Raw genomic sequence first — 57,671 nt, forward strand, 5'->3', positions numbered from 1 at the left:
TGCGTGTGCTCCACCAGCTTCGGGGCGCTGGTGGTGCCGGAGGTGAAGTACAGCAGCAGCGTGTCGTCGGCGTGCGTGGTGTGGCTGGGCGTGAAGTGATCCGAGGCCGTGTACGCGGCGGCGAAGGTCTCCCAACCCTGCACCGGGGAGCCGATGGCGATGCGCGTGACCTGCGCATCCGCGGGCACGCGGTCGGCCAGTTCACTGCGCACGATCACGTGCTTGGCGCCGCCGCGGGAGATGCGGTCGGCCACATCCGCCTCGGCGAGCAGGGTGGTGGCGGGGATGACCACGGCGCCCAACTTGATGGCGGCCAGCATCACGTCCCACAGCTCCACCTGATTGCTGAGCATCAGCAGGATCCGGTCGCCCGGGTTCACACCGCGCTCGCGCAGCCAGTTGGCCACGCGGTTGCTGCGGGCGCTCATCTGCGCGTAGCTGAACTTCGACTCCGAACCGTCCTCCTCGACGATCCACAGCGCGGGGGCGTCGTTGGTCTCGGCCACCCGGTCGAACCAGTCCAGCGCGAAATTCCACTCGTCCAGCTGCGGCCAGGCGAACCGCTCACGCGCCGCGTCGTAGTCCTCCGCGAGCTCCACGAGCAGGTCGCGGGCGGCCAGGAAGTCCCGATATCCCTGTGCACTGGTCACTTTCACGCCTTCCGGTTGATTACTTGGATATCCAAGTATATAGTGATCGGCAACACATCGCGCAAGGTTCACGATGACTTCCCAGAACTCGAGAGAAGGACAGACCATGGCTACACGGGCGATCCCGCACTTCATCGACGGACGCCGGGTGGAGGGGACGGGCCGCACCGCGGACGTCTTCGATCCCAGCACGGGTGAGGTCCAGGCCACGGTGCCGCTGGCCACCACCGCCGAGGTGAACGACGTGGTCGCCCGCGCCAAGGAGGCGCAGAAGGTGTGGGCCGCGTTCAACCCGCAGCGCCGCGCCCGCGTCTTCATGAAGTTCATCGAGCTGGTGCACCAGAACATGGACGAGCTGGCCTCGCTGCTCTCCAGTGAGCACGGCAAGACCCTGGCCGACGCCGCGGGCGACATCCAGCGCGGCATCGAGGTGATCGAGTTCTCGATCGGCATCCCGCACCTGCTCAAGGGCGAGTACACCGAGGGTGCGGGCACCGGGATCGACGTCTACTCGATGCGCCAGCCCCTCGGCGTGGTCGCCGGCATCACGCCCTTCAACTTCCCCGCCATGATCCCGCTGTGGAAGGCTGGCCCGGCCCTGGCCTGCGGCAACGCCTTCGTGCTCAAGCCCTCCGAGCGCGACCCCTCCGTCCCCGTCCGCCTCGCCGAGCTGTTCATCGAGGCCGGTCTGCCCGAGGGCGTCTTCCAGGTCGTCCACGGCGATAAGGAGTCGGTGGACGCACTGCTGAACAACCCCGACATCAAGGCCGTCGGCTTCGTCGGCAGCTCCGATATCGCGCAGTACATCTACGAGACCGCCGCCAAGAACGGCAAGCGCAGCCAGGCCTTCGGCGGCGCCAAGAACCACATGGTGATCCTGCCGGACGCCGACCTGGACCAGGCGGTGGACGCCCTCATCGGCGCCGGCTACGGCTCCGCCGGCGAGCGCTGCATGGCGATCTCGGTGGCCGTGCCCGTGGGCGAGGAGACCGCCAACCGCCTCCGTGAGCGTCTCGTCGAGCGCGTACAGCAGCTGCGGGTGGGCCACAGCCACGACCCGAAGGCCGACTACGGCCCGCTCATCACCCCGGCCGCCGTGGAGCGCACCAAGAGCTACATCCAGCAGGGTGTGGACGCCGGCGCCGACCTCGTGGTGGACGGCCGCGAGCGGACCAGCGACGAGCTGACCTTCGGCGACGCCGACCTGTCCGGCGGCAACTACCTCGGCCCCACCCTGTTCGACCACGTCACCAAGGACATGTCGATCTACACCGACGAGATCTTCGGGCCGGTCCTGTGCATCGTGCGCGCCAAGGACTACGAGGAGGCGATCGCCCTGCCCACCGAGCACGAGTACGGCAACGGCGTGGCCATCTTCACCCGCGACGGCGATGCCGCCCGCGACTTCGTGGCCCGCGTCGAGGTGGGCATGGTGGGCGTCAACGTGCCGATCCCGGTTCCCGTGGCGTACCACACCTTCGGCGGCTGGAAGCGCTCCGGCTTCGGCGATCTGAACCAGCACGGCCCGCACTCGATCCTCTTCTACACCAAGACGAAGACGGTCACCTCGCGCTGGCCGTCCGGCATCAAGGACGGGGCCGAGTTCTCCATCCCGACGATGCGCTGACGGAGGATCACGGACACATGCCTTACCCCGTACTCACCGGCGAGGACCGCGCCGTCGTCGACATGGCACGCGATTTCGCGCGCAAACGGCTCGCGCCGTACGCCCTGCAGTGGGACGCCGAGAAGCACTTCCCCATCGCGGAGATGAAGGAGGCGGGCAGCCTCGGCATGGCCGCCATCTACACCCGCGAGGACGTGGGCGGCTCCGGGCTGCGCCGGCTCGACGGTGTGCGCATCTTCGAGGAGCTCGCCAAGGGCGACCCCGTGACCGCCGCCTTCCTCTCGATCCACAACATGTGCACCTGGATGGTGGACACCTACGGATCGCAGGAGCAACGCGAGGAGTGGATCCCCAAGCTGGCGCCGATGGACATCATGGCCAGCTACTGCCTCACCGAGCCGGGCGCCGGCTCGGACGCGGCCTCGCTCACCACCAAGGCCGAGCGCGACGGCGACGATTTCGTGCTCAACGGCACCAAGCAGTTCATCTCCGGCGGCGGCGCCTCCGACCTGTACGTGGTCATGGCCCGCAGCGAGGGCGAGGGCGCCCGCGGCATCTCGACCTTCCTGGTGGACAAGGGCACGCCCGGTCTCTCGTTCGGGCCGGCCGAGGTGAAGATGGGCTGGCACAGCCAACCCACCACGCAGGTGATCTTCGAGAACGTCCGCATCCCGGCGTCGCGCATGCTCGGCGGCGCCGAGGGTGCGGGCAAGGGCTTCGGCATCGCCATGAACGGCCTCAACGGCGGACGGCTGAACATCGCCGCCTGCTCGATGGGCGGTGCGCAGGCCGCGTACGACCTGGCACTGCAGTACATGACGGAGCGGGAGACCTTCGGCCGCAAACTGATCGACGAGCCCACCATCCGGTTCACGCTCGCCGATATGGCCACCTCGCTGGAGGCCTCGCGGCTGATCTTGTGGCGTGCCGCCACCGCCCTCGACGACAACGATCCCGACAAGGTCGAGTTGTGCGCCATGGCCAAGAAGTTCGTCACCGAGACCTGCTTCCAGGTGGCCGATCAGGCGCTGCAGCTGCACGGCGGCTACGGCTACCTGCACGAGACCGGCGTCGAGAAGATCGTCCGAGACCTGCGGGTGAACCGGATCCTCGAGGGCACCAACGAGATCATGCGGATGGTGATCGGCCGCGCCGAGGCCGCCCGCATCCAGGGCAAGTAGGAGAGGCGTTTTCATGAGCACCATCGCATTCCTCGGACTCGGCCACATGGGCGGACCGATGGCCAAGAACCTGGTGGCCGCCGGGCACACCGTGCGCGGCTTCGACCTGGTGCCCGCTGCGCAGGACGCGGCTCGGGCCGCCGGCGTCACCGTGATCGATACCGCGGAGGAGGCCGTGACCGGCGCCGACGCGGTGGTCACCATGCTACCCAACGGGGCGATCGTGACGTCGGTGTACGAGGCAGTGCTGCCCCATGCGGCGAAGGGCACGTTGTTCATCGACAGCTCCACGATCTCGGTCGACGATGCCCGCGCGGTGCACGCACTGGCCGAGGCCGCGGGAATGCTCCAGGTGGACGCCCCCGTGTCCGGCGGCGTGAAGGGCGCCGATGCGGGAACGCTCGCCTTCATGGTGGGCGGCGACGACGCGGCCTTCGCGGCGGCGCAGCCGGTGCTCGATCCCATGGCGGGCAAGGTGATCCACTGCGGCGGCTCCGGCAACGGGCAGGCCGCCAAGGTGTGCAACAACATGATCCTTGCGGTGCAGCAGATCGTGGTGGGCGAGGCCTTCGTCCTGGCCGAGAAGCTGGGACTGGCGGATCAGGCGCTCTACGACGTGGTCACCGGCGCCACCGGCAACTGTTGGTCGCTGCACACCAACTGCCCCGTGCCGGGGCCGGTGCCGGGCGCACCGTCGGGCAACGAGTTCAAGCCCGGTTTCGCGACCGCCCTGATGAACAAGGATCTGGGCCTGGCGATGGACGCCGTGGCGTCCACCGGATCGTCCGCCCCGCTGGGCACCCACGCCGCACAGCTGTACTCGGCGTTCGCCGAGGACAACGGGGGCCTAGACTTCAGCGCGATCATTCACACGCTGAGGTAGGAATCTGGTGGAGACGTCCGACGACCGGGACCCGATCGCGCTCGCCCGGCGCAACTGGGAGGACGCGGGCTGGGGCGGCGCCACCGCTGTCGGCATGGAGGCGGTGACCTCCGTGATGCGCGCGCACCAGATCCTGCTCGCGCGGATCGAGGCCGCGCTCAAACCCTTCCAGCTCTCCTTCTCCCGGTTCGAGCTGCTGCGCCTACTGGCCTTCACCCGCCAGGGCGAGCTGCCCATCTCCAAGGCCAGCACACGGCTCCAGGTGCACGTCTCCTCCGTGACGCACGCGATCGACCGGCTCGGCGAGGCGGGGCTGGTCGAGCGCCGCCCGCACCCCACCGACGGCCGGACCACCCTGGTGGCCATCACCGAGGAGGGGCGCGAGCTGGTGGAGGAGGCCACGCTCGTGCTCAACGACGTCTTCGCCGATCTCGGCATGCCCGACGACGAATCGGCGGACCTGGTCGGCGCCATCCGCAGTCTGCGGCGATTCCACGGCGACTTCTGATTCACTCGCGCGCCGGCACGAGTTCGCCGGTCATCGCCGGACGGTCGCGGTGCAGGCTGCGCGCACACAGCGCGAAGGCGGCCGCGAGTGCCGCGTGCACGAGCAGGATCACGGCGAAGGCGTGCTGCGCAGGCATCCCGGTCGCGAGCGCGGTGTAGCCGGTGCCCAGGGTCGCCACGCCGAGGGCGAGCGCCGCTTGCTGCGCCGTGTTCACCAGCCCGCCGGTGAGGCCCGCGATCCGATCGGGCACCGCACCCATGATCGTGGAGACGAGGGGACCGAACTGCATCGCCTGCGCGGCGCCCACCACGACCAACGCGGGCTGCACCGCCCACGCCCACCCGTGCGGCGCGAACCCACTGGCCGCGAGCGCGAGCAGCCCCGCGGCGTTCACGGCGGCACCGACCGGCATGGTGCGGGCACCCAGGCGACGGTGGATCGCGGGCTGCCGCAACGAGACCGCCACGAAGGCCACGCCGTAGGGCAGCAACGTGAGGCCCGATAGGGCGGGGCTCATCCCGAGTGCGTGCTCGGTCACCAGGGCGTACTCGTAGACCAGGGCGCCGTAACCGGAGAAGAACAGCAGCGCCATGAGCAGGCCCACGCGGATCGGGCGGTGCGCGAACACCGACGGCGGGACGAGCGGGGCCCCGCCCGCGGCCTCCACCCGGCGCTGCGCGGTCCAGAAGGCCCCGCCGGACAGCACGGCCAGGCCCAGGAGCGCCCACGACACCGCGGGCCAGCCGAGCGTGCCGCCGATCGCGAGGCCGACCAGGAGGGCGAGCAGGGCCACCGTGAGCAGCGCCGCACCGCGGTAGTCCAGCGGCAGCCGCCGATCGGCCCGGGTGTCGGGCACCGCGCGCCCGGCCAGCGCGGCGGCGACGGCGATCACGGCGGCGCACCACCACACCGAGCGCCAGCCGAACCCGCCCGGGTCCCAGGCCAGCAGCGCGCCACCGAGCACCTGTCCGCCGCAGAATCCCACCCCGGCGGTGGCCGCGATCACCGCGACGGCGCGGCGGCGATCGTCGCCGGTGGTCGTCGCCTGGATGGTCGAGAGCACCTGCGGGGTGAACGCTGCGGCGGCGATGCCCTGCGCGCCGCGCAGCACGATCAACGAGCTGATATCCGGCGCGAACCCCGCTGCCACCGAGGTGATCCCGACCGCGCCGAGGCCGATCACCAACACCCGGCGTCGCCCACGGTTATCGCCGAGCCGCCCGAACAGGATCAGCGCGGTCGCGAACATGGCCGAGAACGCGGCCAAGACGAGCGACTGCTGGGCCGGCGACGCGGACAGGTGTTCCGCGATGCTCGGCACCGCGACATTGGCCGAGGCGAACAGGAACGTGGTGAGGAAGTACGCCAGGCCCAGAACGGCCAGGCCGGCGCCCGTCAGGCGCGCAGTGGGGGAATCGGTCATGACGCCGACCCTGCTCCTGCGGTATCCGGGTATCCAGACCGCACGGATCCTAGTAGTGAGACCACCGGGCTGGCGGCCCCTTCCGGGGCGGCAGCGGGGGATACTCGGTGCATGGCCACCCGCAACAACGCCGAACTGGCGCGCTTCCTGCGCACCCGTCGGGAGCAGGTGACGCCGCAGCAGGTGGGGCTGCCGGTGGGTGGGCGACGCCGGACCCCCGGGCTCCGCCGCGAGGAGGTCGCGGCGCGGGCCAATGTGGGAACCACCTGGTACACGTGGGTCGAGCAGGGCCGGGATGTGAACCCGAGCCCGGAGGTCTTGTGCGCCGTGGCAGACGCCCTGCTCCTGGATGCGGGGGAGCGAGATCACGTACTGCGGTTGGCCGGGCACCAGCCCGGTCCGCCGGTCGACACCGGCGCGGCCTCCACGGTGCAGCCGGTGCTCGATGCGCTGCTGCCGAACCCCGCCGTGGTGCTCAACGCTCGCGGCGACATGGTCCGGTACAACCGCGCCTTCCGGTTCCTCATCACCGATGTCGAGGAGTTCGCGCCGGAGGACCGCAACTGCCTGTGGCTCGACTTCACCGACGAACTGTGGCTGGGCGCCTACGCCGCGGACCGCCAGGAGTTGGAGGCCGTGGTGGCCCGCACGCGTGCGATCTACGCCGACAGTCACGCCGATCCCGCGTGGGATCCCCTGCTGGCCCGGTTGCAGGCGGCGTCACCACTGTTCGCCCAGCTGTGGCACGCGGGCCTCGTGCTCGACGCCGCCGATTGGGAGAAGACGATCCGCAATCCGCGGGTGGGGGAGCTGCACCTGCAGGTGAGCACCTTCAACCTGCGCGACCGGCCCTCGTTGCGGATGTTGACCTACCTGCCGCGCGATGACCGCACCCGCGAGCGGCTCACGCGCCTGGTACCGGCGGAGCACCGACCCGGCTGAGCAGGCCGGCGAGGTGCGAGCGGCTCAGCCCGGCGGCGGCCTCGGCGTCGCGCCGTTCGACCGCCGCGAGCAGGTCCGCGTGCGACTCCTGGTCGGCGTCGTCGCCGAATCCGCCGGCGCGGGTGCGCAGCATGTCGATCATCGCGCGGCGCAGGTGCGCGGCGATCCCGTCGAACATCTCCAACAGCACGGGACTGTGCGCCGCCGCGATCACCGTCCGATGGAAGGCGGTGTCGGTCTCCACGTGCCGCGCCAGATCCCCCCGGTGCGCCGCGCGGACGGCCAGAGCGGCGCGGATGGCGTCGAGATCGGCCTCCGTGCGTCGCCGTGCCGCGAGCGCGGCGCCCTCGGCCTCGATCGCGATCCGGGCCTCGATCACGGCCTCGATATCGGCGCGGTCGAGTATCGAGTCCATCCCGGAGGGTGCATCCAACCTGGTCACGAACACTCCCGAGCCCTGCCGGGTGGTGAGGACACCGATCCCGGCGAGGCGCCGGATGGCCTCGCGCACCGTCGACCTGCCCACGCCGAGCTGGGGAGCGAGTGTGGTCTCCCCGGGGAGTTTCGCGCCCAGCTCCCACTCGCCCGCGCGGATGCGTTCCAGCAGCCGCTCGGCGGCCTGGTCGGCGAGGGATTCGCGGCGCAGGGGAGGCATGGGAACAGGATACTTGTCAGCTTGTCTGAGAAGTTGTGTTAGGGTCATCGGCATGACACAGCGGAGCCTGAATCTCCTTCCGCGCCACGGCGGGGCCTGATCCGGATCGACCGGCCGCCCGCCGTGGGGGAGCGTCGCGCCGGTCGAGAACCATCCGAGAAGGAAGAACCCATGGCTTTCCCCAGTGTCTCCACCCCCGCCGGCCCCGTCCCCGCCTCCGCGCCCGCCTGGAACCGTCAGCGTGGATCGCAGATGCCCGCCCATCGGTACCGCGACGTATACTCCCGTGTCGAGGTTCCGCTCACCGACCGGGAGTGGCCCACCCGGCGCCTCACCGAGGCCCCGCTGTGGGTGCCCGTCGACCTGCGGGACGGGAACCAGGCGCTGCCCGAGCCCATGAATCCTGCGCGCAAGCGCCGCTTCTTCGAACTCATGGTGGCCATGGGCTACAAGGAGATCGAGGTCGGCTACCCCTCCGCCTCGCAGACCGACTACGACTTCGTGCGGCAGATCGCCGAGACCGGCATCGCGCCCGACGATGTGACGATCGTCGTCTTCACCCCTGCCCGCACCGACCTCATCGAGCGGACCGTGGAGTCCATCCGCGGCATCCCGAACGACGTGGTCATCCACATGTACACCGCTACCGCACCCACCTGGCGCGATGTAGTGCTAGGGCGGGACCGGGAGGAGCTGCGGTCACTGATCCTGGACGGTGGACGCGACCTGCTGGCCGCCGCGGGAGATCAGGCGGGCGTGCGGTTCGAGTTCTCACCCGAGGTCTTCAACCTCACCGAACCCGACTACGTGCTGGACCTCTGCGATGCGATGACCAGCCTGTGGGACGCCACCGCCGACCGCCCGGTGATCCTTAACCTGCCCGCCACCGTCGAGATCGCCACCCCCAACGTGTACGCGGATCAGATCGAGTACATGCACCGGAACCTGGCCCGGCGGGACGCGGTGATCCTCTCGGTGCACCCGCACAACGATCGCGGCACCGGCATCGCGTGCGCCGAACTCGCCGTCCTGGCCGGGGCGCAGCGGGTGGAGGGCTGCATCTTCGGCAACGGCGAGCGCACCGGCAACGTCGACCTCGCCACCCTGGCGCTGAACCTGTTCGCGCAGGGCATCGACCCGATGGTGGACTTCTCCGACATCGACGAGGTGCGGCGCACCGTGGAGGCCTGCAACGGCATCGCGATCCCGGAGCGGCACCCGTACGTGGGCGATCTGGTGCACACCGCCTTCAGTGGTACCCATCAGGACGCGATCAAGAAGGGCTTCGCCGAACACCGGGAGCGGGCCGCCGCCGAGGAACGGCCCGAGCGTGAGATCGATTGGCGGGTGCCCTATCTGCCGGTGGACCCCGCCGATATCGGCCGTACCTACGACGCCGTGATCCGGGTGAACTCCCAGTCCGGGAAAGGCGGCATCGCCTACCTGCTGGAGCGCGATCTGGGGGTCGAACTGCCGCGCCGCCTGCAGATCGACTTCGCCCGGCACGTGCAGGCGCACACCGATGAGCACGGAGCGGAGGTGGACGCCGCCACGCTGTGGGCCGTCTTCGAGTCCGCATTCGGAGCCCCCGCCGAGCGCAGGTTCCAGCTCGTCGAGTGCACCGCGACCGAGACCGGCGCGGGCAGCCGCGTCACCGTCGACCTCCGGGTGGACGGTGTCTCGCACCGGTCCATCGCCGACGGTGCCGGTCCGGTCGAGGCGCTGGCCGCCGCACTTGCGGAACACGATGTGAAACTCGATGTCCTGTCCCTGCATCAGAGCGCGGTGGGGCGGGGCAACGACGCCGATGCGCTGACCCTGCTGGAGTACCGGCGCGACGGTGAAGTGCGCTGGAGCATGGGACGACACCGGTCGGTGCTGGCCGCCACCGCGGCAGCGGTGCTGCACGCCGCCGACCGGGACAAGTGACCCGCCGGTAACGTCGCAGCGGCCTCGGGCAGGCAATAGGCTTGGCGTCCGTGCACGCCACCGGAACCTTCACCGTCGAGCCCACCTATCCCGAGACGCTCGCGCCGCTCGCCGAACTCGCGCTCAACCTGCGCTGGGTGTGGCACGGACCCACCCAGGACCTGTTCGCCGCACTCGCGCCCGAAGCCTGGGCCGCCACCCACGACCCGCTGGCCGCGCTGCACGGGGCCGATCAGGCTCGGGTCGCGCAGCTCGGCGACGACCCCGAGTACGTGGCCCGGGTCCGGGCGGTCGAGGCGGATCTGCACGACTACCTCGACCGCCCGGCCTGGGCCGACGGTCTCAAGGACGGTGCCCGCGCCATCGCCTACTTCTCCATGGAGTTCGGCATCAGCCAGACCCTGCCCAACTACTCCGGCGGGCTGGGCGTGCTGGCCGGCGATCATCTCAAGGCCGCGTCCGATCTCGGCCTGCCACTGGTGGCGCTGGGCCTGCTGTACCGGCACGGCTACTTCCAGCAGTCGCTCTCGGCCGACGGATGGCAGCTCGAACGGTACCCCGCGCTGGATCCGAAGCGATTGCCGCTGAGCCCCGTTCAGCTCTCCGATGGGCAGCAGCTCAGGGTCTCGGTGACGCTCGCCGAGGGCCGGGTCCTGCACGCCGCGGTGTGGCGGGCCTTCGTCGGCAGGATCCCACTCCTGCTGCTGGACACCGATATCGACGCCAACGACGCCGATCTGCGGACGGTGACCGACCGGCTCTACGGTGGCGATGCGGAACACCGGCTGCGCCAGGAGATCCTGCTCGGCATCGGCGGCGTCCGCGCCGCCCGCGCGTTCTGCGACCTCACCGGACACCCCGGCATCGAGGTCTTCCACGCCAACGAAGGGCACGCCGGTTTCCTCGGGCTGGAGCGCATCCGCGAGCTCATGGCCACCGAGGAGCTCGGCTACGAGGCCGCCAAGGCGGTGGCCCGCACCGCCACTGTGTTCACCACCCACACTCCCGTCCCGGCCGGCATCGACCGTTTCCCGGTGGATCTGGTGCGCCGCTACTTCGGCGACGGTGGGCCGATGTGCTCGCTGCTGCCCACCGTGCCGCTCGACGACGTGATCGCACTGGGCGCCGAGGCCGACCCCAACGTCTTCAACATGGCCCACATGGGATTCCGGCTGGCCCAGCGCGCCAACGGTGTCTCGAAGCTGCACGGCGTGGTGAGCCGGCAGATGTTCGCCGGGCTGTGGCCCGGCTTCGAGCCCGCCGAGGTGCCCATCGGCTCCGTCACCAACGGCGTGCACCGCGGAACCTGGGCGGACCGCGCGGTCCAGGAGCGTGCCTCCGATCCGCTCGCCCTCCCCGACGATGCGCTGTGGCGCATCCGCAACGGCCTGCGTGCCCGCCTCGTCGACGAGGTCCGCGGGCGCACCCGCGCCGCCTGGCGCGAGCGGGGAGCCGTCGACGCCGAACTCGGCTGGACGGAGCGGATGTTCGATCCCACGGCCCTCACCATCGGCTTCGCGCGCCGGGTCTCCACCTACAAGCGGCTCACGCTGATGCTGCGTGATCCGGACCGCCTGCGCGCCCTGCTCCTCGACGACGAGCGGCCGGTCCAGGTGGTGATCGCCGGCAAGAGTCACCCCGCCGACGATGAGGGCAAACGGCTGCTGCAGCAGTTCCTGGCGTTCACCGACGACCGGGCCATCCGGCACCGGATCGCCTTCCTGCCCGACTACTCCATCGGTATGGCCGGCTACCTGTACCACGGATGCGATGTGTGGCTGAACAATCCGCTGCGCCCGCTCGAGGCGTGCGGTACCTCGGGGATGAAGAGCGCGCTCAACGGCGGCCTCAACCTCTCCGTCCTCGACGGCTGGTGGGACGAGCTGTACGACGGTCAGAACGGGTGGGCCATCCCCTCCGCGGTGGGCATCGATCCGGAGCGGCGCGACGACATCGAGGCGGACGCCCTCTACGACCTGATCGAGCACGAGGTGGTGCCCACCTTCTACGAGCGCCGCGAACCCGCGGAGGCCCCACCCCGGTGGATGGCCAAGGTCCGGCACACGCTGGCCGTCACCGGCCCCGAGGTCTCGGCGGACCGCATGGTGCGTGAATACGCCACCGACTACTACCGGCCGGCAGCCCGCTCCGCGCGGGCCGTGCGGCCCCTGGTGGACGAGCTGGTCGAATACACCGGCCGCGTCCGCGCCGGATGGGACGCCGTGCGCGTGGGGAACTCGCAGGCTCAGGTCGTGCCCGACGGGGTGGACCTCACCGCCGAGATCGACCTGGGCGACCTCGAGGACGGCGACGTGCGCGTGGAAGCGGTGATCGGCGGGGTCGACGGCGCGGGCGAACTGGTGAACGGCACGCCCGTGCGCCTGCACTTCGACGGCAGCCGGTACCGGGCCGTGCTGCCCGCCCACGTGGGCCGCTTCGGCTACGCGGTGCGGGTGCTGCCGCAGCACCGGCTGCTCGCGGGTCCGGCGGAACTCGGCCTCGTGCGGTACGCGCGATGACGGTGCTCGCCGTCGATCTCGGCGGAACCAAAGTGGCTGCGGCACTCGTCACACCCGACGGCACGGTGATCGAGGAGACGCGGCGCCGCGCACCGACGGGACAGCAGGCCTCCGCCGACGAACTGGCGCAGCGGATCACCGGTGTGGTTCGCGACGCCCTCGCCGCGGCGCCGGACGTCGAAGTGAGCGCCGTGGGGCTCGCCTCCGCCGGTCCGGTCGACGAGGCCGCGGGAACCACCGCGCCGATCAACATCGAGGCGCTCCACGGCTTCCCGCTGCGCGACACCGTCGCGGAGGCGGCCGGTGGGCTCCCCGTCGAGTTCCGCCGCGACGGCGTGGCCATCGTGCTCGCCGAGCACTGGCTCGGCGCCGGCCGCGGCCACGACGACGTGCTCGGCATGGTGGTCTCCACCGGCATCGGCGGCGGCCTCGTGGTGAACGGACGCGTGCTCGGCGGCAACGCCGGGCACATCGGGCAGGTCGAACTGTCCGGCTTCACCGGATCGGAGAGCCTGGGACGCACCACCATGCTCGAATCCGTGGCCTCAGGACCGCACACCGTGGACTGGGCCCGCACCCAGGGCTTCACCGGCACCACGGGCGAGGAACTGGGCGCCGCATACCGAGCGGGCGACCCGGTGGCGATCGCCGCGGTCCGGCGGTGCGCCGCCGCCCTCGGGCAGGGGATCGGCAGCGCCGTCGCCCTGGTCCCGGTCAGCGTGGTGGCGCTGGGCGGCGGATTCTGCAACGTGGCCGACGATTTCGTCGACCAGGTGCAGACGGAACTGGCCCGGCACCCGCTGCCCTACGTGGCCGCGGCCCGCGTGGTCCCGGCAGGCCTCGGTAAGGACGCGCCGCTGGTCGGCGCCGCCGGCCTGGTGTACCGACGCGATCTGCTGCCGTGAGCCCGCTGCTGGCCCCGCGCGATGCCCGCACCTTCTGGGCGTCGCAGGTGATCCCCAGCGACCAGTTCCTGCTGTACTGCTTCGACCACGGCGACGGCCCGTCGCCGAGCGCCGCGGATGTGGCCGACCTCGTCGTCGGCCGCGCACCGTCGATCCCGGACCTGCGGATCCGGGTGGCGCCCGCGCCCTTCGACCTGGAGCGCCCCTCGTGGGCGCCGTGCTCCGTGATCGACGTGCGGGAGGGCGTCGCGCGGTCGTGGGACCGGATCCCCGATGCCGTGGCGCGGCTGTTCGCCCGCCAGGTCGACGCCACCGTCGCGCCCTGGCGGCTGCACGTCTTCCCGCGCGTGAGCGGTGCACCGCGGTGCACCGGCGATGCCACGGTGGTGGTGCTCCAGGTGGCGCACTGCCTCGCCGACGGGCGGCGCACCGCCGAGATCGCCCGCGAGCTGTTCGGCGCGGGCGGGCGCGAGGGCGGGGCCCCACCCGTGCGGCCGGTGCCGGACCCGGTGCGCGCGGCGCGCGGACTGGCCGCGCTGCCACTGGACCTGGCACGCACGGTGATCCGCGGCACCCGGGTGGCGCCCGCCCGCGCCCGAATCGCCGAGCGCACCGCCGCCGGCGCGCTGCCGCCCCCGGTTCCGGGCTGCCCGATCACGCCGCTCAACGCGTGCCCCGACGACAGCCGGGATGTCCGGATGCTGGTGCGGGAACGCGCCGATCTCGACCGTGCCGGTACCGTCACGATCGGGGCGCTCACCGCCGTCTCGCTCGCCGTGGAGCGGTACCTGCGGCTGCGCGAGCACAGGGTTCCGGATGCGCTGTGCGCCGAGGTGATGGTGGCGCGGGAGCGGAAGCCGGAGGAGCGCAACTCCTTCGGCAACGTCTCGGTGCCGCTGTTCCCCGGCCTCCCCGCCGGGGAGCGTGCCACGCGGATCGCCACCGCCCTCGACGATGCGCGCACCCGCGCCGCGGACCCGCTGTGGCGCACCGTCTCCGCGCCCGACGAGACCACACCCGCCCCGCTCGACCGCATCGGTGTGCTCGCCTTCGATCCGGCCCTGCGACCGGCCACGATGGCCGGGGCCACCGTGGTCTCCAGTGTGTACCGCGGACCGTCCGACCTCGAACTACTCGGCGGGCGTTCGGTGTTCACCGCCGGATTCCCCGCGCTGTCGCCCGCGATGGGTCTCACGCACGGCGTGCACGGTCTCGGCGATGCGGTGACGCTGTCGGTCACCAGTAGTCGCACGGCCGTGCCCGATCCGGACGTCTATGCGGCGCTGCTCGACGAGGCCCTGCGCGCGGTGGCTCAGGCCCGCTGAGACGCAGGACCGGTGGTATCGCCCACCACGAGATCGACGGGCATCGCGAGGGTGGGCAGCGGCGCCCCGTCCTGGGCGGCCAGCACGGCCTGGGCGGCCAGCCGTCCCATTTCGACGATCGGTTGCCGGATGGTGGTGAGGTCGCGGGCGAAGCCGTCCACGCGGATGCCGTCGAATCCCACGATCGACAGGTCCTCCGGGACGCGCAGGCCGCGGGCTTCGGCGGCACGCACCGCGCCCACCGCGAGGAGATCGGATTGGGCGACGATCGCCGTCGGTGCGCCCCGGCGGAGGAGGGCGTCGGCGGCGCGGAACCCCTCGTCGATCGTGCTGTCCGCACTCGCGGCCACCTCGGCACCGGGGAAGGCCGCGAGTGCGGCCTCGGTGCGGGCCCGCTCGACATCGCCGTGCCGCAGCCGGATCACGCCGACGGTGCGGTGACCGAGGCCTTGCAGGTGGTCGGTGAGCAGGCGGGTCGCGGCGCGGTTCTCGACGCCGACGCTGCCGATGTCGTCGACCTGGTTCCCCGCGGTGACCACGGGGATCGAGCGCTTGGCCATGGCGGCGCGGAGCTGAGTCAACGTGGGGGAGCAGCCGGCGGCCACGATGCCGTCGACCGGGAGCGTGCGCAGTCGTTCCTCGGGCACCGAATCGGGCACGAGGAGAACCGACGTGGGGCTCGCCGCCAGGGCTGCGGAGACGCCGTCGAGGATCCCGATGATCACCGGATCGCGGAAGGCCCGTCCGGCCTCGTCGTCGACCTGAACGCCGATGATGTCGGTGCGCCCGCTGCGCAGCGACCGGGCGCGGGGATCGGGCCCCTCGTACCCGAGCTCGGCGGCCGCGGCCAGCACCCGGGCGCGGGTGGCCTCGCTGATCGGCTTGTCCACACCGAAGGCGTGCGAGGCGGTCGACAGCGAGACGCCGGCCGCCTCCGCGACGTGCACCAGCGTTATTCGGTTTGACCCGCGTGCCATGGGGACTTAGCCTAGCAGTGTCGATCGAAACGTTTCGAAAGGTTGATCGTGAGCGTGGACCTCCAGGACCAGAAGGCGGACGCGACACCGGGCTCGGTGCTCGCGTGGCGCAACGCCGTCTTCGTGATCTTCGCGCTCAGCGGGCTCACCTTCGCCAGCTACCTCGGGCGGCTGCCCCAGGTCCGTGACGACCTGGGCGCGTCCACGCTGCAGGTGAGCCTCCTGACCTTCGGCCTCGCGGTCGGCTCCGTGGTCGGGCTGCTCGGCTCCGGGGCGCTCGCCGCCCGGTTCGGCGCCCGCCGGGTGATGGCCGTGACGCTGCCCGCTCTCGGCGTCACGATGATCGCCGCCGCCGCGGGCGCGCAGTCCGGCGTGTACGCGCTGACCCTGCTGCCGCTGATACTGGTGGGGCTCTCGCACGGCGTGACCGACGTCTGCATGAACCTGTCCGGGGCCGAGAACGAGCGGGCGCTGGGGCGCACCGTGATGCCCGCCTTCCACGCGGCCTTCTCGCTCGGCACCGTGGCCGGCGCCCTCACCGCGGCCGCCGCGCAGGCGGCGCACGTCCCGCTACTGCCGCACCTCGCCGTGGTGAACATCGTGCTGCTGATCGCCGGATGGTTCGCGCTGCGGCACGTGCCCTTCGAGGCGCACGACGCCGACGATCACGCCCCCGTCACCCGGCGCGAGCGGCTCGCGGTGTGGCGCGAGCCCCGCATCCTGCTGATCGGCCTCATGGTGCTCGGCATGGCGCTCACCGAGGGCAGCGCGAACGATTGGCTCGCCCTGGCCATGGTCGACGACCACGGCACCTCGAAGACCGTGGGCACGCTGACCTTCGCCGTCTTCGTCACCTTCATGACCATCGGCCGGCTCGCCGGGACCAAGGTGCTCGACCGGTTCGGCCGCGTTCCCACGCTGCGCGCCTGCGGCGGCCTGGCCTTCGTGGGCCTGTCGCTGGTGATCTTCGGACCCACCTGGGCCGCCTACATCGGCGTCGCGCTGTGGGGTCTGGGCGCCTCGCTCGGCTTCCCGGTGGGCATGTCGGCCGCCGCCGACGATCCGCGGATGGCGGCCGCACGGGTGTCCGTGGTCTCGACCGTCGGCTACCTGTCGTTCCTCGCCGGACCGCCCATCATCGGCTTCCTCGGTGCCCACGTGACGCTGCTCTACGCGCTCATCGTGGTGCTGGTGGCCGTCGCTGTGGCCGTCCTCGTCGCCCCCGCCGCCCGCGAGCCGTCACGGAGCCTGCCCTAGTCATGGATGCATTCCCCAGCGCCATGGACAGAGGGACTGGACCTGGCGCTAGGGATGTGACGTCCCTAGAGGGAGGCGACGGGGCCGGGAACGGTCAGCGGAGGAGCTGCCAGGCGAAAGCGGCGGCCAGGGCGCCGGCGCCGTTGAGGCACCAGTGCAGCGCGATGGGCGCGATCAGGGAGCCGCTGCGGGTACGCAGCCAGGTGAACACCCAGCCCGCGAAGGCGGTCGCCAGCACCGCGCCCGCGATCCCCGCGATCTGCGCGAGCGGCCCGCTGCCGAGGATCTTGGTCAGGCCGGCATTGCCCGCCGTCAGCCCGAGCGACGAGGCGATGTGCCAGAAGCCGAAGAGCAGCGACCCCGTCACCACCACCCAGCGGAACTTCATGGCCCGCGACAGGGTGCCGTGCAGCGCGCCGCGGAAGGCGATCTCCTCGGGGATCACCGTCTGCAGCGGGATGATCACCATCGACGCGATGATCGCTGTCGAGAAGGTGGCGTAGCGGTCGTTGAGGAACAGGCCCCGGGTGACGGGCAGCAGCGCGCCCACCACGATCACGGTGGCCACGATGAACACGGCCGCCGCGGCGTACTTCGCGCCGGAACGCCAGTGCTCGCGGCCCAAGCCCAGCTCGTGCCAATCCAGCCCGCGGTACCGGGCGATGCCCAGCAGGACCGCGGCGGAGATCGGCACGGCCAGCAGCGCCGCCCAGCTGCCGGTGAAGTGCGCCACCAGGTTGGTGGCCACCAGCACACCCACGACGACGGCGATGTCGACATAGGCGCGCACGCCCGAGACCGCCGAACGCAGGGCGGACTGTTCGGGGATGGCGGGCTGGGTTGCTGAGGTCACCCGCTCCATGGTCCAGACGGTCCGCGGTCCGCGCAATGCTCTGTGACCGGGAAGGGTGTTCGCCGAGCGTGAACGCCGCCCCGTCTTCGCGAATGGGGTGACGGTGGCCGCGCAGGTAGTCTGGTGCCCCGTGACGACGTCCGACCGCTCCGGGCCGACGTCCCGCGGCAACCTGCGCCGTGTGGCGCTCGCCGTGTTCGTGCTCTCGGTGGCCGCCCGCCTCGTGTGGATCGCGGCCGGCGAGCACAATTTCAACTTCGTCGACCTGCGGGTCTACTACGAGGCGGCGCAGCGCGTCTCCGACGGCACGCTCTACGACTTCGCGCTCACCGACTACACACCGCGTCAGCCGCTGCCCTTCACCTACCCGCCGTTCGCGGCCCTGTGCTTCTACCCGCTGAAGTTCCTGCCCTTCTCCGTGGTCGCGGTCGGCTGGGTGTTCCTCACCGCGGGACTGCTCTTCCTCGTGGTCCGCATGAGCCTGGCCATCCTGGCGGCGGGCCGCGGCGCACCGTCGCGCCTGGGCGACGTGCCGGTCGAGCACGCCCTGTTCTGGACCGCCGGTGCGCTGTGGATCGATCCGGTGCGCACCAACCTCGACTACGGCCAGATCAACGTGGTCCTCATGTCGCTCGGCGTGTGGGCGGCCTACCTCGTGGCTCGGGCGGAGTCCGGGCGGCCGCGTCTGGTGGTGCGCCCCGAGAAGGTGGACGGTGCCTCCGGCGCGCTCATCGGCATCGCCGCGGGCATCAAGCTCACGCCCGCGGTGGGCGGCCTGTTCCTACTCGCCCGCGGCCGACCGTGGGCCGCCGTCTTCTCCGCGCTCACCTTCGGCGCCACCGTGGCCATCAGCTACCTGCTGCTGCCGTCCGAGACCCGCCGCTACTTCACCGTCCTGCTCGGTGACACCGGCCCCATCGGCGATCCGGCGAAACCGGACAACCAGTCGCTGCGCGGCGCCGTCTCCCGCTTCGTGGGGCACGACGTGGGAGACGGGACCGTGTGGATGGTCTCGCTCGCCGTGGCCGCGCTCCTGCTGTTCGCCGCCTGGTGGGTGGTGCGCCGCGGGGACGCCCTCATCGCGCTGGTGCTGGTGCAGTTGCTGGGACTGCTCGGCTCGCCGATCTCCTGGATCCACCACTGGGTGTGGATCGTGCCGCTGCTGATCTGGGTGGTGCACGGTCCGCTCGGGCGGCTCGGGGACGACCGGTTCAGCGGCCCGGGGAAGGGCTACACCCCGTGGTCGACGGTGGTCGCCGCAACGCTGATCGTCGTGGGACTGGTGGGCGTGCACTACACCGACGACGTGCTGGCGTCGCTGGGTCTCGGCGACGGACCGATCTGGGCGCTGCTGATGGCGCAGGGGGTGGCCGCCGCGGCCGCTCTGGTCGCGCTGATCCTCGCGCAGCGGCGCAGGCTGCAGGCCGTAGTCTGAGCCGATGAACAACCTCGCGCGGATCGGCCTCGTCCTCACGGCGGCGACCCTGGCGCTGAGCGCCTGTGCGACGGACACGGCGCCGTCGTCGCCGAGCGGCGCACCGTCGGCCACCGGGACCGTCACCCTGGTCACCCACGACAGCTTCCAACTGCCCGACGAGGTGACCGCCGAGTTCACCCGGCAGACCGGGCTCGCCGTGAAGACCGTCGCCCTCGGCGACGGCGGCGAGCTCGCCACCAAACTCGCACTCACCCCGGGGAATCCGCCCGGGGATGTGGCCTTCGGGGTGGACAACACCTACGCCGCGCGACCGGTGCGCGCGGGCGTCTTCGACGACTACACCTCGCCCGCCGCCGCGAACGGCGCCGCCGACTACGCGATCCCCGGCGTCGGACAGCTCACCGCCATCGACTTCGGTGATGTCTGCATCAACATCGACACCCGCTACTTCCGCGACAAGGGTCTCCCCGAGCCGGTCACCTACCAGGACCTCGCCGACCCGAAGTACCGCGGCCTCACCGTGGTCGAGCATCCCGAGACCGCCTCGCCCGGTATGGCCTTCCTCGCCGGCACCGTGGCCACGCTCGGCGCCGGGTGGAAGGACTACTGGACCTCGCTGCGCGCCAACGACGTCTCCGTGACCACGAACTGGAGCACCGCCTACTCCACCGACTTCTCCGGATCGTCGGGCAAGGGTCCGAGGCCGATCGTGGTCTCGTACGCCAGCTCGCCCGCCGCCGAGGTGGGCAAGGACGGTTCCGCGCCGCCCACGAAGGCGTTGCCGGACACCTGCTTCCGGCAGGTCGAGTACGCCGGGGTGCTGCGCGGTACCAAGAATCCCGACGGTGCCCGCAAGCTGATCGACTTCCTGCTCTCGCCCCGGGCCCAGGGCGCGATCCCCGATGCGATGTACGTCTACCCGGTGACCCGCGATGTGCCGCTGCCCGCGACCTGGCAGCAGTACGCGCCCGTGCCGCCGCGGCCCGCGACCCTTCCCGCCGACCGGATCGCCGACGAGCGCGACGGCTGGGTGCGGGAGTGGCGCCAGATCATGGGCCGGTGAACCGGCGGGTCGGGACAGGCCGGTGAACCGGGCCCGCTACGCCCTGATCGCGGCGCCGCTGCTGTTCATCGGCGTCTTCTTCCTGTGGCCGGTGGGCGCCATCGTCGCCCGCGGTCTCACCTCCGACGGCCCGTCGCCCTGGGCCGGATTCACCGGCGCCGGCGGTCTCGGGCTGGTGTGGTTCACCGTGTGGCAGGCGGCCGCGTCCACGCTGCTCACCGTGGCCCTGGGGCTTCCGCTGGCCTGGCTCACCGCGCGGGCGCGCTTCCGCGGGCAGTGGATCGTCCGGGTGTTGGCGACGGTGCCCTTCGTCCTGCCCACCGTGGTGGTGGGCGTGGCCTTCCGCACGCTCTTCGCCGACGAGGGTGCGCTGGGTTTCCTCGGGCTCTCGGAAACCGTGTGGGCGGTGCTGATCGCGCACGCGTACTTCAACGTCTCGGTGGTCGCCCGGATCGTCGGCGGCGTGTGGGCGGGACTCGACCCCCGCACCGCGCAGGCGGCCCGCACCCTGGGCGCCACCCCCGTGCGCGCCTTCCTCACCGCCACCGTCCCCGCCCTCGTCCCGGCGATCGCCTCGGCTGCCTCGGTGGTCTTCCTGTTCTGCGCCACCAGCTTCGGCATCGTGCTCGTGGTGGGTGGCAGTGGCTTGCGCACCCTGGAGACTGCGGTCTATCAGGAGGTGGTGGGAGCCTTCGACCTCCGCACCGCCGCCCTGCTCGCGCTGGTGCAGATCGTGATCGTGGTGATCGCCGTCCTGGTGAGTGCCGCCCTGCGCCACAAGGGGAGCCGCCCCGCGTCGGGGTCGACCGCACCGCGCCCCGCCGGCGGCCGCGGCACCCGCATCGGAGTCCTGCTCGGCGTGCCGATCGCGGCCCTGCTCCTGGCCTACCCGATGCTCGCCCTGGTACTGCGGTCACTGCGGCCCGACGCCGCGGGCGGAATGAGCCTCGACGCGTACCGGCGCCTGAGCGAGAACGTGGGCGGTGTGGTGCCGCTCAAGGCGCTGCAGATGTCACTGCTCACCGCCGTCCAGGCCGGCGCGATCGCGCTCCTGGTCGGCGGGCTCGCCGCGATCGCCATCTCCCGGTCGACCGGACTGCTCAGCCGGTTCGCCGATGCGGTGGTGATGCTGCCGCTCGGCGTGAGCGCAGTGACCCTGGGGTTCGGTTACCTGCTGGCCCTGCAATCGCTGCCCACCGTGCGGGAATCGCCCGCGGTGCTGCCCTTCGTGCAGGCGCTCGTGGCGGTGCCGCTCGTGGTGCGCGTGCTGGTGCCCGCGCTCGGCGCCGTGGATCTGCGGCAGCGCCAGGCCGCCGCCGTACTCGGAGCCTCACCGGTGCGCGTGTTCACCACCGTGGACCTGCCGGTGATCAGCCGCTCGGTGGCGGTGGCCGCCGGATTCGCCTACGTCGTCACGCTGGGGGAGTTCGGCGCCGCCAGCTTCCTGGTGCAGCCCGGTCAGATGACGCTCCCCGTGCTGATCGGACGGATCATGGGGCGCCCGGGATTCGAGAGCGCGGCGCTCGCCGCAGCGTGTTCGGTACTGCTCATCGCCGCCACCGTCGTGGTGATCGCCGCCGTCGAGGCGCTGCGCCGCGACGACGCGGGCCAGGCGGAGTTCTGAGGGAGGACGCCCATGCTCACCATCGACGACGCCACCGTCCGCTACGGGGCGCAGACCGCGGTCGACGGCGTCACGCTCGCCGTCGGGGTGCCCGGCGCCCCGGTCACCGCGCTGCTCGGCCCCTCGGGCTGCGGCAAGTCCACGCTGCTGCGCGCCGTCGCCGGACTCGAACCGCTGGCCGGCGGCCGCATCACCTGGGACGGCGCGGACCTCGCCCGGACCCCCACGCATCGTCGGGGCTTCGGCGTGGTCTTCCAGGACGGTCAGCTGTTCGGGCACCGCGATGTGGCGGGCAACATCCGCTACGGGCTGCAGCGCCACCATTGGAGCCGCGCCGACGCCGATGCCCGGGTGGAGGAGCTCCTCGACCTGGTCGGGCTGCCGGGCCTGGGATCGCGCCCCGTCGGCGCACTGTCCGGCGGGCAGCAGCAGCGCGTGGCCCTGGCCCGTGCCCTGGCGCCGCGCCCGCGGCTGCTGCTGCTCGACGAGCCGCTCTCGGCCCTGGACCGGCAGCTCCGCGACCGCCTGGCGGGCGACCTGCGCCGCATCCTCCGCGAGACCGGCACCCCGGCGCTGATCGTGACGCACGACCACCACGAGGCGGTCGAGCTCGCCGACACCGTCGCCGTGATGACCGCCGGACGGATCGTGCAGTCCGACGCACCCGCCCGGCTCTGGCGACGCCCGCGGACCCCCGACGTGGCCCGGTTCCTCGGGTACACCACGCTCGTCGAGGCCCGCGTCGACGGCGGGCAGGCCCGAACGGTGCTGGGCCCGGTGATCGTGGACTGCCCCGACGGCCGCTTCCAGCTCGGGCTGCGGCCGGGCTCCGTGGTGATCCAGGCGCACGGGGTTCCCGCGCTGGTCGTGGGCTCGGTACCCACCGCCGACGGGGTGCGCATCACGGTGTCCGTCGACACCCCCGACGGTGAGCTCAGGGTGGATGCGCACGGTGACTCCGCACCGCCCGATGGCGACACGGTGCATGTCGCGTTGAACCCGAGGCGGGTGGCTGTGATCGGATAAGGGTGTGACCTCAGCCACGTTCACGCCCCGCCAGGCCGAAACACTGCTCGCGATCGCCGAGACGCTGATCCCCGGAGGGGACGGCCTGCCCGGCCCGCGCGACCTCGACTTCATCACGACGGTCGCGCGCACCGCCGGGCACAAGCTGCTCCCGCGCGAGCAGCGCGAGATGAAGATCTTCCTCGATCTCTGGGACACCCGGGGCATGGGACCGGCGCACGGCATCGGACTGCGCCGGTTCTCATCCCTGACCCCCGCCGAACGCGAGCAGGTCCTGCTGCGCTGGGGCGGGTCGTCGATCGGCGCCAAGCGGTCGATCTTCCAGGGCCTGCGGTCCCTGCTGATCGGCGCCTACTACATCGCGCCGGACGCCACCGCGGTGCGCGCCGACATCGGCTATCCGGAGGCCTTCGGTCCGGTGCCCGACGCCCCGGCGCGGCCGATCACGCCGTTCGTCGTCCCGCCCGGTGGCGCCACCCTCACGGCCGATGTGGTGATCGTGGGCTCCGGCGCGGGCGGCGGCACCGCTGCGGCCGTGCTGACCGCGGCCGGTCTCGACGTGGTAGTGCTCGAGAAGGGCGGGTATCACGACGACCGGGACTTCGGCGCCGGTGAACTGGACTCGCTGACCTCGCTCTACGCCGGACCGCCCGCCGCGACCGCGGAGGGGCAGCTCTCGCTGATGGCGGGCGGAACCCTGGGCGGCGGCACGGTGGTCAACTGGACCACCTCGTTCCCGACGCCCGATCATGTGCGGGCCGAGTGGGCGGGCCACGGCGCCACACAGTTCGCGGGGGAGGAGTTCGATCGGGCGCTGGCCGCGGTGCAGCGCAGGCTGTCGGTGAACACCGACCACGACCGCATCGCCCACCGGGACGAGGTGATGGAGCGCGGTCTCCGGTCGCTGGGCTGGCACTGCGATGCCATGCCGCGCAACGTGCTCGGCTGCGACCAGGGGGTCGAGTGCGGGCGCTGCGGCTACGGCTGCCGGATCGGTGCGAAGCAGTCGGTCGCGAAGACCTGGCTGCAGGACGCCGCCAACGGCGGTGCGCGCATCGTGGTGGGCGCCGATGTGCGCAAGGTCCGGGTCGAGCGCGGTCGCGCGACCGGGGTCGAGGCCGTGATGTCCGACGGTGCGCCGTTGACCGTGTCGGCCCGCGCCGTGGTGGTCTCGGCGGGCACCCTGCAGACACCCGCCCTGCTGCGCCGATCGGGACTGCGGAACAAGCAGATCGGCGAGAACCTCCGGCTGCATCCGGCGACGGCGGTGTCCGGGCGCTTCGACGAGGACGTCCTGCCGTGGGAGGGCGGGCTGCAGACCCGGTACTCGACCGAACACGCCGACCTCGACGGCCGCGGGTACGGCGTGATCTACGAGACCGGGCCGCTGCACCCCGGTGCCGCGGCGATCTTCCAGCCCTGGCATTCGGCCGCCCACCTCGCCGACGAGATGCGCTCGTTGCGCAACACCGCCGCGGTGGGAGTGATCCTGCGCGACACCGGGAGTGGACGCGTCGCCGTGGGACGCGACGGTGAGCCCGTGCCCCACTACCGGCTCAACGATCACGATGCCGCGCACCTGCATCGCGGGGTGGTGGGCGCCGCCCAGATCATCGCCGCCGCCGGCGCGACATCGGTTCGGTCCGCACATCAGGTCCGCGTCGCCGCCACGCTGCCCGGGCCGTTGGACGACTTCGCCATCGCCGCACAGGAACAGGGCTACGCACCGGCCCGCTGCATGATGGCGGCGCTGCACCTGATGGGTACCGCCGCCATGGGTGGCAGCCCGAAGACCTCCGCCACCGATCCCGACGGCGCCACTTGGGAGGTGCCGAACCTGGTGGTGGCCGATGCCTCCTGCTTCCCCACGCCCAGCGGTGTGAATCCGATGATCTCCATCGAGGCCATCGCCTACATGAACGCCTGTCGGTTGGCGGCGCGCCTGACGTAGGTCACGCGGCCTGGGGCGGTGCGGTGGATCGGTGCACATGGCCGGTGGGCGTGCGGGTTTCGACGGTGTGCCTTCCCGACGGGTCGGTGACGGTGCGGCTGGTCCAGCCGGTGGCTTCTTTGGCGTAGTTGCACGCCGCGCACAGTCCCTGCCCGTTGGCCAGGCTCGTGGGGCCACCTTTTGTGTGCGCGACGATGTGGTCGGTGTGGGCGATCGGTGCATCGCAGTACGGGGTGCGGCAGTACCGGTCGCGGGCGGCGATCACCTCCGCCAACCCCGCCGGGAACAACCTCGCCCGGGAATCCATTGCGACGACCGCTCCGGATTCCGGTTGCACGTACAGCCGTTTGACCCAGGCGACGGCGTTCGCGGTAGCTGTCCCGATCAGGTGGCGGGCGATCTCCGCCGGGAGTGTGCCGCCGCCCGCGAGATGCGCGGTGCCCGGCTGGTCACCGAGCAGCACCGCCGCCGGGATGGTGAGATTCACTGTGACCGGTTGGCCGGCTGCGGCGTCACGGCCGGTGAGACGCGCGAATGCGGTATCGGCCATGATTTGCGCCCGGCTCCGCACTTCCCCCGGAGCACCGAACACCCCGTCGGCTGCAGTTTTCAACGCCGCATACACCCCGACGGCCTGCGCGACCGGCAGCAGGATCGACACCCGCGCCATGCAATCCGGCGCCGGACGAATGGTGACTCGCCGGTCTTTCGCCGCCTGCCCGATCCGATCCACCGTGGCCCGCGCATCCAACCGGTACGCGGTCTCCCGCACTCGATCCTGCAGTCGCCGTAGCCCCAGCCCGGCAGCAGCGAAGGTCTCACCACACAGGGCGGAATCGGCCTCGGCTCGCAGTCGCGGTTCCAGATGCGAGAGACCGGAGATGATCACCTCCACCGCCTCCGGCGAGACATCCCCGTCGCGTAACCGTGCCGATGTGGCGGGCAGATCCGCCGCCAATACCCGAGCGCGGTTGAGCATGGAAGCGGCTCGATGCGGGGAGACCCGCAGCGCCAACCCGATCTCTGCCGCGACACCGGCCTCCCACCGATCCTGCGCGACACCGGCAGCGATCCGCTCACACACCCGCACCCGCAACAACTCCGCGATCAACCGATACTGATCGAAGACCACCCGCGCACGAGCCCGCTCCAACCCGGCAAGACCCGCAACCACACCACCGCCGACATCACCGCCATCCCCTGCGGCGGAACCGGATTCGTCTTCCTCATCCATACCCGAACACTACGACCACCCACTGACAAGTTTGTGCGGGAGCGGTACTCGTCGAGCGTGAGGTCTACGAATGGGAGATTCATGGTTTCGGTTGAGAGACAGATGGACCGGCGCCATCATGACTCATGGTGTTTGATTTCGTTGGTCCTCCGGGAGGTACCAGTCGGGGAGGGCCTCGGGCTGCAGGGCGGTGGTATCGCCCGGCCGGCTGAGGGTGATCACCGCCCGCTGAATCCACGGGAAGCCGTTGAGCTGGTCGGCGATCGAGGCCAGCCGTGCCGCCACATCGCTCTCGGGGAGCTCGCCCTCGACATCGACGGAGGCCACCAGGAAGAGCTTGTCGGCACCCACCCACTCCATGTACAAGAAGCTGACCCGGGACACGTCGGGGTGGGCCAGCAGCGCCGTCAGCGCGCGATTCCGCGCGAGGGGAGTGGCCACCTGCCCGGTGAGGAAGTCCATGTTGCGGCGGATCAGGAAGAGCGCGACGAACCCCAGCAGCAGGCCCACCAGGATCGACCCGATCGCATCCCACACCGGATTGCCAGTGATCTGGTGCAGCGCCATCGCCGACGCCGCGATCACGATGCCGATCAGCGCACTGAGATCCTCCGCGAACACCGAGCGCAGCACGGGATTCGAGGTGATCCGCACGTACCGCAGCGGATGCAGGAAGCGCTCCTGCGCACCCGCTTTCGTCTGCCGCACCGCCTGCACGAAGGAGATGCTCTCCAAGACGAAGGAGATCGCCAGCACCGCGTAGCCCCAGGTGTAATCCGCCGCCACCTCGGGCGCATTGAGCGAGGTGATGCCGTGCCATACCGACACCGCGGCGCCCACACTGAACAGGCCGAAGGCCGCGAACATCGACCACACGTAGCCGCTGCGACCGTAACCGAGCACGTGCGTGGCGTCGGCGGGCTTCTCGGCCCGCCGGGCGCCGATCAGTAGGAAGACCTCGTTGCCGGCGTCGGCCCACGAGTGCGCCGCCTCCGCCACCATCGCGGCGGAGCCCGTGATCCCCGCGGCCACCGATTTCGCGACCGCGATGAGCACGTTCGCGGCGAGGGCAACGAGCACCGTCACCAAGCTCTCCGAGGGCGCGTCGCCGTCCGCGGCTTCGCCGGGGGAGTCGTAGATCGATCGTCCGGAATCCGCGGTCATGGTCGAATGCTACGTCGGCACTCCCGAGAACTCTGCGCGATCGCAACTCCGGGCACCACCCGATGCGGGTAGGTTCTGAATCCGTGAGGTCACCAGCGCCGGGCACGGAGATCGAGCCCACCGTTCGCAGGAAGGGGCGCCGCTACGGCGGTGCGGACGCGGAGACCCGACAGGAGGCGCGACGCACCCGGATCGAGGAGGCGGCGCTCGAACTGTTCGCCTCGCGCGGGTACCGGCACACCACCGTCTCGGCGATCTGTGAGCGCGCGCGGGTGTCCCGGCGGCACTTCTACGAACTCTTCGACGACCGCGAGGCCGTGCTGCGCCACGTCTACGACCAGATCCAGGAACGCACCCGGGAGGCGGTGCTCGCCGCGATCGGCGATCACGTCCGCGACGCCGCCGGCTCCGCGGATCGGAGCGCGATCATCGTCGCCGCGCTCGACGCCTACATCGGTGCCCTGCTCGACGATCCGCGCAGCCTGCGGGTCGGCTTCGTGGAGGTCGTCGGCGTCAGCCCCGAATTCGAACAGCACCGGCTGGGTAACCGGCGGGAATGGGCCCAGCTCCTCCAGGGGGCCGCCGCCACCGCCGGTGCGCCGCCCACGCAGCCCTGGATGTACACCGCCTTCATCCCATCGGTGAACGAGTTCCTCATGGCCTGGTGGCAACACTCCGACGATCACACGGATCCGCACGACCTCGTCCAGATCCTCTCCTCCGTGCTCACCGCCCTGATCCGGGGCGCCGCCGGCCGCGACGACTGACCGCTACGCCACGCGGGTGCGATCAGGATTGGCGCGCACCGTTTTCAGCGACTTCTCGAGTTCCTTCTTCGAGGCGCCGTGAGCGGCCAGCCGGTTGAGCTTGTGGATCACGACGGGGCACTTCATGCACCGCGTCTTCTTACGGCAGCACTTCTTCTTGGGCTTGCTGCCCACGAGCTTGTGCGCCTTGGTCTTACCCATCTATGTAGGTTAGCGCAACCTAATGGCGAGATGCCAGCCGTCACACCCGGCGGCCACGATGCGGCTTCCCGGGGGTTGTGCCAGTAACCTGGTCACGACCAGGCGTGTGCGCACGCCCCCTTCATCGTGTCCGCGCGAGCTCGGCTCCCGCCGGCGCGGACGACCACCTCCAGGAGAACCACAGTGGCTCAGCCCAGTTTCCGCAACGTCGCCATCGTCGCGCACGTCGACCACGGGAAGACCACTCTCGTCGACGCCATGCTGCGGCAGTCGGGCGCGTTCGCAGAGCGCGAAGAGCCGACCGAGCGCGTGATGGACTCCGGTGAGCTGGAGAAGGAGAAGGGCATCACCATCCTGGCGAAGAACACGGCCGTGCACCGTGTGAACGCCGACGGCAGCACCACCGTGATCAACGTGATCGACACCCCGGGCCACGCCGACTTCGGTGGCGAGGTCGAGCGCGGCCTGTCCATGGTCGACGGTGTCGTCCTGCTGGTCGACGCCTCCGAGGGCCCGCTGCCGCAGACCCGCTTCGTGCTCCGCAAGGCGCTCGCCGCCTCGTTGCCCGTGATCCTCGTGGTGAACAAGACCGACCGCCCCGACGCCCGCATCGAGGAGGTCGTCACCGAGGCGCAGGACCTGCTGCTCGACCTCGCCTCCGATCTGTCGGACGAGGCCGCCGAGGCCGCCGAGCTCGCGCTCGAGCTCCCCGTGGTCTACGCCTCCGGCCGCGAGGGCAAGGCCAGCACCACCGCGCCCGCCAACGGTGAGGTCCCGGACGCCGAGAACCTCGACGAGCTCTTCCAGATCCTGCACGACAGCATTCCCGCCCCCAAGGGCAACGCGGACGCCCCGCTGCAGGCCCACGTCACGAACCTCGACGCCTCGGCCTTCCTCGGCCGCCTCGCGCTGGTCCGCATCCACAACGGCACCCTGCGCAAGGGCCAGACCGTGGCCTGGATGCGTGAGGTGGACGGCGAGCCCGTGATCACCAACGCGAAGGTCACCGAGTTGCTGGCCACCGAGGGTGTCCACCGCAAGCCCGCCGAGGAGGCCGTGGCCGGCGACATCGTGGCCGTCGCGGGCTTCCCCGAGATCATGATCGGCGACACCCTCGCCGACGTCGACAACCCCGTCGCCCTGCCGCGCATCACCGTCGACCAGCCCGCCATCTCGGTGACCATCGGCACCAACACCTCGCCGCTGGTCGGCAAGGTCTCGGGCCACAAGCTCACCGCCCGCATGGTGAAGTCGCGCCTCGATTCCGAGCTCATCGGCAACGTCTCGCTCAAGGTCCTCGACATCGGCAAGCCCGACCAGTGGGAGGTGCAGGGCCGCGGTGAGCTGGCGCTGGCCATCCTGGTCGAGCAGATGCGCCGCGAGGGCTTCGAGCTGACCGTGGGCAAGCCCCAGGTGGTCACGCAGAAGATCGACGGCAAGGTGCACGAGCCCTACGAGCACCTGACCATCGACGTGCCCGAGGAGTACCTCGGCTCGGTCACCCAGCTGCTGGCCAACCGCCGCGGCCGCATGGAGACCATGGCCAACCAGGGCACCGGCTGGGTCCGCATGGAGTTCGTCGTGCCCTCGCGCGGCCTGATCGGTTTCCGCACCGACTTCCTCACCGAGACCCGCGGCACCGGCATCGCCAACGCCGTCTTCCACGAGTACGCGCCGTGGGCCGGCGAGATCCGCGCCCGCCACACCGGCTCGCTGGTCTCCGACCGCCAGGGCACCGTGACCCCGTTCGCCATGATCCAGCTGGCCGACCGCGGCACCTTCTTCGTCGAGCCCGGCGCCGACACCTACGAGGGCATGGTCGTGGGCATCAACCCGCGCGCCGAGGACCTCGACATCAACGTCACCAAGGAGAAGAAGCTGACCAACATGCGTCAGTCCTCCGCCGACGTGATGGAGACCCTCGCCAAGCCCATCAAGCTGGAGCTCGAGGCGGCCATGGAGTTCTGCGCCGGCGACGAGTGCGTCGAGGTGACTCCCGAGGTTGTCCGGGTGCGTAAGGTGCACCTGAACGGCACCGAGCGCGCTCGTGAGCGCTCGCGCGCCAAGTCGCGCGACCAGTCCGCGGGCTGATCCGCCGCCCGACTACGGTGGTGTCGACGCCCCGGCCGTGAGGGTCGGGGCGACGAGCGTGCAGGAGGGAGCCGAAGGTGCGGCGACGGTCCTTGAGGGTGACGGTGACGTCCGCCCTCCTCGCGGCGACGCTCACCGGGTGCGTGGCGGATCCGCCACCCGCGGTCCCCGGCTCGGAGACCTCGGCCCCGCCGCAGGCGCCCGTGGTCAGCGGAGCCACCGTGCTCGTCGCGATCGACGGCCTCGGGGCGGGCTTCAATCCGCACCTCGCCTCCAACAGCTCGCCCGCCGCACGGGCCCTAGCCGCGATGACGCTGCCCAGCGTCTTCCGCGAGGCCAAGCGGCCCGACGGCCGCGTCGAGCTGGAGCAGAACACCGATCTGGTGCCCACGATCGAGCAGCCCACGCCCAAGCAGATCGTGTACACCATCCGGCAGGACGCCCAGTGGTCCGACGGTGCGCCGATCGCCGCGGAGGACTTCGTCTACCTGTGGGAGTCGATGATCACCGCCCCCGACACGGTCGGGTCGGCGCCGTACCGGCAGATCGAGTCGGTGCAGTCGGGCGCGGGCGGCAAGCGGGTGATCGTCACCCTCAAGGACGAACTGCCGGGCTGGCGCACCCTGTTCCAGAACCTGCTTCCCAGTCACCTCGTGAAGGGCTCGCCGGGCGGTTTCAACGGCGCCATGCGCGACCGGATCCCCGCTTCGGGCGCCGGCTACCTGGTCAAGAAGGTCGACGTGGCGCGCGATGAGGTCACCCTCGAACGCAACGACCGCTACTGGATGAACCCGTCCCGGGTGGAGCGCGTGGTGCTCCGCAAGGGCGGCAGCGACGCCCAGCTCGCGAACTCCGTGCGCACCGGCGACGTCCAGGTGGTGGCCGTGCACGGCGGACCGTCCTTGCTCGCGCAACTGACCTCGATCTACCAGGTCCGGGCCGCGGAACAGCCCGCGCCGCGCACCCTGTCGCTCACGTTGAACACCCGGTCGCCCTTCCTCACCGACGGTGCGGTGCGGCGCGCCCTGCTCGACGCGGTGAACGTGGATCTGCTCACCACGGTGGGGTCCAGCGGCGACACCGTGCGCCCGGCGCGGGCCCAGGTGCTGGCTCCGTCGGACCCCGGTTACGCGCCCACGATGCCGGTTCCGCCCGCGCCCGCCGACGCCAAGCGGCGGCTGGAGCAGGTGCTCGCCGGTGCCGGGTACACGCTGCAGAACGCCGCCATCCCGCCCAGCCAGAGCGTGCCGCCGACCCCCGCGCCGGCGCCCGTGACACCCGCCTCGCCGGTCCCGCCCACCAGCTCCGATCCGTCGGCGCTGCCGGTCCCGCCGTCACCGTCGCCGGGCCAGAACGTGCAGCAGTACGTGCGCGACGGGGTGCCCATGTTCCTGCGGATCGGCGTCCCGCAGGGCAGCCAGGAGGCCTTCGCCGTGGCCAGCAACCTGACCGATCAGCTGCGCGCCATGGGCGTCTTCGCCTCGGTCGTGATCCGCGAACCGCAGGTGCTCGCCGGGACCGCGCTGCTCGACGGGTCGGTCGACGCGGTGGTCGGATGGTCCGGACTGGCCCCCACCCCGGTGGAGCGGTTGGCGAGCCGGGTGGAGTGCCCGACACCGTCGGCGTCGAGCGGCGTGACGGTGACCGCGACCCCGAGCGCGCGGCCCTCGATCAGCACCGACCCGCAGGCCACCACCGTCGGCGGAAACCTCGCCGGCCTGTGCGATCCCGAGCTTCAGGGCCTCGCGCTCGACGGGCTGCGGGGCGGTCCCATCGATCTCGGCGCGATCGACGCCGCGCTGTGGTCCAAGGCCACCGTGCTGCCGATCCTGCAGGACATGACCCTGTCGGCGGTCAGTCCCACCGTGCAGGGCGTCACGCTCGACGGTCCGCCCGTGGACGGCGTCTTCACCGGGGTCGAGCGCTGGGAGCGCACCAAGTGACCAGGCGCCTGCTCCTGGTGCACGCGCATCCCGACGACGAGACGATCACCACCGGCGGCACCATCGCCCGCTATCTGGCCGAGGGCGCCGAGGTCACCGTGGTGACCTGCACGCTCGGTGAGGAGGGCGAGGTGATGGACCCGCCCTACGCGCAGCTGGTCGCCGATCAGGCGGATCAGTTGGGCGGCTACCGGATTAGTGAGATCACCGCCGCCCTCGCCGCCCTCAGTGCCCCCGGCGGGCCCGTGCTGCGGCCACGGTTCCTGGGCGGCGCGGGGCGCTGGCGCGACTCCGGGATGGCCGGGACACCCGCGGCCGAGCATCCCCGCGCCTTCGCGACGGCCGCCGCCGGAAGTGCGCCCGTGGCGGCGCTCGCCGAGATCATCCGGGCGGTGCGCCCGCAGGTGGTGGTGACCTACGACGAGGTGGGCGGCTACGGCCATCCCGACCACATCGCCGCGCACACCGTGACCACCGCGGCCGTCGCCGCGGCTGCGGAGCCCGGCGGCTCCGGCGAGCCCTGGGAAGTCGCGAAGCTGTACTGGACGGTGGCCGCCCGTCGGCAGATCGACGACGGTGTCGCCGCGCTCGCGGGCGCCGACCTCCCGCAGGACTGGCGGATCCCGGACAGCGCGTCCCTGCCCGCCCACGACGACGCCGCCGTCACCACCCGCATCGACGTCTCGGCCGTGGCCGAGCGCAAGATCGCCGCGCTGCGCGCGCACGCCACCCAGCTCACCGTCTCGGACGACGGGACCGCCCTCGCGCTCACCAACCTCATCGCGCAGCCGATCCTCACCGAAGAGGCCTTCATCCTGGTGCACGGAACGGCCGCACCCGGCGCCGACGGAGTCGAGCGGGACCTGTTCGCGGGGCTGCCGTGAACGACGCCCTCGATGTGCTCGCGTACATCGCCGCCGCCATCGGCGGCGCGGTGTGCGCGGTGGGCGCCACGATGTACCTGTACCTCTACGTGGGCGCCGTGCCCCTGCCGATCTCGGCGATCGGCTTCGGGGCGCTGCTGGCCGGGATCTCCGTCGCCTGCCGGCGGCTCGGGGGAGAGGCGCGTTTCGCTGCGATCCCGGTGATCGCATTCCTCGTCGTGGTGGTCGTCTTCCTGCTCGGAGGACCCGGGAACAGCATCATGTACACCGACTGGCGACTGCCGCTTCTGCTCGTTTGCGGAATCGGAATGCCGGTTGCAGCCGGATACCTGGCATCATCGGATGAGTGACGGACGCTGACACGCCGACTCCCGCGCTTCTGCCGATGCCCTCGGTCCCGAAGCGAACGGCGGAGCCGTACCAACCGACCCCCTCCGCGATGCGCCGTGCCCTGCGCCGCGCGCGCGACGGAGCCACCCTCAACGTGGACGAGGCGCAGGTCCTGCTCGCCGCCCGCGGCGACGATCTGACCGACCTGTGCCTCTCGGCGGCCCGGGTCCGCGACGCCGGGCTGCGCGAAGCCGGTCTCGTCGACGACGCCGGCGTGGGCCAGGTGACCTACTCCAAGAGCGTCTTCATCCCGCTCACCCGCCTGTGCCGCGACCGGTGCCACTACTGCACCTTCGTCACGGTCCCGGGCAAACTGGCCGCCGAGGGCCACGGCGCCTTCCTCGAACCCGACGAGGTGCTCGACATCGCCCGGCGCGGCGCGGAGTTGGGCTGCCAGGAGGCGCTCTTCACGCTCGGCGACCGTCCGGAGGACCGCTGGGAGGCGGCGCGGGTCTGGCTCGACGAGCGCGGCTACGACTCCACGCTGGACTACGTGCGCGCCATGTCGATCCGCGTGCTGGAGGAGACCGGCCTGCTGCCGCACCTGAACCCCGGCGTCACCAGCTGGGAGGAGCTCACGCGCCTCAAGCCGGTCTCGGCGTCGATGGGCATGATGCTCGAGACCACCTCGGAGCGGCTGTTCACCGAGAAGGGGCAGGCGCACTACGGATCGCCCGACAAGGACCCGGCCGTGCGGCTGCGGGTGCTGCAGGACGCCGGCCGCCTCTCCGTGCCGTACACCACCGGACTGCTGGTGGGGATCGGCGAGAACGAGCGTGAACGCGCCGAGTCGATCCTCGCCATCCGCAAGGTGCACAAGGCCTTCGGACACATCCAAGAGGTGATCATCCAGAACTTCCGCGCGAAGCCGGACACGGCGATGCGGAACGTGGCCGATCTCGGGCTCGACGAGTACCGCGCGACCATCGCCGTCACCCGCCTCGTGCTCGGACCGAAGATGCGCGTGCAGGCGCCGCCGAACCTCGTCTCCGGCGAGGAGTGCCGCCTGCTGCTGGAGGCGGGTATCGACGACTGGGGCGGCGTTTCGCCCGTCACCCCGGATCACGTGAACCCCGAACGGCCCTGGCCGGACCTCGATGCGCTCCGGAACCTCACCGCCGAAGCGGGTTTCGGATTGCAGCAGCGCCTCGCGGTGCACCCCGAGTACGTGCGCGCGGGCAGCCCGTGGATCGATCCCCGCGTCTCGCCGCACGTCACGGCCCTGTCCGATCCGGCCACCGGCCTCGCGAACCCCGAGGCCTTCCCGGTCGGCATCCCGTGGCAGGAGCCGGACGAGGAGTGGGCGTCGTCGGGCCGCGTGGACCTCAACACCGCCATCGACACCGACGGCCGGAACACCGAGACCCGCTCCGATCTGGGATCCGCCTTCGGTGACTGGGAATCCGTGCGCGAACAGGTGCTCTCGCTGTCGGCGCCGGAGAAGGTGGAGTCCGATGTGCTGTCCGCGTTGCGGGCGGCGGAGAAGAACCCGGGCGGGCTGTCCGACGATCAGTACCGGGCGCTGGCCTACGCCGAGGGCGACGGCCTGGAAGCCCTGGTGGCCCTTGCCGATCAGCTGCGCAAGGACACCGTCGGCGAGACCGTGACCTACGTGGTCAACCGGAACATCAACTTCACCAACATCTGCTACACCGGCTGCCGGTTCTGCGCCTTCGCGCAGCGCAAGGGCGACGCCGATGCCTTCACCCTGTCGATGAAGGAGGTGGCCGACCGCGCCGAGGAGGCGTGGCAGGTGGGCGCCACCGAGGTCTGCATGCAGGGCGGTATCGACCCCGATCTGCCGGCCACCGGCTACGCCGATCTGGTGCGCGCGGTGAAGCAGCGGGTGCCGGGGATGCACGTGCACGCCTTCAGCCCGATGGAGATCGTCAACGGTGCGGCGCGCTCCGGCGAGTCGGTGCGGGACTGGCTGATCGGCCTGCGGGAGGCGGGTCTGGACACCATCCCCGGCACCGCGGCCGAGATCCTCGACGACGAGGTGCGGTGGGTGCTCACCAAGGGCAAGCTGCCCACGTCGGCGTGGATCGACGTGGTGACCACCGCCCACGAGGTGGGGATCCGCTCCAGCTCGACGATGATGTACGGCCACGTCGACAACCCCGCGCACTGGGTGACGCACCTGAACGTGCTCAAGGGCATCCAGGACCGCACCGGCGGCTTCACCGAGTTCGTGCCGCTGCCCTTCGTGCACCAGAGCGCCCCGCTGTACCTCGCGGGCGCCGCCCGTCCCGGGCCCACCAAGCGCGACAACCGCGCGGTGCACGCCCTGGCGCGGGTGATGTTGCACGGCCGTATCGAGCACATCCAGACGTCATGGGTGAAACTGGGTACCGCGGGCACCCAGGCCATGCTGCAGGGCGGCGCGAACGACCTGGGCGGCACGCTCATGGAGGAGACGATCTCCCGGATGGCGGGTTCGTCGCACGGATCGGAGAAGACGGTGGCTGAATTGCACGCGATCGCCAACGGCATCGGGCGCCCGGCGCGCGAGCGCACCACGACGCACGCCCAGCGGGGTGCCGCGTGAACGCGCTGGAGCCGCAGGGCGGCGCGGTGACCGGTGATGTCACCGATCTGGAGTTGGCGCGCACGGTCGGCGTCTTCGTCACCGTGACCCGTCCCGCGGTGGTGAGCGCGCGTTTCGTCTCCACGCTGGCGGGGCTCACCCCGATCCCGGTCGTCAACGGCTACCTGCGCCGCGACTCCGACGGGCGTTCGCGCTGGTGGGTGATCCCGGTCGGCGCCGTGACCACGGTCGCCGTGGCATGGCCGAACGCGCTGGGATTCGTGGCCCGCGTGCTGCCGCTGCAGCCCTACCTGGGGTTCGCCAACCAGACCATCGTGGTGGTCGGCGTGGCGGGCGAGCACGGCATCACCGAGATGTCGGAGCAGATCGACCTGGTGGCCCGCGTGCTCGCCCGACGGCAGATCGACGCCCGCTCGCTGCTCGGCGAGAATCCCGGGTGGAACGAGCTGGTGCCCGTCCGCGAGACCACAGATCGGCTCCGCGGCGGCATCGGCTCCGCGATCGGTGCCGTGCGCGAGGTGGTGCACACCGTGAAGTCGGCGCGCTCGGCGCTCGACGCGCGGCCGCGTCCCGCCTCCACCTTCGACAAACTCAGCAAGCTGCCCGTGGTCGGCGCGTTCGCCGGCTACGTGGGCGAGTTCGCGACGCTGCGCACCGTCGAATCCCGCGCCTCGGACGGTGCGAAGATCCTCGGCCTGGAGGCCGTGCTCTCCGGCTCCTCCACTGCGGTGGAGCCGGAGAAGGACTGACTCAGGAGATCAGGCCGACGACGGTGGCGCTGAGGAACGAGACCAGCGTGGCACCGTAGAGCAGCTTGAGGCCGAACTTGGCGATCTGGTCGCCCTGATCGGGTGCCAGCGACTTGGCGGCGCCGGCGATGATGCCGATCGAGCTGAAGTTGGCGAAGGAGACCAGGAAGGTCTGCACGATCGCGGTCGCGCGTTCGCTCAGCACCACCGCGCCCTCGCCGGACGGGTTCTGCGGTGTGAACGACATCATCGCCACGAACTCGTTGCTCACCAGCTTGGTCGCCATGATCTGGCCCGCCTGTACGCACTCGCCCCACGGGACGCCGGTGAGCCACGCCAGGGGCGCGAAGACGTGTCCCAGCACCTCCTGGAAGGTGGTGCCGCCGAAGACCCAGGCGAACAGGCCGTTGACGAGGGCGAGCAGCGCGACGAAGCCGATCAGCATGGCCGCCACCGTGAGCGCGACCTTGGCGCCGTCCATGATGTACTCGCCGAGCATCTCGAAGAAGGACTGCTTCTTCTGCTCCGGTGCGGCGAAGACGTCGTCCTCGGGCGCCACCTCGTAGGGGTTGAGCAGCGAGACCACGATGAAGGCGCCGAACAGGTTGAGCACGATGGCGGCCACCACGTACCGCGGTTCGATCATCGTCATGTAGGCACCGACGATCGACATCGACACCGTCGACATCGCCGACGCGGACAGCGTGTACAGGCGGTTCGGCGGGAGAGTCGGCAGGATCTTCTTGATCGCGATGAAGTTCTCCGACTGGCCGATGATGGCCGAGCTCACCGAGTTGAAGGACTCCAACTTCGGCATGCCCGTGATCTTCGACAGCCCGAGGCCGAGGTACTTGATGATCAGCGGCAGCAGCTTGGTGAACTGCAGGATGCCGATGAGTGAGGAGACCACGATGATCGGCAGCAGCACGTTCATGAAGAACGGCACGCCGAACTCGTCCGTCTTGTAGTCGACGAGGCCGCCGAAGACGAACGTGGTGCCCTCGTGGGCGAACGCGAGCAGATTCTTGAAGCCGCGTGCGAGCCAGTCGATCACGGTCTGACCGACCGGAGTCTTGAGCATGACCAGGCCCAGGACGAATTGGATCGCGATCATCCCGAGGATGTACGGCGCCTTCTTCTTGAGCATGGCGACGTTTCGCGTAGGCAGGTACGCGAGCAGGAGGAACACGATGAGACCGAACACACCGACGATTACGTGCACCGGTGAATGAAATCACACGTCGGCAGGTTAGGCGACACTTCTTTGTGACTTGTTCCAGCGGCCAGGAATACTGTCGGTAGGTCTCGACGTGTCCGAAGGAGTGATCAGGTGACGTACACCATCGCAGAGCCCTGTGTGGATGTGCTCGACAAGGCGTGCATCGAGGAGTGCCCGGTCGACTGTATCTATGAGGGCAACCGGATGCTGTACATCCAGCCGGACGAGTGCGTCGACTGCGGTGCGTGCGAGCCGGTGTGCCCCGTCGAGGCGATCTTCTACGAGGACGACGTCCCCGACGAGTGGTCCGAGTACGTGACCGCCAACATCGATTTCTTCAACGAGGTCGGCTCGCCCGGCGGCGCCGCCAAGACCGGCAAGATCGATTACGATCACCCGTTCATCAAGGCCCTGCCGCCGATGAACACCGAGCACTAGCGTGCCGCGCATTCCGCTCGCCTCCCGGCTGCCCGACTTCCCCTGGGACACTCTGGCCGCCGCGAAGGCGCGGGCGGCGGCGCATCCGGACGGGATCGTCGACCTGAGTGTCGGCACCCCCGTCGATCCGGTCGCCGAGCCGATCCGACGGGCCCTGTACGAGGGTTCGGCCTTCCCGGGGTACCCGGCCACCATCGGCACCCCGGAACTCCGCCAGGCGGCCGCTGGCGCTCTGGAACGGCGGTACCGTTCCGTGGCGCTGCCCGAGTCGGCCATCCTGCCGGTGATCGGCACGAAGGAGGCCATCGCGCAGCTGCCCTCGGGTCTCGGCCTCGGCGCCGGCGACACGGTGGTGATCCCCGAGGTCGCGTACCCCACCTACGAGGTGGGTGCGCTGCTGGCCGGAGCGACGCCGGTACGGGCCGACGGGACCGCCCAGCTCGGCCCCGAGAACCCGGCCCTGGTCTTCGTGAACTCGCCGTCGAATCCCACCGGCAAGGTGCTGGGCGTCGATCACCTGCGCAAGGTGGTGCAGTGGGCCCGTGAGCGCGATGTGATCGTGGCCTCCGACGAGTGCTATCTCGGATTGGCCTGGGACGCCGAGCCCGTCTCGATCCTCGATCCGCGGGTGTCCGACGGCGATCTCACCGGGCTCATCGCGATCCACTCGCTGTCGAAAACCTCGAACCTGGCCTCGTACCGGGCGGGCTTCTTCGCGGGCGATCCGCAGCTGATCGCCGATCTGGCCGCGGTGCGCAAGCACGCCGGCGCGATCGTCCCGTTCCCGGTGCAGGCCGCGATGACCTACGCCCTGTCGGTGGACGAGCACGAGGCGGAGCAGCGGGCCCGTTACGCCGCCCGCCGCTCGGTGCTGCTGGACGCGGTGCGCGGCGCGGGCTTCACGGTGGACGATTCGGAGGCCGGGCTGTACCTCTGGTCCACCCGCGACGAGGCCTGCCGGGACACCGTGGACTGGTTCGCCGAGCGGGGAATCCTGGTGGCGCCCGGCGAGTTCTACGGCCCGCGGGGCGCACGGCACGTGCGGATCGCGCTCACGGCCACCGACGAGCGCATCGCCGCCGCGGCGCAGCGCCTGTCCTGATGACCATCTCGGGGGTCTCCGCCGCCTGGCGGCCGGAGATCGCCCGCATGCTGGAGCAGGCGGCACGAGCGGGGGAGATCTCCTTCACCGAGGTGGTCGCCGAGAACCTCGATCCCTCGGCCCTGCCCGCGGATCTGCTCACGCTGGCAGGCCTGGGGGTCACGGTGATCCCGCACGGTGTGACACTGGGGCTCGCGGGCGCCGATCTGCCCGATCCGGAGCGGTTGCGGCGCCTCGCCGATCTCGCGGTCGCGTTCGACGCACCGCTGGTGAGCGAGCACGTGGCCTTCGTCCGGGCGGGCGAGGTGGGCACCGACGACGAGGAGGCGCCGCACGCCGCGGTGCTGGAGGCCGGACATCTGATGCCGGCGCCGCGCACGGCCGAATCCCTCGCCGTGCTGGTGGAGAACGTGCGCGCGGCGCAGGCGGCGCTGCCGGTGCCCCTGGCACTGGAGAACATCGCGGCCCTGTTCGCCTGGCCCGAGGACGATTACGACGAGCCCACCTACCTGCGGGAACTGGTCGACCGCACGGGGGTGGGCCTGGTGCTCGACCTGGCGAACCTGTACGCCTCGTGCCTGGCGCGGGGGCTCGATCCGCTCGCTGAGCTGCGCCGATACCCGCTCGAAGCGGTGGCCTACGTGCATATCGCGGGTGGCCGGTTCGACGGTGAGCTGTACCTCGACACCCACGCCGACCCGATTCGTCCGGAAGTTCTGGAACTGCTGGCCGCCTGGCGAGATTCACAGCCTGCTCTTGGGTGTGTTTCCGCAGGTCAGGGCTACGTTCCCGGAGTGTTGCTGGAACGAGATGAATCCGTGATCGAATCCGCCGTCCGGCACGAGATGCTAACGCTGCGAGAGGTTCTCGCTATCGACTGACGGAGGTGCTGACATGAGCGCTCTCTTCGTTGTTGTGCCGGTTCTCCTCGTCACCGCGTTCGCGGTGACCGCTGTGGTGGCACTGGCAGTGACCCGAACACCCAAGAGCGTCAAGAAGGCTCGGCGCGCCGCGAAGCTCGGAGCCGGCGGCGACGGCGTGGCCTGGATGTTCGGTGGCGGCGACTCCGGCGGGCACTCCGGTGGCGGCCACTCCTGCGGCGGTGGAAGCTCCTGCGGTGGTGGCGGAGGTTGCGGTGGTGGCGGCGGCGGGTGCTGACCCGATAGGTCGATACTGTGAACCAGGAGGTACCTAAATGGAGATCTTCGCAATCATCGTGGTGGTACTGCTCGTGGTCGGGCTCGTATCCGCGACCTCGGGCGGTAACAAAGGCAAGGGCGGCAAGCGTCGTCGCTCCGGCGGAGGCTCGTCGAGCAGTGATTCCTCCTCGTCGTGGTTCTTCGCCGGCGGCAGTGCCGGTGCCGCGGACTCCGCCCATCACGGGCACGACACGGGAACGAACTGCAGCGCGAGCAACTGCAGTGCGAGCAGCTGCAGTTCGAGCAGCTGCGGCGGGTCCAGCGGCTGCAGCTCCAGCAGTTCGAGCAGCTGTGGTTCCTCCTGAGGCGCGCGAGCGCCTGCGCCGGCGTCAGGCCGATGTGCTCGACGACCTGTTGTCGGGTCGCGTGCCGCGCGGATTCGATTCCCGCGGAGCGGCTCTGACGTCCAGAGTGCTCGCCGTCAAGCGCGCGGGTTCGGCCGGCCGGGCGTGCCCGCAGTTGCGGTCGCTCCCCACCTGGCCGCACGGCTTCCTCGACTACGCGGCGGGCCACCCGAAGGCCGACTGCTCCGCCCACGATGCGCGGGCCTACATCGCCTGGCTGCGCGCCGAGGGCAGCGCGGATGAGCGGGCGTGGGTGGCCGTCGAGACCGTCCGCAGCGGCGCGCGGCGATGGGCGATCTCCCGGGGCCGGCCGGTGGTCCGCGTCGGTGGCCGCGTCTTCGGCGCGCGGTGACGCCGGCGCACCGAGCGCGCCCGCGATGTGTGACGTCGTGAGCACCGACCGATCCAGTACGCTATTGCAAAAAGAGTGTCATTACGGTTGGTCGAGGTGTTGAGCGTGTGGGACCGGGGAGTTCGCCCGATGGTGGTCATGGTGCTGGCGGTGCTGCTGGCCGGAGCCGGGCTGTGGTTCGCGGAGGCGAAGCTGCTGCAGAGCCGACCGGACATCGGCGGGCGCGCCGTCGCGGCACACGACCTGCCGCTGGGCAGCCTGGTCGGCCTCACCGTCTCGGAGGCCATGGATGTGATCGGCGCCCCGAGTGAGCACATCGCCGCGGAGCCACGGATCGTCCCGTTGAACGCCCGGACCCGGGTTGCGACGGCGCACATCTCCGCGGCGTGTTTCACGCCGCAGACCCGGCAACTGTCGATCGAGGTCGCCAACCGCGATCAGTTGTCCTCCGACGACTGGCGCAGCGCCAAGCGGGGTGACGCCCCGTACCGGGTCGACCGACTCCGGAAGGTGACCCGCTGCACCGTCACATCGCCGGTGGGCCTGGTCCCGATCAGCGCGTGACGCGCAGCCTCAGTTCTTGTGCAGGGCGGCGTTGAGCTCGACGCCCTCGCTCTTCCACGGCACCACCTCGACGGCGCCGGTCACCGAGTTCCGCCGGAACAGCAGGTTCGATCGTCCGGCCAGCTCGCGGGCCTTGATCTGGGTGCCGTCGGGGCCGGTGACCTTGGTGCCGGCGGTGAGGTAGAGCCCCGCCTCCAGCACGCAGTCGTCGCCGAGCGGGATGCCCAGGCCGGAGTTCGCGCCCAGCAGGCAGCGCTCACCGAGCTTGATGATCTCCTTGCCGCCACCGGACAGGGTGCCCATGGTGGAGGCGCCGCCGCCCACGTCGGAGTGATCGCCGATCACCACGCCCGCGGAGATGCGGCCCTCGACCATCGCGGTACCGAGCGTGCCGGCGTTGAAGTTCACGAAGCCCTCGTGCATCACGGTGGTGCCCTCGGCGAGGTGGGCGCCGAGCCGCACGCGGTCGGCGTCGCCGATGCGCACGCCGGTGGGCAACACGTAGTCCACCATGCGCGGGAACTTGTCCAGCGAGTACACGGTCACCTGGCCGCGCTTGCGCAGCGCCGCGCGCACCAGCTCGAACCCGGCGGGGGAGCACGGGCCGAAGTTCGTCCACACCACGTTCGCCAGCAGCCCGAACTGGCCGTCCAGGCTCAGCCCGTGCGGCTGCACGAGCCGGTGGCTCAGCAGGTGCAGGCGCAGGTACACGTCGTGGGCGTCGACCGGCGCGGCGGAGAGGTCGGCGATCGTGGTCTTCACGACGACCAGGCGTACCTTGCGATCGGCATCGGTTCCCGCGAGCGCGGTGAGCTCCGCGGGGGCGCCGGCGGGATCCTGTTCGGTCCCGGTCGTGCCCGCACCGTCGGTCAGCTCCGGCGCGGGGAACCAGGTGTCGAGCACCGTTCCGTCGTCGGTGATGGTGGCCAGTCCGTATGCAACAGCTCCGCGATTCGTCACCCGCTCAGCGTACTGGGAGGGGTCATCCGGGCGCGGCCCCAGGCGAGGCGCGCGAGCGTGCCGGGTGCCGACGGCGGCCTCGTGCTGCGAGATCGAGAAGTTCGGATACCGTGCGTTGAGTGACCACGACCCTCGACCCGGCCAAGCTCGCCAACCGCATCGACGACGCCGTCGACGATGGAGACCTCACCGAGGTCTCGTCGCTGATCGCACCGTTGAACTCGCATGATCTCGCCGATGTCCTGGAACGCCTGAACCGCAAGGACCGCGCCGTCGTCTTCCGGCTGCTCGCGAAGGACGAGGCGCTCTCCGTCTTCGAATCGCTCGATGCGCCGCTGCAGGGCGAGCTGATCCACGACCTCCAGGACGAGCAGGTCACCGGCCTGTTCGCCGAACTCGACCCGGACGACCGGGTGACGCTGCTCGACGAGCTCCCGGCCACCGTCGCCGCCCGGCTGCTGCAGGGCCTCCCCGAGAGCGAACACGCCGCCACCGCGGCGCTGCTCGGGTATCCGCAGGGTTCGGTCGGCCGCGAGATGACGCCCGAGTTCGTCTCGGTCCACCCCGAGGACACCGCCGAGCAGGCGCTGGCGGAGGTCCGGGCCCACATCGACGAGGTGGAGACCATCTACGGCATCCCCGTGGTGGGACCGGGCCGGATCCTGGTGGGCATCGTCGGGCTCCGCGGCCTGATGCGCAGCGCCCCCGAGACGCCGGTCCGCGACATCATGAACATCGCCGGCACCGCGAACGCCAGGGAGTCGGCCGAGGACGCCGCCCGACGGTGCGCCGAACAGCGCCTGCTGGTGATGCCCATCGTCGACGATGAGCACCGGCTGGTGGGCATCCTCACGGTCGACGACGCCCTGCGCATCCTCGAGGAGGCGGAGAGCGAGGACGCAGCGCGCCAGGGCGGTGTGGAGCCGCTGAACCGGCCGTACCTCTCGACTCCGGTGCGCACGCTGGTGCGTTCGCGCGTGGTGTGGCTGCTGGTGCTCGCGATCGGCGCGACGCTCACCGTGAAGGTGCTGTCGGTCTTCGAGGACAGCCTGCAGGAGATGGTGGTGCTCTCGCTGTTCGTGCCGCTCATCATCGGCACCGGCGGGAACACCGGCAACCAGGCCGCCACCACCGTGACCCGCGCGCTCGCCCTCGGCGACATCACCACCCGCGACGTGATGCGCGTGCTGGGCCGGGAGATCCGCGTGGGCGCCACCCTGGGCCTGATCCTCGGCGGCCTCGGCACCGTGATCGCCGGCGTGCTGTTCGGCACCGACGTGGGCCTGGTGATCGGCGCCACCCTGTTCGGCGTGTGCACCATGTCGGCCACCGTCGGCGGCCTCATGCCGATCGTCGCGAAATCGATCGGCGTCGACCCCGCGGTCTTCTCCAACCCGTTCATCAGCACCTTCGTCGATGCGACGGGCCTGATCCTGTACTTCCTCATCGCCAAGGCGATCCTCGGGATCTGAGCACTACCCTGAGGGGGTGACTCTCGAACTCGCCGCCGACCCGATCGACCTCACCGCCGCGCTGGTGGACATCCCCAGCGTCAGCCACGACGAGGAACGCATCGCGAACGAGGTGGAGGCAGCGCTGCGCGCGCTGGCGGGTTTCGAGGTGCTCCGCGTGGGCAACAACGTGCTGGCCCGCACCAATCGCGGACTGCCGCAACGGGTCATGTTGGCCGGGCACCTCGACACCGTGCCGATCGCCGATAACGTGCCCAGCCGCCTCGAGGGCGGCGTGCTGCACGGCTGCGGCACCGTGGACATGAAGAGCGGGGACGCCGTCTTCCTGCACCTGGCCGCCACGATGGCCGAACCGGCCTACGATCTGACGCTGATCTTCTACGAATGCGAGGAGATCTCCTCGGAGTTCAACGGCCTGGGCCGGATCGAGCGCGAACTGCCGCAGTGGCTGCAGGCCGATGTCGCGATCCTCGGCGAGCCCTCGGGTGGGCTCATCGAAGCGGGCTGCCAGGGCACCATCCGGCTGCGGATCAGCGCGTCCGGGACGCGTGCGCACAGTGCCCGGTCGTGGCTGGGCGACAACGCGATCCACAAGCTGGGCCCGCTCCTCACCGCCCTCCAGGGGTACACCGCGCGCACCGTCGACATCGACGGCTGCGAGTACCGCGAGGGGCTCTCGGCGGTGAAGATCTCCGGCGGTGTCGCGGGCAACGTGGTGCCCGACGAGGCCTTCGTCGACGTCAACTTCCGGTTCGCGCCGGACCGCACCGTCGACGAGGCGGTGGCGCACGTCCGTGAGGTGCTCGCCGCTCCCATCGCCGACGGCGGGCTCACCGTCGAGATCACCGACGCCGCGCCCGGCGCCCTGCCCGGTCTCGCGGCCCCCGCGGCGGCGAAGCTGGTCGCGGCGGCCGGCGGCCGGTTCCGCGCCAAGTACGGGTGGACCGATGTCTCGCGCTTCGCCGCGCTCGGGATTCCGGCGGTGAACTTCGGCCCGGGCGATCCGAACTACGCCCACAAGCGCGACGAACAGGTCGAGACGGCGCAGATCACCGAGGTGGCCGCCGTGCTGCGCGCCTTCCTCGCTGGGTAGGTTGTGCGTCATGGTCGCCGATAAGAAGCCCTCCGAGGAGCACTACCTGCGCTACCGCGGCCCCGTCCGGGTCCAGGGCGCCGCCGCCACCGAGTCATCGACCACCGATCAGCGTCTCCTCGAGAACGCGGACGACGCCGACTGGTTGCACCGCGACCCCTGGCGAGTGATGCGCATCCAGGCCGAGTTCGTCGAGGGCTTCGGGGCGCTCGCCGAACTGCCCACCGCCGTCACGGTCTTCGGGTCGGCGCGCACCAAGCGCGACTCCGCCGAATACGCGCTCGGCCGCGAGCTCGGTGCGGGTCTGGCGCGGGCCGGTTTCGCCGTGATCACCGGCGGCGGCCCCGGGGCGATGGAGGCCGCGAACCGCGGCGCCAAGGACGCCGACGGACTGTCCGTGGGCCTCGGCATCGAGCTGCCCTTCGAACAGGGCCTCAACGACTGGGTCGACCTCGGCATCAACTTCCGCTACTTCTTCGTGCGCAAGACGATGTTCGTGAAGTACTCGCAGGCCTTCGTGTGCCTGCCCGGCGGCTTCGGCACGCTGGACGAGCTGTTCGAGGCGCTCACCCTGGTGCAGACCCGGAAGGTGACGCGCTTCCCGATCGTGCTGCTGGGGTCGGCGTACTGGGGCGGCCTCGTCGACTGGATCCGTGGCACGCTCACCGACGAGGGCATGATCTCGCCGGGAGACGGCGAGCTGATCACCGTCACCGATTCGGTCGACGAGGCGATCGACATCATCGTGGCGGCCCACAAGGCGCTCGACGCCGAAACCCACGAGGAGAACCGCCTGTGACGGCCATCGCCGTGTTCTGCGCCTCACGCGCCGTCCCCGACGAGTACATCCGGCTGGCCCACGAGGTGGGAGCCGGCATCGCCGCCGGCGGCGACACCCTGGTGTGGGGCGGCGGCCACGTCTCGATGATGGGCGCCGTCGCGCACTCCGCCCGCGACGGCGGCGCACACACCCTCGGCGTGATCCCGACGGCGCTGGTCGACCGGGAGGTGGCCGACCACGGCGCCGACGAGCTGCTGGTGGTGGACACGATGCGCGAGCGCAAGCAGCTCATGGACGACAACGCCGAGGCCTTCCTGGTGCTCCCCGGCGGCGTGGGCACGCTGGAGGAGTTCTTCGAGGCGTGGACCGCGGGCTATTTGGCGATGCACGACAAGCCCGTGGTGGTGCTCGATCACGACGGTTTCTACGCCCCGCTGCTGGACTGGATCGACCAGCTCGCGGCGCGCGGATTCGTCGGTGACGCGGCCCTGGCCCGATTGCACCGTGCGACCGGCGTCACCGACGCGCTCGACGCCTGCCGGGGCCGGACAACCCCCGGGTAAGATCGCGGCCGTGAATTCCGCGCACAAGAACACCACCGTCGGACTGACCGATCTGGCCAAGGGCATCCGGCTGCTGGTGCCGGATCTGCCGCTCCTGGTCAAGGAGGGGCCGTCCATCCTGCTGCGGTCGCAGAACAGCAAGGAGACCATCGGCACGGTGTTCCAGAAGCGCGCCGCGAAGAACCCTTCGCGCGACTTCCTGCGGTTCCACGGCGAGGGCATCAGCTACGGCGAGGCCAACGCCACCGTGAACACCTACGCACGGGTGCTGCAGCAGCGCGGCGTCAAGGTGGGCGATGTGGTGGGCGTGGTCATGCACAACCACCCGCAGATGGTGCTGGTGATGCTGGCCATCGTGAAGGTGGGCGCCACCGCCGGCCTGGTGAACTACAACCAGCGCGGCTCCGTGCTGGCGCACAGCCTGAACATCCTGGACACCGGCACGATCGTCACCGACGAGGAGGACCTCGAGGCCTTCGACTCGCTGGACGCGGCGGATAAGCCGGCCGACGGGGTGCTGCTCACCGTCGAGGATCTCGCCAAGCAGGCCCGCGAGGTGCGCACGCAGGATCCGTCGGCCATCGAGAACCCCGCCGTCACCGCGACGCTGCCGGCGAGCACCCGCGCCTTCTACGTCTTCACCTCGGGCACCACCGGGATGCCCAAGGCGTCGATCATGACCCACTACCGCTGGCTCAAGGGCATGTCGGGCTTCGGTGCGACCGCCGTCCGGATGCGCGGCGACGACGTCATGTACTGCCCACTTCCGCTGTACCACAACAACGCTGCGCTCGTCGCCCTCGGCTCGGTGCTGGTCTCGGGTGCCACGCTGGCGGTGGGCCGCAAGTTCTCGGCGTCGAAGTTCTGGGACGAGGCCAACGAGAACTCGGCCACGATGTTCATCTACATCGGCGAGATCTGCCGGTACCTGCTCAACCAGCCGGCCAAGCCCAGCGACCGGTCGAACACCATCCGCGTCGCGGCCGGCAACGGCATGCGGCCCGAGATCTGGAGCGAGTTCCAGGAGCGCTTCGGCATCGAGCGGATCATGGAGTTCTACGCGGCCAGCGAGACCAACATCGCCTTCGTCAACGTCTTCAACATCGAGGGCACCGTGGGCCTGTGCCCACTGCCGCACGCCGTGGTCGAGTACGACATCGATACCGCCGGCCCGCTGCGCGACGCCAAGGGCCGGCTCACTCGGGTGAAGAAGGGCCAGAACGGCCTGCTGCTCACCAAGATCACCAAATCGGCGCCCTTCGACGGCTACACCGACGGTAAGGCCAACGACGCCAAGCTGATCCGCGACGGCTTCAAGGACGGCGACGTCTGGTTCAACACGGGCGACGTGGTCACCAACCAGGGCTTCGATCACATCGCCTTCGTCGATCGGCTCGGCGACACCTTCCGCTGGAAGGGCGAGAACGTGGCCACCACCGAGGTGGAGGGCGCGCTCGACGAGGCCGATCAGGTGGAGGGCGCCATCGTCTACGGCATCGCGATCCCCGGCGCCGACGGCAAGGCCGGCATGGCCGCGGTGAAGCTGGCGCAGGGCTGGGACTTCGACGGCGGTGTGCTCGCCACCGAACTGCGGGACCGGCTGCCCGGCTACGCGATTCCGCTCTACGTGCGGCTGGTGCCCAGCCTGGAGGTCACCTCGACGTTCAAGAGCCTCAAGGGTGATCTGCGCAAGGAGGGCTTCGCCGACACCGGCGACGATCCGCTGTACGTCTTCGTCGGCGGTGCGGACGGTTACGTGCCCGCCTACGACGGGTACGCGGACGACGTCGCGGCGGCCAAGGTTCCGGATCTGCGGAACTGACGTGGCCGCCCCGTCGGTGCGGCCCACGCTCTGCGGTCGCCCCGTGCCCACGGACCGGGCCCTGGTGATGGCGATCATCAATCGCACCCCGGATTCCTTCTACGACCGCGGCAGCTACTTCGCCGTGGACGCCGCGCTGGAGCGGGTGGACGCCGCCGTCGCCGAGGGCGCGGATGTGGTGGACGTGGGCGGGGTCAAGGCCGGCCCGGGACAGACGGTGGATGCGGCGGAGGAGATCGCGCGCACCGTCCCCTTCATCGCCCAGGTCCGCGAGCGGCATCCGGACCTGCTGATCAGCGTGGACACTTGGCGATCCGCGGTGGCCGAGGCGGCGGTGGACGCCGGTGCCGACCTCATCAACGACACCTGGGCGGGCGCCGATCGCGACCTGCCCCGAGTGGCCGCCGCGACGGGAGCGGGCCTGGTGTGTTCGCACACGGGCGGTGCCGTCCCGCGGTCGCGGCCCTATCGGGTCGGCTACCCCGATGTGGTGACCGAGGTGCGCGAGCATCTCGTCGCGGCGGCGGACGCGGCCTTCGCCGCCGGCGTGCGCGAGGACGGCATCGTGATCGATCCGACGCACGATTTCGGGAAGAACACGCACCACGGGCTCGCGCTGCTGCGACACCTGGACGGCCTCGTGGACACCGGCTGGCCGGTGCTGATGGCCTTGTCCAACAAGGACTTCATCGGCGAGACCCTGGACGCCGGACTGGAGGAGCGAGTGGCGGGCACGCTGGCCGCCACCGCGCTCGCGGCGCGCGACGGTGCCCGGATGTTCCGGGTGCATCAGGTGGCGGACACCCGCCGCGTGGTCGAGATGGTGGCCGCGATCGACGGCTCCCGTCCGCCTGCGCGCGTGGTGCGGGGTCTGGCGTGAGCGCCTCCGAGCGGATCGTCGAACAGCCCACCTGGACGATCGAGCAGCTGGTCGCGGCGAAGGCCGGGCGCACGGTCTCCGTGGTGCTGCCCGCGCTCAACGAGGAGGGCACCGTCGGGGATGTGGTGGCGACGATCGCCCCGCTCGTGGGCACCCTGGTCGACGAGCTGATCGTGCTGGACTCGGGGTCCACCGATGCGACCGCCGAACGCGCCCGGTCGGCCGGCGCCACGGTGATCTCGCGTGAGGACGCGGTACCCGGGCTGGCGCCGGTGGCGGGCAAGGGCGAGGCGCTGTGGCGCGGCGTGGCCGCGTCGTCGGGCGATGTGATCGCGTTCATCGACTCCGATCTGATCGAACCCGATCCGCAGTTCGTGCCGCGCCTGCTGGGGCCGCTGCTGTTCGGTACCGGCGTGCACCTGGTCAAGGCGTACTACCGGCGGCCGCTGCGGGTGTTCAAGGCCGGCGAGGACCCGACGGGCGGCGGCCGGGTGACCGAGTTGGTGGCCCGCCCGGTTCTCGCGGCCCTGCGACCGGAGCTGACCGAGATCATCCAGCCCCTGGGCGGCGAGTACGCGGGGACCCGCGAGTTCCTCGCCTCGGTGCCCTTCGCGCCCGGGTACGGCGTGGAGATCGGGCTGCTGCTCGATGCCCACGCCCGGTACGGCCTGGCAGGGATCGCCCAGGTGAACCTCTCGGTGCGCAAACACCGCAATCGCGATCTGCGCGATCTCGGCGTGATGAGCCGGCAGATCCTGGGAACGGCGTTGCGGCGCTGCGGCGTCGCCGATTCGGGGGTGGGGATCACGCAGTACCTGGTGCAGGCGGGTCCGGACGACCGCTTCACCGCCGTGACCACCGACGTCGATCTGGAGGACCGTCCGCCCGTCGACTCCCTCTGAGACCGATAGGAAACTACTTGACGAAGTGGAAAGTAGTTTCTACGGTTGAGTCATCTCGACGGAAGGTGGACCGATGGACGAGATCTCCGATCCGGCCTGCATGACGCCCGAGGAGGCGCGCCGCACGTTGGCCGTCGCCGATGAGGCGGGGGTGGCCACTACTGCGGACCGGGACCGGTTGGAACGCGGCCTGATCCGGATCGCGATGGCGGTGGGCGCGCTGATCCTCGCGCTGCGGCTCACGATCGGGAACCCCCGTGCACCGGAATGGTTGCAGCAGGGCGGTTTCGGGCTGGCGATGGCGCTGTACGTCCTGGCGATCGTCGCCGCTGTGGTCACGATGCGCCGCGCCAAGGCCGCTCCGCGCGGTTTCACCAGCCGGTACTCGGTGGGCCTGTTCGGAACGATGTTCCTCTACGTGGTCTACGTGATCGTGCAGGCCGGCATGGACGCGGTTCCGTTCCCGTGGGTGATCGTGGCCGCCGTTCTCACCATGACGCCCGCGCTGCTCGCGGCGCGCTCGATCTCGAGATTGCCGCTGCGGTGACGGCGGAGGGGGCGCACGCCCGGCACCGGCTCGACGACGTGATCCACGCGCCCGTGCGGTTCTCCATCGTCGCGGCGTTGTCGAAGGTGGAGAGCGCCGAATTCGCCGCCGTGCGCGATGCGGTCGAGCTCTCGGATTCGGTGCTCTCCAAGCAGGCGGCGCAGCTGGAGGCGGCGGGCTACGTGAAGATCAGGAAGGGTTACGTGGGCAAGCGTCCGCGTACCTGGCTCTCGCTGACCTCGCAGGGCCGCACGGCCTTCCGGAACCACCTCGCCGCGCTCCGGGATATCGCCGCGGGGTGAGCCCTCAGAGCGGGGTGAGCCCTCAGAGTGTCGCGAGATGGGCATCGAGGGCGGAGGCGCCCGCGACGAGCGCCCGGCCGCGGGCGGTGATCGCGGCCTGCCAGCCGTCCAGGGTGTCGCGCAGCGGCTCCACGCCGCCGGCCTCGCGGACCCGGCGGGTGAGGGTGGCGATGTGCGCGAGCGGGTAACCGCCGCGCCGCAACTGCTGCGCCATCCGGGCGTCGCGCAGGTCGGCAGGGGAGTACACGCGGTAGCCGGTCGCGCGGTCGCGGTCCGGCGCCACGATCCCCTCCCGCTCCCAGGTCCGCAGTGTCGCGGGGACCACGCCGATCATGCGGGCCACGTCTCCCACGAAGAGGTCGCCGCCCGAGGACGCGCCGCCGGCGGACGGTGCGAGCCCGGCGAGCGCGGCGCGCACCTGCCGCAAGGTGGCGCGATCACCCGAGAGCTCCTCGTGCGCCTCGTCGAGCAGCGCGAAGGCGCCCTCGAGATCGGCCCGGTTCGCTGCGCGGAGGATGGCAGCCGCGCGGGCGTGACCGCACCCCGGGATGAGCGCCAGGAAGGCGGCGAGCGCGGTGGCGTGCGCGGCCGCGTAGACGCGGTACCCCGCGGGTGTCCGCGCCGCGGTCGGCAGGACGCCCTGGTCCTCGTAGTTGCGCACCGCCTGCGTCGAGAGCCCGTGCTGCCGGGCGAGGTCGACGGGGCGCTGGCCTTGTTGAGGGTTAGGGTGCACGTTACTGGTCTTTTTCGGTGAAAGTTTCAATGGAGAGTTCAACGATACCGTTGAGGGAATGATTCTCCAGAACGTCGACATCATCTCCGTCATCGCCGATCGTCCGCGCCGGCCCCGACTGCTCGCTCTGGGCGAGCCCATGCACGGGTCCGAGGAGATCCTGCGCGCCCGCAACGCCGTCGTCCGCGACCTGGTGCTGCGCGGCGGTTATCGATCGATCGCCGTGGAATCCGACTTCCACCGTGCACCGCTGGTGAACGACTACATCCACGGTGCCGACATCGACGTCGAGCACGTCCTCGACGAGGGGCTCAGCCATCCGTACGTCCATCGGCTGGAGGCCGTGGGCGAACTCGTGCGGTGGCTCCGGGAGGTGAATCGCACCCTGGAGGAGCCCGTGCGCTTCTACGGCTTCGACGGGCCGATGGAGATGGCCGCTGCGCCCAGCCCCAGGTACCCGCTCCTGCGGGTCCACGCCGCTCTCGAGGCGATCGCGCACGGCGTCCCCGGCAGTGCCGGGCGGATCGAGGAGCTCATCGGCGACGAGGCCCGCTGGACCGAGGAGGCCGCGATGTACCACGCGGAGCGGTCGATCGGCGGGTCCGCCGAGGTGATGCGCCTGCGCCTGCTCGCCGACGACCTGTGCGCCGCCGTCGCCGCGGCGTCGCCCCTGCTCGCCGCGGACCCCGACCGATGGTGGTGGCTGCGCGCGGACCTGCGGACGGCCGTGGGCATGCTCCGCTACCACGCGGCGATGGCCACGGAGGGACTCGAGCGGCTCAGTCGGCTGATCGCCCAGCGCGACGCGATGATGGGCGATCACCTGGTGGCCATCGCCGACCGCGAGGCGGTCCGGGGCGGCACCGTCGTCCTGGCCCACAACCGCCACCTGCAGCGGGAGGCGAGCACGATGACGATGGGGCCGCACGAACTGTCGTGGTTCGGAGGGGGAGTGCAGGCGCAGGTGCGGCTCGGCGACGACTACCGCTTCATCGCGATGGGCGTCGGTACCGCGCCCGGACACGGTCTCGCGGTGCCGGAGCCGGGCACCGTCGAGGGGGAGCTGTACCGGGCGCAGCAGCCGAACGCCCAGCTCTACCGCGGCGCGGACCTGGCGGAGCGGCTCGCCGGATGCGCCACCCGGCTCGATCGCGATGCGCGCGGTGCGTATTTCCCGCTGGACGCCGCGCACCTGGCGGACGCCGACGGCGTGCTGTTCCTGCGGGAGGTTCGGGCATGATGGCCCCATGGTGATCCTGCTGTACGCCCTCGGCCTGCTGGCGGTGGGCGCCGTGCTGTTCGGTGTGGCCGCGCTGGTCTTCGGCCGCGGCGAGGAGACGCCGCCGCTGGAGACCGATGCGACGCCCACGGTGCTGCCCGCCGAGGACGTCGCGGGCGCGGACATCCGCGCCCTGCGATTCCAGCAGGTGGTACGGGGGTACAAGCCCCAGGAGGTCGATTGGGCGCTGGAGCGTCTGGCACGCGAGATCGATGTGCTGCGCGCACAACTGGCGGCCGAACGGGCCCCGGAGGTCACCGACGAGGAGGCCGCGGGGAGCACCGGCTAGGTGTGCAATACCTGCGTCCTGGACGATCGCCGCAGCGCACAAGCTAGAATGTACTGCGGACTCGCACCGGGTTAGCCCGGTCGGGTGAAGTATCTGAAGGGAGCAACGGATGGCGGCGATGAAGCCACGTACGGGGGACGGCCCCTTGGAGGCGACCAAGGAGGGACGCGGGATCGTAATGCGCGTACCTCTGGAGGGCGGGGGACGTCTGGTGGTGGAGCTCACCGCGGAGGAGGCCGCGGCTCTGGGCGAGGAGCTGCGCGGCGTCACTTCCTGACGCCGGCCGATCCATACGAAGCCGAAAAACTCTCCGGAAGATCCCGCGCGGGCGTACCGCGTGGGATCTTCTCGTTTCTCCCACCGGGGGTGATCCGTGGTCGACCTTCCGCCCGGCCTGACGGCCGTGCTGCCCGCACTGGCCTGCCCGCATTGCGGTCTCGGCCTCGACGCCGACGGCGGCACGCTGGTGTGCCCGCGCGGGCACACCTTCGACGTGGCCCGGCAGGGCTACGTGGCACTGCTGGGAGGCGGTGCGGCCAATCTCATCGCCGATGATGCGGACATGATCGCCGCCCGCGAACGGTTCTTCGCCACGGGGCACTACCGGCCTTTCCACGACGCCGTCGCCGCGGCCACCGCCGACCTGCCGGCCGAACTCGGTCCGATCCTCGACTGCGGGGCCGGCGAAGGTGAGTACCTCGCCCGCGCCGTGGACACGCGCGGCGGCACCGGAATCGGCCTCGATCTGTCCAAACCCGCAGCGCGCCGCACGGCGCGCCGCGGACCGTCGATCGGCTCCGTGGTCGCGAACGGCTGGGACCGGCTGCCCGTGGCCGACGGTGCCGTGGGCGCCGTCCTCTCGGTCTTCGCGCCGCGCAACGTCTCCGAGTTCGCGCGAGTGCTCGCACCGGGCGGCCGGTTCGTGGTGCTCACGCCCACGGCGCGACACCTCCGCGAGCTGGTGGGGCCGCTGGGCATGATCTCCGTGGAGGAGGGCAAGGTCGCGCGGCTCGACGGTGCGCTGCACGAGCGGTTCGATCTGGAGTCCCGCGCCAAGCACGAGTGGGTCATGGAACTGGACGCCGATGCCGCGGCGGATCTCGTGGCGATGGGGCCCAGTGCGCATCACGGTTCCGCGGCCGAGCGCGCCGCGGCCCTCGCGGCCCTCACGGCCGACGGTCCGGCCGAGGTCACCGCCTCGGGGACGGTGAGCGTCTACCGGCTGCGCTGAGACTCAGCGGGTCAGGCAGCAGTGCCGGTAGACGTCCAGCGTCTGCGCGGCGATCGATTCCCAGCTGAATTCGGCGATGGCCCGCTGCCGGCCGGCGGCGCCGAAGGCCGCGGCCCGGTCCGGCGCGGCGGCGAGGGCATTGACCGCGGCGGCGAGATCGGCCTCGAAGGCCGCGGTATCCGCCTCGTCGTAGTGCACCAGCGTGCCGGTCACGCCGTCGGCCACCACCTCCGGGATGCCGCCCACATCGGAGGCGACCACGGCGGTACCGCAGGCCATCGCCTCCAGGTTCACGATCCCGAGCGGCTCGTAGACCGAGGGGCACACGAAGACCGTGGCGGCGGAGAGGATCTCGCGCACCTGAGGGGTGGGCAGCATGTCCTGGATCCAGAAGACACCATCGCGCGAGTCGGCGAGTTCGGCCACCGCCGCAGCGGTCTCGGCGGCGATCTCGGGGGTGTCCGGTGCACCGGCGCAGAGCACCAGCTGCACCTCCGGGGCGAAGCCGTGCGCGGCGGCGACCAGGTGCCGTACGCCCTTCTGCCGGGTGATCCGGCCGACGAAGGCGACGATCGGCCGGTCCGGGTCCACGCCCCGCGCCGTGAGCGGTGATCCTTCGCCGAACGCCGGCACCGGGTGCCAGACCTCGGTGTCGATCCCGTTGCGCACCACGTGCACCCGGTCGGCGTCGAGCCGCGGGTACGCGTCGAGGACGTCGTCGGCCATGCCGCGGCTCACGGCGATCACGGCGTCGGCGTATTCGATCGCATTGCGCTCGGCCCAACTCGACAGGCGATAGCCGCCGCCCAACTGCTCGGCCTTCCACGGCCGCCGCGGCTCCAGCGAATGGGCCGTGAGCACGTGCGGCACCCCGTAGAGCTGCGCCGCGAGGTGTCCGGCGAGGCCGGTGTACCAGGTGTGGCTGTGCACCACGTCCGCACCCTGCGCGCGGTCCACCATGCGCAGATCGGTCGAGAACATCTGCAGCGCCGTGTTCGCGCCGGCGAGTGCGGGGTCCGGGTCCGAGACGGTCACGTCGTTCATCTCCGGGCGGGGCGCCCCCATGCAGTGCACGTCCACGGTGCACAGTTCGCGCAACCGGGCGACCAGCTCCGTGACGTGAACGCCCGCTCCGCCGTACACCTCCGGCGGATACTCCCTGGTCATCATCGCAACGCGCATGCGCCCACGGTAGAGGGTGCGGTGCGCGCGTGCAGCGGGTTCGTCGCACGCCCGGCCCGCTGTTCGCCTGGGCGTCGGCCTCCGGTCGTCTGCGGTTCGTCGTGTCCGCGTGGTGCTCGTCTCGAACGGCGCGGAACCCTGCACGGGGCCGCCCTGAGGCGATAGCGTGGCACCCGTGAGCAGACAGCCGCGTGTCCTCGGGATCGTCCTCGCCGGCGGTGAGGGAAAGCGCCTCTATCCGCTGACCGCGGACCGGGCGAAGCCGGCGGTGCCCTTCGGGGGCTCGTACCGGCTGATCGACTTCGTGCTGTCGAATCTGGTGAACGCCGGATATCAGCGCCTGTGCGTTCTCACCCAGTACAAATCGCATTCGCTCGACCGGCACATCAGCCAGACCTGGCGCATGTTCGGTTTCCGCGGCGAGTACATCACCCCGGTTCCGGCCCAGCAGCGCATGGGCAAGCGCTGGTTCACCGGCAGCGCGGACGCGATCTACCAGTCGATGAATCTGATCACCGACGACGATCCGGATTACATCGTGGTCTTCGGTGCTGACCACGTGTACCGGATGGATCCGTCGCAGATGGTGCAGGCGCACATCGAATCCGGGGCCGGCGTCACCGTGGCCGGGATCCGGGTGCCGCGCGCGGAGGCGAAGGCCTTCGGCTGCATCGAGGCCGACGATTCGGGCCGGATCACCCAGTTCCTGGAGAAGCCGGCCGATCCGCCCGGTACGCCGGACGATCCGGACGTGACCTTCGCGTCGATGGGCAACTACGTCTTCAGCCGCCAGGCCCTCGTGGACGCGATCATCGCGGACGCGGAGAACGCCGATTCGGATCACGATATGGGCGGCGACATCATCCCCGCCTTCGTCGCCGCGGGCGAGGCCGCGGTGTACGACTTCAGCGACAACAAGGTTCCCGGCGCCACGGAGCGCGATGCGGGCTACTGGCGCGACGTGGGCACGATCGACGCCTTCTACGACGCGCACATGGACCTGGTCTCGGTGTACCCGATCTTCAACCTCTACAACCGGCAGTGGCCGATCCGCTGCGAGAACGACAACCTGCCGCCCGCCAAGTTCGCGCGCGGCGGCCTGGCACAGGAGTCCATGGTGGGGGCGGGCAGCATCATCTCCGGTGCCACGGTGCGCAATTCGGTGATCGGTGCGAACGTCACGATCGGCGACGGTGCCACCGTCGAGGGATCGGTGCTCATGCCCGGCGTCCGGATCGAGCCGGGTGCCGTGGTGCGCAAGGCGATCCTGGACAAGAACGTGGTGGTGGGCCGCGGGGAGATCCTCGGGGTGAACCTCGACCGCGAACGCGAGCGCTTCGACGTCTCGGCCGGTGGTGTGGTCACCGTGGGCAAGGGCATCCGGATCGGTTGATCCCGCCGGGCGGCCGCCCGTCAGCGCAGCGCGCCGTCTCAGCGCAGCGCGTCGGCCGCGATGTCGATCAGCGGTGGGAGCCACTGATCGGCGCTGCGGCCGACCAGGCGGAGCACCAGCGGTGCGAAGCCCTCGCCCGCGGCGTACACGCCGAACTCCGCGGGGTCCACGGCGCGGACGAAGTCCGTATCGGCGGGGATCAGTGCGAACCGTCGTTTGCGCCCGAGCATCAACAGCATTCCCGACAGGTCCGAGTACGAGGGCGAGGCGTCGATCCGGATATCGGCCGCGCGCAGCGGCGCCCGGTCGGCATCCGA

At 70.8% G+C, this 57,671-nt stretch carries 55 protein-coding genes (2 of these 55 running past the window's edge); 42 read left to right on the top strand and 13 right to left on the bottom strand.

Going from position 1 to position 57,671, the window contains the following annotated elements:
* Positions 1–650, bottom strand: the 5' portion of a protein-coding gene (locus tag ABD108_RS19270) for an AMP-binding protein (RefSeq protein WP_343931118.1). Its footprint begins 1,030 nt before the window's first position; 650 of the gene's 1,680 nt are visible here — the first part of the coding sequence; the start codon lies at positions 648–650; the stop codon falls past the left edge of the window.
* A gap of 106 nt (positions 651–756) precedes the next feature.
* Between ABD108_RS19270 and ABD108_RS19275 the strand changes: the two genes are divergently transcribed.
* From ABD108_RS19275 to ABD108_RS19290, 4 genes are read left to right on the top strand one after another with little or no spacing between them, the layout of a single operon-like run.
* Complete coding sequence (locus ABD108_RS19275) at positions 757–2,277, top strand: CoA-acylating methylmalonate-semialdehyde dehydrogenase (RefSeq protein ID WP_220658251.1); 1,521 nt, start codon at positions 757–759, stop codon at positions 2,275–2,277.
* Between the two features lie 17 nt (positions 2,278–2,294).
* Positions 2,295–3,458: an acyl-CoA dehydrogenase family protein gene (locus ABD108_RS19280; RefSeq protein ID WP_343931119.1), complete on the top strand. Its 1,164-nt coding sequence runs from the start codon at positions 2,295–2,297 to the stop codon at positions 3,456–3,458.
* Positions 3,459–3,471: 13 nt separating this feature from the next.
* Positions 3,472–4,341 (top strand): 3-hydroxyisobutyrate dehydrogenase, encoded by an 870-nt coding sequence (gene mmsB / locus ABD108_RS19285; RefSeq protein ID WP_343931120.1) that lies wholly within the window; start codon positions 3,472–3,474, stop codon positions 4,339–4,341.
* 7 nt (positions 4,342–4,348) lie between these two features.
* Positions 4,349–4,849 (top strand): MarR family winged helix-turn-helix transcriptional regulator, encoded by a 501-nt coding sequence (locus tag ABD108_RS19290; RefSeq protein WP_344186017.1) that lies wholly within the window; start codon positions 4,349–4,351, stop codon positions 4,847–4,849.
* 1 nt (position 4,850) lies between these two features.
* On the opposite strand, the gene ABD108_RS19295 is transcribed toward ABD108_RS19290, so the two are convergent.
* Positions 4,851–6,272 (bottom strand): MFS transporter, encoded by a 1,422-nt coding sequence (locus ABD108_RS19295; RefSeq protein WP_343931121.1) that lies wholly within the window; start codon positions 6,270–6,272, stop codon positions 4,851–4,853.
* A 111-nt stretch (positions 6,273–6,383) separates the two neighbouring features.
* Here ABD108_RS19295 and ABD108_RS19300 point away from each other — a divergent pair, with 111 nt between their 5' ends.
* Positions 6,384–7,214: a helix-turn-helix transcriptional regulator gene (locus tag ABD108_RS19300; protein WP_343931122.1), complete on the top strand. Its 831-nt coding sequence runs from the start codon at positions 6,384–6,386 to the stop codon at positions 7,212–7,214.
* Here ABD108_RS19300 and ABD108_RS19305 read toward each other — a convergent pair.
* On the bottom strand, positions 7,177–7,869 hold the full coding sequence (locus ABD108_RS19305) for a FadR/GntR family transcriptional regulator (protein WP_343931123.1): 693 nt from the start codon (positions 7,867–7,869) through the stop codon (positions 7,177–7,179). The genes ABD108_RS19300 and ABD108_RS19305 overlap by 38 nt on opposite strands.
* 252 nt (positions 7,870–8,121) lie before the next feature.
* Between ABD108_RS19305 and ABD108_RS19310 the strand changes: the two genes are divergently transcribed.
* From ABD108_RS19310 to ABD108_RS19325, 4 genes are read left to right on the top strand one after another with little or no spacing between them, the layout of a single operon-like run.
* Complete coding sequence (locus ABD108_RS19310) at positions 8,122–9,798, top strand: 2-isopropylmalate synthase (protein ID WP_425579808.1); 1,677 nt, start codon at positions 8,122–8,124, stop codon at positions 9,796–9,798.
* A gap of 50 nt (positions 9,799–9,848) precedes the next feature.
* Positions 9,849–12,317: an alpha-glucan family phosphorylase gene (glgP, locus tag ABD108_RS19315; protein WP_220658257.1), complete on the top strand. Its 2,469-nt coding sequence runs from the start codon at positions 9,849–9,851 to the stop codon at positions 12,315–12,317.
* Complete coding sequence (locus ABD108_RS19320; protein ID WP_220658258.1) at positions 12,314–13,222, top strand: ROK family protein; 909 nt, start codon at positions 12,314–12,316, stop codon at positions 13,220–13,222. Before glgP ends, ABD108_RS19320 begins: the two co-directional genes overlap by 4 nt.
* Positions 13,219–14,547 carry a wax ester/triacylglycerol synthase domain-containing protein gene (locus ABD108_RS19325; RefSeq protein WP_343931125.1) on the top strand — a complete coding sequence of 443 codons (1,329 nt, stop codon included), beginning with the start codon at positions 13,219–13,221 and terminating at the stop codon, positions 14,545–14,547. The genes ABD108_RS19320 and ABD108_RS19325 overlap by 4 nt, the downstream gene beginning before the upstream one ends.
* Here the strand turns inward: ABD108_RS19325 and ABD108_RS19330 are convergent.
* The gene (locus ABD108_RS19330) at positions 14,535–15,524 is read right to left on the bottom strand and encodes a LacI family DNA-binding transcriptional regulator (protein WP_220658260.1); all 990 of its coding nucleotides are present in this window, start codon (positions 15,522–15,524) and stop codon (positions 14,535–14,537) included. The two genes, ABD108_RS19325 and ABD108_RS19330, sit on opposite strands and share 13 nt — an antisense overlap.
* A 48-nt stretch (positions 15,525–15,572) precedes the next feature.
* On the opposite strand from ABD108_RS19330, the gene ABD108_RS19335 reads away from it, so the two are divergent.
* A complete protein-coding gene (locus tag ABD108_RS19335) occupies positions 15,573–16,781 on the top strand; it encodes an MFS transporter (protein WP_305112745.1) in 1,209 nt (402 codons plus the stop codon).
* A gap of 94 nt (positions 16,782–16,875) precedes the next feature.
* On the opposite strand, the gene ABD108_RS19340 is transcribed toward ABD108_RS19335, so the two are convergent.
* The gene (locus ABD108_RS19340; RefSeq protein ID WP_220658601.1) at positions 16,876–17,571 is read right to left on the bottom strand and encodes a CPBP family intramembrane glutamic endopeptidase; all 696 of its coding nucleotides are present in this window, start codon (positions 17,569–17,571) and stop codon (positions 16,876–16,878) included.
* Between the two features lie 193 nt (positions 17,572–17,764).
* On the opposite strand from ABD108_RS19340, the gene ABD108_RS19345 reads away from it, so the two are divergent.
* The 5 genes from ABD108_RS19345 to ABD108_RS19365 are packed head-to-tail and all read left to right on the top strand — an operon-like array spanning position 17,765 to position 24,736.
* On the top strand, positions 17,765–19,069 hold the full coding sequence (locus ABD108_RS19345; RefSeq protein WP_343931126.1) for a glycosyltransferase 87 family protein: 1,305 nt from the start codon (positions 17,765–17,767) through the stop codon (positions 19,067–19,069).
* A 4-nt stretch (positions 19,070–19,073) separates the two neighbouring features.
* Positions 19,074–20,135 (top strand): thiamine ABC transporter substrate-binding protein, encoded by a 1,062-nt coding sequence (locus ABD108_RS19350; RefSeq protein ID WP_343931127.1) that lies wholly within the window; start codon positions 19,074–19,076, stop codon positions 20,133–20,135.
* A 22-nt stretch (positions 20,136–20,157) separates the two neighbouring features.
* Positions 20,158–21,759, top strand: coding sequence for an ABC transporter permease (locus tag ABD108_RS19355; protein WP_343931128.1), 1,602 nt, complete (start codon positions 20,158–20,160; stop codon positions 21,757–21,759).
* Positions 21,760–21,771: 12 nt separating this feature from the next.
* A complete protein-coding gene (locus ABD108_RS19360) occupies positions 21,772–22,785 on the top strand; it encodes an ABC transporter ATP-binding protein (RefSeq protein ID WP_343931129.1) in 1,014 nt (337 codons plus the stop codon).
* A gap of 4 nt (positions 22,786–22,789) precedes the next feature.
* Entirely contained in the window at positions 22,790–24,736 is a 1,947-nt protein-coding gene (locus ABD108_RS19365; RefSeq protein ID WP_343931130.1) for a GMC family oxidoreductase N-terminal domain-containing protein, read from the top strand.
* A gap of 1 nt (position 24,737) precedes the next feature.
* Here the strand turns inward: ABD108_RS19365 and ABD108_RS19370 are convergent, their stop codons facing one another.
* The gene (locus ABD108_RS19370; protein WP_343931131.1) at positions 24,738–25,970 is read right to left on the bottom strand and encodes an HNH endonuclease; all 1,233 of its coding nucleotides are present in this window, start codon (positions 25,968–25,970) and stop codon (positions 24,738–24,740) included.
* A gap of 123 nt (positions 25,971–26,093) precedes the next feature.
* The gene (locus tag ABD108_RS19375; protein WP_255585692.1) at positions 26,094–27,134 is read right to left on the bottom strand and encodes a cation diffusion facilitator family transporter; all 1,041 of its coding nucleotides are present in this window, start codon (positions 27,132–27,134) and stop codon (positions 26,094–26,096) included.
* An 83-nt stretch (positions 27,135–27,217) separates the two neighbouring features.
* Between ABD108_RS19375 and ABD108_RS19380 the strand changes: the two genes are divergently transcribed.
* On the top strand, positions 27,218–27,901 hold the full coding sequence (locus ABD108_RS19380; RefSeq protein WP_220658268.1) for a TetR/AcrR family transcriptional regulator: 684 nt from the start codon (positions 27,218–27,220) through the stop codon (positions 27,899–27,901).
* Between the two features lie 3 nt (positions 27,902–27,904).
* Here the strand turns inward: ABD108_RS19380 and ABD108_RS19385 are convergent, their stop codons facing one another.
* Entirely contained in the window at positions 27,905–28,102 is a 198-nt protein-coding gene (locus ABD108_RS19385) for a hypothetical protein (RefSeq protein ID WP_220658269.1), read from the bottom strand.
* A 183-nt stretch (positions 28,103–28,285) separates the two neighbouring features.
* Between ABD108_RS19385 and typA the strand changes: the two genes are divergently transcribed.
* From typA to ABD108_RS19415, 6 genes are all read left to right on the top strand, one after another.
* Positions 28,286–30,193: a translational GTPase TypA gene (gene typA, locus ABD108_RS19390; protein WP_220658270.1), complete on the top strand. Its 1,908-nt coding sequence runs from the start codon at positions 28,286–28,288 to the stop codon at positions 30,191–30,193.
* 104 nt (positions 30,194–30,297) lie between these two features.
* Entirely contained in the window at positions 30,298–32,136 is a 1,839-nt protein-coding gene (locus tag ABD108_RS19395; RefSeq protein ID WP_220658271.1) for an ABC transporter family substrate-binding protein, read from the top strand.
* Complete coding sequence (gene mshB / locus ABD108_RS19400) at positions 32,133–33,020, top strand: N-acetyl-1-D-myo-inositol-2-amino-2-deoxy-alpha-D-glucopyranoside deacetylase (RefSeq protein WP_343931132.1); 888 nt, start codon at positions 32,133–32,135, stop codon at positions 33,018–33,020. Before ABD108_RS19395 ends, mshB begins: the two co-directional genes overlap by 4 nt.
* Positions 33,017–33,370 (top strand): hypothetical protein, encoded by a 354-nt coding sequence (locus ABD108_RS19405; RefSeq protein ID WP_305112732.1) that lies wholly within the window; start codon positions 33,017–33,019, stop codon positions 33,368–33,370. Before mshB ends, ABD108_RS19405 begins: the two co-directional genes overlap by 4 nt.
* Before the next feature lie 35 nt (positions 33,371–33,405).
* Positions 33,406–35,958, top strand: coding sequence for a bifunctional FO biosynthesis protein CofGH (locus ABD108_RS19410; protein ID WP_343931206.1), 2,553 nt, complete (start codon positions 33,406–33,408; stop codon positions 35,956–35,958).
* Positions 35,955–36,707 carry a hypothetical protein gene (locus tag ABD108_RS19415; protein ID WP_220658274.1) on the top strand — a complete coding sequence of 251 codons (753 nt, stop codon included), beginning with the start codon at positions 35,955–35,957 and terminating at the stop codon, positions 36,705–36,707. The genes ABD108_RS19410 and ABD108_RS19415 overlap by 4 nt, the downstream gene beginning before the upstream one ends.
* Before the next feature lies 1 nt (position 36,708).
* Here ABD108_RS19415 and ABD108_RS19420 read toward each other — a convergent pair whose 3' ends face one another.
* The gene (locus ABD108_RS19420; protein ID WP_343931133.1) at positions 36,709–37,929 is read right to left on the bottom strand and encodes a NupC/NupG family nucleoside CNT transporter; all 1,221 of its coding nucleotides are present in this window, start codon (positions 37,927–37,929) and stop codon (positions 36,709–36,711) included.
* 108 nt (positions 37,930–38,037) lie between these two features.
* Here ABD108_RS19420 and fdxA point away from each other — a divergent pair, with 108 nt between their 5' ends.
* From fdxA to ABD108_RS19450, 6 genes are all read left to right on the top strand, one after another.
* Positions 38,038–38,364 carry a ferredoxin gene (fdxA, locus tag ABD108_RS19425; protein WP_220658276.1) on the top strand — a complete coding sequence of 109 codons (327 nt, stop codon included), beginning with the start codon at positions 38,038–38,040 and terminating at the stop codon, positions 38,362–38,364.
* Position 38,365: 1 nt separating this feature from the next.
* Complete coding sequence (gene dapC, locus ABD108_RS19430) at positions 38,366–39,466, top strand: succinyldiaminopimelate transaminase (protein ID WP_305112726.1); 1,101 nt, start codon at positions 38,366–38,368, stop codon at positions 39,464–39,466.
* Positions 39,466–40,347 (top strand): multinuclear nonheme iron-dependent oxidase, encoded by an 882-nt coding sequence (locus tag ABD108_RS19435; protein WP_343931134.1) that lies wholly within the window; start codon positions 39,466–39,468, stop codon positions 40,345–40,347. The genes dapC and ABD108_RS19435 overlap by 1 nt, the downstream gene beginning before the upstream one ends.
* 13 nt (positions 40,348–40,360) lie before the next feature.
* Positions 40,361–40,624 (top strand): hypothetical protein, encoded by a 264-nt coding sequence (locus tag ABD108_RS19440; protein ID WP_220658615.1) that lies wholly within the window; start codon positions 40,361–40,363, stop codon positions 40,622–40,624.
* 332 nt (positions 40,625–40,956) lie between these two features.
* Positions 40,957–41,361, top strand: coding sequence for an SCO6045 C-terminal-like domain-containing protein (locus tag ABD108_RS19445; RefSeq protein WP_220658280.1), 405 nt, complete (start codon positions 40,957–40,959; stop codon positions 41,359–41,361).
* A 105-nt stretch (positions 41,362–41,466) separates the two neighbouring features.
* Complete coding sequence (locus ABD108_RS19450) at positions 41,467–41,925, top strand: hypothetical protein (RefSeq protein WP_220658281.1); 459 nt, start codon at positions 41,467–41,469, stop codon at positions 41,923–41,925.
* Between the two features lie 9 nt (positions 41,926–41,934).
* On the opposite strand, the gene dapD is transcribed toward ABD108_RS19450, so the two are convergent.
* Entirely contained in the window at positions 41,935–42,885 is a 951-nt protein-coding gene (gene dapD / locus ABD108_RS19455; protein WP_343931135.1) for a 2,3,4,5-tetrahydropyridine-2,6-dicarboxylate N-succinyltransferase, read from the bottom strand.
* 119 nt (positions 42,886–43,004) lie between these two features.
* Here dapD and mgtE point away from each other — a divergent pair, with 119 nt between their 5' ends.
* The 9 genes from mgtE to ABD108_RS19500 all read left to right on the top strand — a co-directional run bounded on the left by mgtE (position 43,005) and on the right by ABD108_RS19500 (position 51,247).
* Positions 43,005–44,357, top strand: a complete 1,353-nt coding sequence (gene mgtE, locus ABD108_RS19460) for a magnesium transporter (RefSeq protein ID WP_220658283.1) — start codon at positions 43,005–43,007, stop codon at positions 44,355–44,357.
* 16 nt (positions 44,358–44,373) lie between these two features.
* Positions 44,374–45,450: a succinyl-diaminopimelate desuccinylase gene (dapE, locus tag ABD108_RS19465; RefSeq protein WP_343931136.1), complete on the top strand. Its 1,077-nt coding sequence runs from the start codon at positions 44,374–44,376 to the stop codon at positions 45,448–45,450.
* Positions 45,451–45,460: 10 nt separating this feature from the next.
* Positions 45,461–46,249, top strand: a complete 789-nt coding sequence (locus ABD108_RS19470) for an LOG family protein (protein ID WP_220658285.1) — start codon at positions 45,461–45,463, stop codon at positions 46,247–46,249.
* Entirely contained in the window at positions 46,246–46,794 is a 549-nt protein-coding gene (locus ABD108_RS19475; protein ID WP_343931137.1) for an LOG family protein, read from the top strand. Before ABD108_RS19470 ends, ABD108_RS19475 begins: the two co-directional genes overlap by 4 nt.
* 10 nt (positions 46,795–46,804) lie before the next feature.
* Positions 46,805–48,616, top strand: coding sequence for a long-chain-acyl-CoA synthetase (locus ABD108_RS19480; RefSeq protein ID WP_220658287.1), 1,812 nt, complete (start codon positions 46,805–46,807; stop codon positions 48,614–48,616).
* A 67-nt stretch (positions 48,617–48,683) separates the two neighbouring features.
* Positions 48,684–49,496, top strand: a complete 813-nt coding sequence (gene folP / locus ABD108_RS19485) for a dihydropteroate synthase (RefSeq protein WP_255585769.1) — start codon at positions 48,684–48,686, stop codon at positions 49,494–49,496.
* Positions 49,493–50,398: a glucosyl-3-phosphoglycerate synthase gene (locus tag ABD108_RS19490; RefSeq protein ID WP_220658288.1), complete on the top strand. Its 906-nt coding sequence runs from the start codon at positions 49,493–49,495 to the stop codon at positions 50,396–50,398. Before folP ends, ABD108_RS19490 begins: the two co-directional genes overlap by 4 nt.
* 73 nt (positions 50,399–50,471) lie before the next feature.
* Positions 50,472–50,945 (top strand): hypothetical protein, encoded by a 474-nt coding sequence (locus tag ABD108_RS19495; protein ID WP_343931138.1) that lies wholly within the window; start codon positions 50,472–50,474, stop codon positions 50,943–50,945.
* Positions 50,942–51,247: a winged helix-turn-helix domain-containing protein gene (locus tag ABD108_RS19500; protein ID WP_255585694.1), complete on the top strand. Its 306-nt coding sequence runs from the start codon at positions 50,942–50,944 to the stop codon at positions 51,245–51,247. Before ABD108_RS19495 ends, ABD108_RS19500 begins: the two co-directional genes overlap by 4 nt.
* Before the next feature lie 22 nt (positions 51,248–51,269).
* Here the strand turns inward: ABD108_RS19500 and ABD108_RS19505 are convergent, their stop codons facing one another.
* A complete protein-coding gene (locus ABD108_RS19505; protein WP_343931139.1) occupies positions 51,270–51,980 on the bottom strand; it encodes a TioE family transcriptional regulator in 711 nt (236 codons plus the stop codon).
* A 58-nt stretch (positions 51,981–52,038) separates the two neighbouring features.
* Between ABD108_RS19505 and ABD108_RS19510 the strand changes: the two genes are divergently transcribed.
* From ABD108_RS19510 to ABD108_RS19525, 4 genes are all read left to right on the top strand, one after another.
* Positions 52,039–53,220 (top strand): erythromycin esterase family protein, encoded by a 1,182-nt coding sequence (locus tag ABD108_RS19510; RefSeq protein WP_343931140.1) that lies wholly within the window; start codon positions 52,039–52,041, stop codon positions 53,218–53,220.
* Positions 53,221–53,227: 7 nt separating this feature from the next.
* A complete protein-coding gene (locus tag ABD108_RS19515) occupies positions 53,228–53,548 on the top strand; it encodes a DivIVA domain-containing protein (protein ID WP_343931141.1) in 321 nt (106 codons plus the stop codon).
* 109 nt (positions 53,549–53,657) lie between these two features.
* Positions 53,658–53,825, top strand: a complete 168-nt coding sequence (locus ABD108_RS19520; protein WP_220658292.1) for a DUF3117 domain-containing protein — start codon at positions 53,658–53,660, stop codon at positions 53,823–53,825.
* Between the two features lie 96 nt (positions 53,826–53,921).
* Positions 53,922–54,779, top strand: a complete 858-nt coding sequence (locus tag ABD108_RS19525) for a putative RNA methyltransferase (RefSeq protein ID WP_343931142.1) — start codon at positions 53,922–53,924, stop codon at positions 54,777–54,779.
* Positions 54,780–54,782: 3 nt separating this feature from the next.
* Here the strand turns inward: ABD108_RS19525 and glgA are convergent, their stop codons facing one another.
* Positions 54,783–55,961 carry a glycogen synthase gene (gene glgA, locus ABD108_RS19530; protein WP_343931143.1) on the bottom strand — a complete coding sequence of 393 codons (1,179 nt, stop codon included), beginning with the start codon at positions 55,959–55,961 and terminating at the stop codon, positions 54,783–54,785.
* 175 nt (positions 55,962–56,136) lie between these two features.
* On the opposite strand from glgA, the gene glgC reads away from it, so the two are divergent.
* Entirely contained in the window at positions 56,137–57,354 is a 1,218-nt protein-coding gene (gene glgC, locus ABD108_RS19535; protein WP_220658294.1) for a glucose-1-phosphate adenylyltransferase, read from the top strand.
* A 38-nt stretch (positions 57,355–57,392) separates the two neighbouring features.
* On the opposite strand, the gene ABD108_RS19540 is transcribed toward glgC, so the two are convergent.
* Positions 57,393–57,671 carry the end of a LysR family transcriptional regulator gene (locus tag ABD108_RS19540; protein WP_343931144.1) on the bottom strand. It continues 594 nt past the right edge of the window, so the window shows 279 of its 873 coding nt (coding positions 595–873); its start codon lies beyond the right edge, outside the window; it ends in the stop codon at positions 57,393–57,395.

Origin of the sequence: Tsukamurella strandjordii (genome assembly GCF_039525985.1) — a bacterium.
In the GTDB taxonomy this organism is placed as follows: Bacteria; Actinomycetota; Actinomycetes; order Mycobacteriales; family Mycobacteriaceae; genus Tsukamurella; species Tsukamurella strandjordii.

What these genes read in the sequence shown, in the direction of transcription:
- ABD108_RS19275 (WP_220658251.1), top strand. Translation starts at nt 757, where the DNA reads ATGGCTACACGGGCGATCCCGCACTTCATCGACGGACGCCGGGTGGAG.
- ABD108_RS19280 (WP_343931119.1), top strand. Translation starts at nt 2,295, where the DNA reads ATGCCTTACCCCGTACTCACCGGCGAGGACCGCGCCGTCGTCGACATG.
- mmsB (WP_343931120.1), top strand. Translation starts at nt 3,472, where the DNA reads ATGAGCACCATCGCATTCCTCGGACTCGGCCACATGGGCGGACCGATG.
- ABD108_RS19295 (WP_343931121.1), bottom strand. Translation starts at nt 6,272, where the DNA reads ATGACCGATTCCCCCACTGCGCGCCTGACGGGCGCCGGCCTGGCCGTT.
- ABD108_RS19300 (WP_343931122.1), top strand. Translation starts at nt 6,384, where the DNA reads ATGGCCACCCGCAACAACGCCGAACTGGCGCGCTTCCTGCGCACCCGT.
- ABD108_RS19305 (WP_343931123.1), bottom strand. Translation starts at nt 7,869, where the DNA reads ATGCCTCCCCTGCGCCGCGAATCCCTCGCCGACCAGGCCGCCGAGCGG.
- ABD108_RS19310 (WP_425579808.1), top strand. Translation starts at nt 8,122, where the DNA reads ATGCCCGCCCATCGGTACCGCGACGTATACTCCCGTGTCGAGGTTCCG.
- ABD108_RS19320 (WP_220658258.1), top strand. Translation starts at nt 12,314, where the DNA reads ATGACGGTGCTCGCCGTCGATCTCGGCGGAACCAAAGTGGCTGCGGCA.
- ABD108_RS19330 (WP_220658260.1), bottom strand. Translation starts at nt 15,524, where the DNA reads ATGGCACGCGGGTCAAACCGAATAACGCTGGTGCACGTCGCGGAGGCG.
- ABD108_RS19350 (WP_343931127.1), top strand. Translation starts at nt 19,074, where the DNA reads ATGAACAACCTCGCGCGGATCGGCCTCGTCCTCACGGCGGCGACCCTG.
- ABD108_RS19360 (WP_343931129.1), top strand. Translation starts at nt 21,772, where the DNA reads ATGCTCACCATCGACGACGCCACCGTCCGCTACGGGGCGCAGACCGCG.
- ABD108_RS19370 (WP_343931131.1), bottom strand. Translation starts at nt 25,970, where the DNA reads ATGGATGAGGAAGACGAATCCGGTTCCGCCGCAGGGGATGGCGGTGAT.
- ABD108_RS19375 (WP_255585692.1), bottom strand. Translation starts at nt 27,134, where the DNA reads ATGACCGCGGATTCCGGACGATCGATCTACGACTCCCCCGGCGAAGCC.
- ABD108_RS19385 (WP_220658269.1), bottom strand. Translation starts at nt 28,102, where the DNA reads ATGGGTAAGACCAAGGCGCACAAGCTCGTGGGCAGCAAGCCCAAGAAG.
- ABD108_RS19410 (WP_343931206.1), top strand. Translation starts at nt 33,406, where the DNA reads ATGCCCTCGGTCCCGAAGCGAACGGCGGAGCCGTACCAACCGACCCCC.
- ABD108_RS19435 (WP_343931134.1), top strand. Translation starts at nt 39,466, where the DNA reads ATGACCATCTCGGGGGTCTCCGCCGCCTGGCGGCCGGAGATCGCCCGC.
- ABD108_RS19440 (WP_220658615.1), top strand. Translation starts at nt 40,361, where the DNA reads ATGAGCGCTCTCTTCGTTGTTGTGCCGGTTCTCCTCGTCACCGCGTTC.
- ABD108_RS19470 (WP_220658285.1), top strand. Translation starts at nt 45,461, where the DNA reads ATGGTCGCCGATAAGAAGCCCTCCGAGGAGCACTACCTGCGCTACCGC.
- folP (WP_255585769.1), top strand. Translation starts at nt 48,684, where the DNA reads ATGGCGATCATCAATCGCACCCCGGATTCCTTCTACGACCGCGGCAGC.
- ABD108_RS19495 (WP_343931138.1), top strand. Translation starts at nt 50,472, where the DNA reads ATGGACGAGATCTCCGATCCGGCCTGCATGACGCCCGAGGAGGCGCGC.
- ABD108_RS19510 (WP_343931140.1), top strand. Translation starts at nt 52,039, where the DNA reads ATGATTCTCCAGAACGTCGACATCATCTCCGTCATCGCCGATCGTCCG.
- ABD108_RS19515 (WP_343931141.1), top strand. Translation starts at nt 53,228, where the DNA reads ATGGTGATCCTGCTGTACGCCCTCGGCCTGCTGGCGGTGGGCGCCGTG.
- ABD108_RS19520 (WP_220658292.1), top strand. Translation starts at nt 53,658, where the DNA reads ATGGCGGCGATGAAGCCACGTACGGGGGACGGCCCCTTGGAGGCGACC.
- glgA (WP_343931143.1), bottom strand. Translation starts at nt 55,961, where the DNA reads ATGCGCGTTGCGATGATGACCAGGGAGTATCCGCCGGAGGTGTACGGC.